The organism is Pseudomonas sp. S4_EA_1b (assembly GCF_016307435.1).
GTDB classification, from domain to species: domain Bacteria; phylum Pseudomonadota; class Gammaproteobacteria; order Pseudomonadales; family Pseudomonadaceae; genus Aquipseudomonas; species Aquipseudomonas rhodesiae.
This window is the reverse complement of sequence record NZ_JAEILC010000014.1, coordinates 57,672-109,671: the sequence shown is the minus strand read 5'-3', so window position 1 is coordinate 109,671 and position 52,000 is coordinate 57,672. Positions and strand designations below refer to the sequence as shown.

Genomic DNA, 52,000 nt, shown 5'->3' with positions numbered 1-52,000 from the left:
CCCCCATATGAGTTTCCATCAGGGCATTTTCGCCCCGCTGCGTGGAGACTCTCCCCTTGACCACCATCGTTTCAGTACGTCGCCACGGCAAAGTCGTCATGGGCGGCGACGGCCAGGTTTCCCTGGGTAATACCGTGATGAAAGGCAACGCGAAAAAAGTGCGTCGCCTATACCACGGCCAGGTCCTCGCCGGTTTCGCCGGTGCCACTGCCGATGCATTTACCCTCTTTGAACGTTTCGAAGGCCAACTGGAAAAACACCAGGGCCACCTCGTGCGTGCCGCCGTCGAGCTGGCTAAAGAATGGCGCACCGACCGCTCCCTCAGCCGCCTGGAAGCCATGCTGGCCGTCGCCAACAAAGACGCCTCCTTGATCATCACCGGTAATGGCGATGTGGTTGAGCCCGAACATGGCCTGATTGCCATGGGCTCCGGCGGCGGCTACGCCCAGGCCGCAGCCAGTGCGCTGCTGAAGAAAACCGACCTGTCGGCGCGGGAAATCGTCGAGACCGCCCTGGGTATCGCCGGCGATATCTGCGTGTTCACCAACCACAACCAGACCATTGAGGAGCAGGACCTCGCCGAGTAAGCCGCAGGCTTATTCGCGCTTGAGGGCCGCCACACATTATGTCCATGACTCCCCGTGAAATCGTCCATGAACTCAACCGCCATATCATCGGCCAGGACGATGCCAAACGCGCCGTTGCCATCGCGCTGCGTAACCGCTGGCGCCGCATGCAACTGCCAGAAGAACTGCGCGTTGAAGTAACGCCCAAGAACATTCTGATGATCGGCCCGACCGGCGTGGGTAAAACCGAAATCGCCCGGCGCCTGGCCAAACTGGCCAATGCCCCGTTCATCAAGGTCGAAGCCACCAAGTTCACCGAAGTGGGCTATGTCGGCCGTGACGTCGAGTCGATCATTCGCGATCTGGCCGACGCTGCGCTGAAGATGCTGCGCGAACAGGAAATGACCAAGGTCAGCCACCGTGCCGAAGACGCCGCCGAGGAACGTATCCTCGACGCCCTGCTGCCACCGGCGCGCATGGGCTTCAACGAAGACGCCGCACAGGCTTCGGATTCCAACACGCGCCAACTGTTCCGCAAGCGCCTGCGCGAAGGCCAGTTGGACGACAAGGAAATCGAAATCGAAGTGGCCGAAGTGTCCGGCGTCGACATCTCCGCGCCGCCTGGCATGGAAGAAATGACCAGCCAGTTGCAGAACCTGTTCGCCAACATGGGCAAGGGCAAGAAGAAAAGCCGCAAGCTCAAGGTCAAGGAAGCGCTCAAGCTGGTGCGCGACGAAGAAGCCGGACGCCTGGTGAATGAGGAAGAACTCAAGGCCAAGGCCCTCGAAGCGGTCGAGCAGCACGGCATTGTGTTTATCGACGAGATCGACAAGGTGGCCAAGCGCGGTAACTCCGGCGGCGTCGATGTCTCCCGTGAAGGCGTGCAGCGCGACCTGCTGCCACTGATCGAAGGCTGCACCGTCAACACCAAGCTGGGCATGGTCAAGACCGACCATATCCTGTTCATTGCTTCCGGTGCATTCCACCTGAGCAAGCCAAGCGATCTGGTGCCGGAGCTGCAGGGCCGTTTGCCGATTCGCGTGGAACTCAAGGCGCTGACACCGGGCGACTTCGAACGCATCCTCAGCGAGCCGCATGCCTCGCTCACCGAGCAATACCGTGAGCTGCTGAAAACCGAAGGGCTGGGTATCGAGTTCCAGGCGGACGGCATCAAGCGCCTGGCGGAAATCGCCTGGCAGGTCAACGAGAAGACCGAGAACATCGGTGCCCGTCGCCTGCACACGCTGCTAGAACGCCTGCTTGAGGAAGTGTCCTTCAGCGCCGGCGACATGGCCGGTGCGCAGAATGGCGAAGCAATCAAGATCGATGCCGACTACGTCAACAGCCACTTGGGCGAATTGGCGCAGAACGAAGACTTGTCGCGGTATATCCTGTAAGCCTCACACAGAACTGCGTGCTTCAAATATGGGAGGGGCTTGCCCCTCCCATATTTTTAAGCCGGTTTATTCAGGAGTACCTCATATGGCCAAGTTTCCTACTGCTATAAACCTGCACAAAACCTCCAACACCCTCGGCCTCACTTACGGGCCTGATGAGGTCTACCAGCTGCCCGCCGAGTTCCTGCGGGTGCACTCGCCTTCCGCCGAGGTCCAGGGCCACGGCAAACCCATCCTGCAATTCGGCAAGCTGAACGTTCGGCTGACCAAGATCGAGCCGGCCGGCCAATACGCACTGAAATTGACCTTCGACGACGGTCATGACAGCGGGCTATTCACCTGGGACTACCTCTACCAACTGGCCGTGCGTCAGGAAACGTTGTGGGCCGACTACCTCGCCGAACTCAAGGCCGCCGGTAAAACCCGCGACCCGAGTGAGTCGGTCGTACGCCTGATGCTCTAAGTCAGGCGTCTTGCTCTTTAGAGAGCATTTTCTAATTTCATCTGCTTGAATGCCCTGTCGCGTGGCCAATGATTGGCCTGCTTGCGAAAAAAATTAAACTCGGGTAACCAATGGAACTGGCAAGTTCCCTGCATTTGACGATGCGGTATCAACGGTCACCCGAGTCGCAGTACCTGGCTTGTGTTGTGTATCGAAACTTGGTGCGCAGCGGTACCCGGTACTCGTCTTTCGGACAATGGAGCGTCGTAGATGAGTAACAAGAACAACGATGACTTGAAACGCCAGGCCTCGGAGAACACCCTGGGGTTGAACCCGATCATCGCGTTACGCAAAAAGGATTTATTGGCCTCGGCGAAGATGGTGCTGACCCAAGCCATCAAGCAACCGTTGCACAGCGTCAAGCATGTCGCCCATTTCGGGGTGGAACTGAAAAACGTCATGTTCGGCAAATCGGCGCTGGGGCCGGAAAGCGATGACCGTCGCTTTCACGACCCGGCCTGGAGCCAGAACCCGCTCTACAAACGTTACCTGCAAACCTACCTGGCGTGGCGCAAGGAACTGCACGACTGGATCGGCGACAGTAACCTGTCGGAACAGGACATCAGCCGCGGCCACTTCGTGATCAATCTGATGACCGAAGCCATGGCCCCCACCAACAGCGCGGCCAACCCGGCGGCGGTCAAACGCTTCTTCGAAACCGGCGGCAAAAGCCTGCTCGATGGCCTGTCCCACCTGGCCAAGGACATGGTGCACAACGGCGGCATGCCGAGCCAGGTCAACATGGGCGCCTTTGAAGTGGGCAAGAGCCTGGGCACCTCCGAAGGCGCGGTGGTGTTTCGCAACGATGTGCTGGAGTTGATCCAGTACAAGCCGATCACCGAACAAGTGCATGAACGCCCTCTGCTGGTGGTGCCGCCGCAGATCAACAAATTCTATGTATTCGACTTGAGCCCGGATAAAAGCCTGGCGCGTTTCTGCCTGCGCAACGGCCAGCAAACGTTCATCATCAGTTGGCGCAACCCGACCAAGGCCCAGCGCGAGTGGGGCCTGTCGACCTATATCGAGGCGCTCAAGGAAGCGGTCGATGTGGTCACCGCGATCACCGGCAGCAAAGACATCAATATGCTCGGCGCCTGCTCCGGTGGTATCACCTGCACGGCGCTGCTGGGCCATTACGCGGCGCTGGGCGAGAAAAAGGTCAACGCCCTGACCCTGATGGTGAGCGTGCTCGACACCACCCTCGACACCCAGGTGGCGCTGTTCGTCGACGAGCAGACGCTGGAAGCGGCCAAGCGCCACTCCTACCAGGCCGGGGTATTGGAAGGTCGCGACATGGCCAAGGTGTTCGCCTGGATGCGTCCCAATGACCTGATCTGGAACTACTGGGTCAACAACTACCTGCTGGGCAACGAACCGCCGGTTTTCGACATCCTGTTCTGGAACAACGACACCACGCGTTTACCCGCGGCATTCCATGGCGACCTGATCGAACTGTTCAAGAACAACCCGCTGGTTCGCCCCAACGCTCTGGAAGTGTGCGGCACGCCGATCGACCTCAAGCAAGTGACCGCCGATATCTATGCCCTGGCCGGCACCAACGACCACATCACCCCCTGGCAGTCCTGCTACAAGTCGGCCCAGTTGTTTGGCGGTAACGTGGAGTTCGTGTTGTCCAGCAGCGGGCATATCCAGAGCATCCTCAACCCGCCGGGCAACCCCAAGGCGCGCTACCAGACCAGCGACGGCTTGGCGAGCACGGCCCTGCAATGGCAGGAAAACGCCACCAAGCACACCGATTCCTGGTGGCTACACTGGCAAGCGTGGCAGGCCGAGCGGGCGGGCAAATTGAAGAAGGCGCCGACGCTATTAGGCAATAAAACCTACGCAGCAGCAGAAGCAGCCCCGGGGACTTACGTACACGAACGCTGAATTGAAATGGGGTCACACGTGGGAGGGGGCTTGCCCCCGATGACCGTGTGTCGGTCATCTGATCCATTGGCTGATCAATTGCAATCGGGGGCAAGCCCCCTCCCACATTCGGCCTGCATTCCAACCGTCACATCTCACAGGGCTTGAGCATGGCGCAACCGTTCATCTTCCGTACCATCGACCTGGATGGCCAGACCATCCGCACGGCGGTACGTCCGGGCAAGCCTCACTTGACGCCGTTGCTGATCTTCAACGGCATCGGCGCCAACCTGGAGCTGGTGTTTCCGTTCGTGCAGGCTCTGGACCCGGACCTGGAGGTCATTGCTTTCGACGTACCGGGAGTGGGCGGTTCCTCGACGCCCAGCCGGCCGTACCGCTTCCCTGGCCTGGCCAAGCTCACCGCGCGCATGCTTGATTACCTGGACTACGGCCAGGTGAATGCCGTCGGCGTGTCCTGGGGCGGCGCGCTGGCGCAGCAGTTCGCCTATGACTACCCGGAGCGCTGCAAGAAGCTGATCCTGGCGGCGACGGCGGCGGGCGCGGTGATGGTGCCGGGCAAGCCGAAAGTGCTGTGGCTGATGGCGAGCCCGCGCCGCTATATCCAGCCGTCCCATGTGGTACGCATTGCACCGATGATCTACGGCGGCTCGTTCCGTCGCGATTCGAAGCTGGCCGCCGAACATGCCAGCAAAGTGCGTTCGGCCGGCAAGCTCGGCTACTACTGGCAGTTGTTCGCGGGACTGGGCTGGACCAGCATCCATTGGCTGCACAAGATCCGCCAACCCACCCTGGTATTGGCCGGCGACGATGACCCGCTGATCCCGCTGGTCAATATGCGCATGCTCGCCTGGCGCATCCCCAACGCGCAGTTGCACATCATCGATGATGGCCACTTGTTTTTGATCACCCGGGCCGAGGCCGTGGCGCCGATCATCATGAAATTCCTGGAGGAGGAACGCCTGCGCGCAGTGATTCACCCACGCCCCGCGGTGTAAGGACCACACCGCCGCGCAACTTGCCAGGAACCGACTATGGTTCTGAATTGGCGTGCCTGTTGATGGCTAGACGAAGGAGTGTTGGCTCATGCGAGAAAGACCCGTGACGAACCCGGCGCCCACCCCCGCCGCGTTCATCAATGCGCAAAATGCGATCACCGGCCTGAGGGGCCGCGACCTGCTGTCGACCCTGCGCAGCGTGGCCGCCCACGGTTTGCGTAACCCGGTGCATACCGCCCGTCACGCCCTGGCCCTGGGTGGGCAACTGGGTCGCGTTCTGCTGGGCGAGACCGTGCATGAGCCCAACCCCCGCGACAGCCGTTTCGTCGACCCCACCTGGCAGCTCAACCCACTTTATCGGCGCAGTCTTCAGGCGTATCTGAGCTGGCAGAAACAGACCCGCCACTGGATCGACGACAGCACCCTGAGCGACGACGACCGGGCCCGGGCGCACTTTGCCTTGTCGCTGTTCAACGATGCGGTGTCGCCCTCCAACACCTTGCTCAACCCCTTGGCCGTCAAGGAGCTGCTCAACTCCGGGGGTAATAGCGTGGTGCGCGGGGTGAGCAACCTGTTCGACGATTTGCTGCACAACAATGGCCTGCCGCGCCAAGTGAGCAAACAGGCATTTGAAGTGGGTAAAACCTTGGCCACCACGCCCGGCTCGGTGGTGTTTCGCAACGAGCTGCTGGAGTTGATCCAGTACAAACCCATGAGCGAGAAACAGTACGCCAGGCCGCTGCTCGTGGTGCCGCCGCAAATCAACAAGTACTACATCTTCGACCTGAGCCCGGCCAACAGCTTCGTGCAATACGCGCTCAAAAACGGCCTGCAGACCTTTATTGTCAGTTGGCGCAACCCGGATGTGCGGCATCGCGAGTGGGGCCTGTCCACCTACGTGGCGGCGTTGGAAGAAGCGCTCAACGTGTGCCGGGCCATTACCGGCGCGCGGGAGGTCAACCTGATGGGCGCCTGCGCCGGCGGCCTGACCATCGCCGCGCTGCAAGGCCATCTGCAAGCCAAGCGCCAGTTGCGCCGCATCTCCAGCGCCAGCTACCTGGTGAGCCTGCTGGACAGCCAGATCGACAGCCCCGCCACCCTGTTCGCCGATGAGCAAACGTTGGAAGCGGCCAAACGTCGGTCCTACCAACAAGGTGTGCTGGACGGCCGCGACATGGCCAAGGTGTTTGCCTGGATGCGCCCCAACGACCTGATCTGGAACTACTGGATCAACAATTACCTGCTGGGCAAGGAACCGCCGGCGTTCGACATTCTGTATTGGAACAACGACAACACGCGCCTGCCCGCCGCCTTGCACGGCGACCTGCTGGATTTTTTCAAGCACAACCCACTGAGCCATCCCGGCGGCCTGGAGGTGTGCGGCACGCCGATCGACTTGCAAAAGGTCACGGTGGACAGCTTCAGCGTGGCTGGCATCAACGACCACATCACGCCCTGGGATGCGGTGTATCGCTCCACGCAACTGCTGGGTGGCGAGCGGCGCTTCGTGCTGTCCAACAGTGGGCATATCCAGAGCATCCTCAACCCGCCTGGCAACCCCAAGGCCAATTACGTCGAAAACCCCAAGCTAAGCAGCGACCCGCGCGCCTGGTACTACGACGCCAACCATGTCGAAGGCAGTTGGTGGCCGCAGTGGCTGGCATGGATCCAGCAACGCTCGGGCGTGCAGCGCGAAACCCTGACCGCCCTGGGCAACCAGAATTACCCACCAATGGAAGCGGCGCCGGGCACCTATGTGCGGGTGCGCTGAGCTCAACGATCAGATTAAGAAGACTGGATGAAGACCCGCGACCGTATCCTTGAATGTGCCCTGCAGTTGTTCAACCACAAGGGCGAACCGAACGTGTCGACCATGGAGGTGGCCAATGAAATGGGGATCAGCCCCGGCAACCTCTACTACCACTTCCATGGCAAGGAACCCTTGGTGCTGGGGTTGTTCGAGCGCTTTCAGAATGAACTGGCGCCGTTGCTCGACCCACCGGCCGACGCGCAACTGGAGCCCCAGGACTACTGGCTGTTCCTGCACCTGATCATTGAGCGCATGGCCCACTACCGTTTTCTGTTCCAGGACCTCTCAAACCTGGCCGGGCGCCTGCCCAAGCTGGCCAAGGGCATTCGCAACCTGCTTACGGCGCTCAAGCGCACCCTGGCGTCACTGCTGGCACGCTTGAAGGCGGCCGGGCAGTTGGTCAGCGATACCCAGGCGCTGGGGCAGTTGGTGGAACAGATCACCCTCACCCTGCTGTTTTCCCTGGATTACCAGCGCATTCTCGATCGCGAGGGCGAGGTGCGGGTGGTCGTTTACCAAATTATGATGCTGGTGGCGCCGCATCTGTTGATGCCGGCGCGGCAGGCCACGGAGCGTCTGGCGCTGCGTTATCTGGACGATCACATTTAACGCTGCTCGGTGAGCATCAGCCCAGCGCGCCGAATTGTTGAGTGAACTTGAATAACTCACTGTCGTTCCTGATCCCCAACTTGCGATAAGCCGATTGTTTTTGCGTGCTGATGGTACTGGCGCTGCGCGAGAACTTGGCGGCAATCGAGTTCACCGACATGCCATCCAGAAAACAGCGCAGTACTTCCTGTTCTTTTGGAGTAAGGCAGGCATTCAAGCGTAATGGCGATGCAAAATCCGTGGTGTTTTTTTGGCTGATGGCCTCCCACACCGATTGCGTACCCTGCAATGCCGGCACCATGCAGGGCTGTAAATAAATCCTTCCTTGGGCGACGGTTCGAATGGCGCTGATCAACTCGGTCAAGTTCTGGGTTTTACCGAGGATGCCCCAGCATCCCGCTTTCAACGACAGCGATACCGTCGCAGGCGTGTAGTGGGAACATACAATCAATGGTCGACACTGGCTGAAACGACGGTTCAGCGCCTGCAGCAGGCTGAGCCCATCGATTTCCGCCGGTGCCAGTATGAAGTCCATCACCACGACATCCGCCGATTGCCGCGCAAGGGCGTCCAGCAATTGCCGGCCCGTGGCAAAAGAACCGATCACCTTGATATCGGACGCTCCACTCAGGCCCAGCTCAATACCTTGCCGAACCATTTCGTGGTCATCCAACAACATGACGGTATACGCATGACTAGTTGAAGTAGGCATACAGACACCCGCATAAGTAACGCAACGATCTACACAATCCACCCTTATTACCAGCCCGGTATAGCCCAGGCCTACACAGGGTTCAATATCGCCGCACAACGGATATCGACACGCCCTACAGAAGCCCCTGACGGACATCACTTACAGCAACTTTCACAGCTCGAACAAGACTTGCAAAAAACCATAATTAAAACAGCACCGTTTCGAACTATCTCGAACTAAAAGTCGTGGCTTCGCTATAGAACGCATTAACTTTTAGATACAAATTATCCACATCCACCGAGGCCCCTTATCGATCAATCACCCCCTGGAAATACCATGAACGTCAATATTCTCCCCCCCGTCGCAGCCCTACTGGCATTGGCCGCCGCACTCCCCCACGCTGCGTTCGCGGTCGACGGCGTGATCAATTTCAGCGGGCTGGTCACCGATGTGACCTGCACGGTCGAAGGTGCGGCGCCGGGCAGTGGCGCGGTGGTCAAAGACGTCAACCTGGGTGGCGTCTCGGCAGCGCGCCTGGCCACCGCTGGCAGCCGCGCCAACCTGACCGGTTTTACCATTCGCATTGGCGCGCCCGGAGAAGGCAGTTGCACCAACGGGCGCATCGCCATGGTCGCGTTCGACCCAACCAGCCCCGCCATCGACGTGGCTACCGGACGCCTGAACATCGATGGTCATGACGACCCGGCCGACACCACCAACGCCAAGAATGTGCAGGTCGAAGTCACCAGCCGTAGCGGCTCGCCGATCAATGTCTACAGCGAAAAATCCGAGAGCGTGGTGATCGCCGATAACCAGGCAATCATCCCGCTGGCGGCACAACTGTATGCGAGCGGACCGGCCACCGAGGGCAAGGTCAACACGCGGGTCGGCTTTATGATCGAGTACGCCGAGTAACGCCATGAGCAGCCAAACCCGACGGGTGCTGGTCACCTGGGCCTTCAGTCTGTTGTCGTGGTGGACGTCAGCCGGCCAGGCCGGCGTGATCATCCACGGCACGCGAGTGGTCTACCCGGCCGAACAGCAGGAAGTAGTCGTGCGTCTGGAGAACCGTGGCAACCGCCCGGCGCTGGTGCAAACCTGGCTGGACAGCGGTGATCGACACTCGACGCCGGCCACCGCACTCACGCCGATCAGCGTGTCGCCGCCAATCTTCCGCATCGAGCCGGGCCAGCAACAGGCCCTGCGCCTGCGCTATACCGGCGAGCCGCTGACCGAAGCGCGTGAACGGTTGTTCTGGCTGAATGTACTTGAAGTGCCGCCGCGTGCCGTGGATGCCGCGCAGAACAATCAGATCCAACTGTCGTTCCGCACCCGCCTGCGGGTATTCCTGCGCCCACCGGCTCTGCCCTATCCGGTGGAGCGCGCGGCCTCGAAACTGCAATGGACGCTGGTCCCCCATGAGCGCGGGTTTGCCCTGCAAGTCACCAACCCGACGCCGTATCACGTATCGCTCGGCCCGGTGATGTTGTTCAGCGCCGGCAAGCGCTTCAGCAAGGCACCGAGCCAAGCGGCCGACGACAGCCTGCTGCTGCCCGCCGGCGACGTAAAACGCTTTGTGCTGCCGACCCTGCAGCAGCGTCCGCACGGCGCCGCTCAGGTCGAGTTCACCAGCATCAGCGACTTCGGCGCCCGCGTGCGCCATGTGGCGGGCCTCAGCCACACGTCTGGTGGATGACCGCCCATGTCCACTCTTTCGATTCGACACACCGTGGCAGCCCTGTGCGCCATGGTCGTCGCGCTATCGGCGCAGGCGAGCGTGGTGATCAGCAGCACACGGATTATCTATCCGCAGTCCCACAAGGAAGTCACCGTCAGGCTTGAAAGCAGGAACCAAGTACCGGTGCTGATCCAGACCTGGCTCGACAACGGCGACGAACATTCGACGCCAGAACTGGCCGACATCCCGTTCGTGGTCACGCCGCCGATCTTTCGCATGGAGCCGGGTAAACAGCAGGTCGTACGCGTGGCTTACACCGGCGAGGGGTTGCCGCCAGCGCAGGAGAGCCTGTTTTGGTTCAACGTGCTGGAGGTGCCGGCGCAGGCGCGAGGCGTCCAGCCCAGTAACCAGTTGCAACTGGCGTTTCGCACACGGATCAAGCTGATCCTGCGTCCCCCGGGCCTGCCCCACGGCGCCGAGGCCGCGCCCGCCAAGTTGCAGTGGCGCCGCGTGTCGAGCGCCTACGGCGAGGCGGTGGAAGTGTTCAACCCGACTCCTTACCTGGTGACCTTCGAGCGTGTCGAGGTGCAGGTCGCCGGGCAACGCCATGGGCGCCAAGCCGCTGCCTCCGGGGCCGGCAATATGGTGATGCCCGGCGCTCGCACCCGCTTCGATCTGCCCGACCTCAAAGCGCCGCCTGGAGCTACGGCCAGCGTGGAATTCCAGACGCTGGACGATTTCGGGGTGAAGGTCCTCCACAACGCCAAGGTCGCCCCATGACCCTCCCTATGCCGGGAGCCGAGCAACACCTGTTTTTGGAAACGCTTAACAATGAGTGCGATCACGCCCACCGGCGTCCGCAGTGCGCCCCTGGCACGCCGTGGTTTGAGTCTGACAATGCGTAGCCTGCTGCTGGTGAGCAGCGCCGAGGCGATGGACGCCCACGGCGCCGAGTATGTGGAGTTCAACCCGGCTTTCTTTGCCGATGGCGCGGCAGGCTTGCAGGTCGATATCGCGAAATTCAGCCAGGGCAACGTCGTGTTGCCAGGCACCTACCGTTCAGAGGTGTACCTCAACGGGCAGTGGCTCGGGCGCGAGAGCGTCACGTTTATCGCCGTCCAGGGTCAGCCGTCGGCACAGCTGTGCCTGGAACGTGAGGCGTTGCAACGCTTCGGTATCGAGGTCGACAGTGCCGACCAACAAACACCCGGCCCGCGCAAACCGTTTGACCGTTGCGCCGAGATCGCCAGCTATCTACCCGGCGCCAGCAGCCAGTTCGATATCGGCGAAACGCGCCTGGACCTGCAGATCCCCCAGGTTTACCTGACGCGCCAAGCGCGTGGCTACGTCGACCCCAGGCACTGGGAAAGTGGCGTGGACGCAGCGTTCGTGCGCTACAACGCCAACACCTTTACCACTCGCACCAACGGCCGCTCGCTGGACTCCCACTACATGGGCCTGAACACCGGGCTCAACCTGGGCGATTGGCATTGGCGACATAACGGCAGCTACAGCCACAGCCTCGGCGCCGCTGGCTATCAGAGCAACGCCACCTATGTGCAGCGCGAACTGAGTCGGTGGCGATCACAACTGATGGCCGGTGAAATCCATACCCCCGGCGAACTTTTCGACAGCATTCGCCTGCGCGGCATCAGCCTGTTCAGCGATGACCGGATGCTGCCGGATTCCATGACCGGCTTCGCGCCGGTGGTGCGCGGTATCGCCGAAACCAATGCCCGTGTCAGCGTGCGTCAACGTGGCGTGTTGCTCAGCGAAGTGTCCGTGGCGCCCGGCCCCTTTGTGCTCGACGATTTTTTCCCGACCGGTTACGGCGGCGACCTGAGTGTGACGATCACCGAGGCCGACGGTCGCCAGCGCGCGTTTATCGTGCCGTTCGCCGCCAATGCTCACTTGCTGCGACCGGGCTACCGGCGCTACACGCTAAGTGTCGGCCAGGTGGATGAGCTGGGGCTGCGCCATCCGCCCAAGCTGATGCAGGCCACCTACCAACAGGGTCTGAGCAATCTGCTGACTGGCTACACCGGCGCGATGCTGGGCGAGGACTACCGCGCCCAATTGGCAGGCGCGGCATTCAACACGCCATTGGGCGCATTGTCCGTGGACCTGACACACTCAAGCGCCGACATTCCGAAGCATGGCTCGCGCAGCGGGCACAGCGTGCAACTGCGCTACAGCAAGAATTTCGCCGACAGCGGCACCCACTTCACCCTCGGCGCTTACCGTTACTCCACCTCCGGTTTTCTGACGGCGGGCGATGCCGCGCAACTGCGCGACCATGCCCTGGACGGACGCGACCTGGACAACGTGTCACGCCTGCGCGACAGGATGGATATCAGCCTTAATCAAAGCCTGAGCCACGGCTCGGTGTATGTGACCGGTTCTTCGCAACACTACTGGAACCGTTCAGGGGGCAACCTGACCTTCAGCGCCGGCTACAGCGGCCACTGGAAAAACCTCCACTACACCCTCAGCGTTCAGCGCGGCCGTGATGTGCTGAGTGGTGAGGTCGATCAACAGCTGGATTTGACCCTGAGCCTGCCGCTGGGCAGCGGCACGCATACGCCTACTCTGACCAGCACGGCCTACCGTGGCGACCACAACAGCGGCGAGCGGATCAGCCTGGGCGGTAGTTGGGGCGAGCACAATCAACTGAGCTACGGCCTGAGCACCAGCCGCACCCAGGGCAGCGGCAACACCCAGAGTGCCGATATGAAATACCAGGCCGATTATGGCGTGTTGTCCGCCAGCTATGGCCACAGCGAGGCGTACCGCTCGACATCGCTGGGCATGACCGGCGGCCTGGTTGCGCACGCCGACGGCCTGATCTTCGCCCCGGAGCTGGGCGACACCCTGGGGATCGTCCAGGCACCCGACGCCCAGGGCGCGAGGATCAATGGCAACCACGCCGCCCACGTCGGCAAGGACGGCCAGGCCGTGGTGAGCCACCTCACGCCCTATCGACAGAACGTGGTCGAGCTGGACCCCAAGGACTTGTCCGTGGATGTCGAACTCAAGACCGCAGCGCGCAACGTCGCGCCCCGCGCCGGCTCGGTGGTGAAGCTGCAATTCGAGACGGTCAGCGGCCAAGCCTTGTTGATCACCACACAGCGCGAGGACGGCAGCCCAGTGCCGTTCGGTTCGGATGTATTCGATGAAGACGGCGCCAGTGTCGGGATCGTCGGCCAAGGTGGAAAGGCGTTTGTTCGGGTCTCCCGGGCGCGGGGCAAATTGACCGTCAAGTGGGGTTCAACCGCCACTGCCACTTGCTGGTTTACCTACAACGCCGCCATCGCGGCCACGGCGCAGAACAAGCAGCGCATGCGGCATCTGAACGCTGGCCTGTGCCGGCTCGGTGCCGACCTCGCCGCGCAGCCGCCAGCGGCCGAGCGCGATGCAAGCGGCTGAACGGCATGATCACGCGCCCCTTGATACCCGGCTTCTGATAACGAGGTTGCCCATGACGCACACTGTTAGATGTTGTTTGCTCCTGCTGATAGTCGGGGCGCCGATCACGGTGCTTGCTGAGTGTCGGCTATATCCCAACTCCGAGCACGGCCTGTCCCTGCCGGATACCATCACCGTTCCCGCCAGCCTTCCCGTGGGCAGCCTGATTATCCGGCAGGCTTTCAACGGCATCGCGCCCAGCTTTGAACTCAACTGCCGTACTTCGACCCCCAGGCAGATTATCGGGCGCTTCACCGACTCGGCGATGGTGCCGGGCGCAGGCGTCACGGCGTATCACACCGGTGTGCCAGGGGTCGGCATACGCGTGCTGGTGCGTAATCACAGGGGACTGGTTTACCCCCATCAACTGCACACCTCGCCCCCGTTCAGTCAGAGCAATGCGTTGCCGCTGTACAGCAATGTCAGCGCGGAGGCGTTGTTCTTCAAGACCGGCCCCGTCACCAGCGGCACGCTGACCAGTGGAAGCCTGGTTGAAGATCGTTGGGACGGCGGCAAAGGCCGCTTTCACTTGCTGCTCAATACATCGGTGCGTTTTGTCGCCCCTACGCCTACCTGCAACCTGGACGCCGGTGACGTCAACCGCACGATCCTGTTCGAGCCGGTGCAAGTCCGTGCATTCGACACTCAGACGGTCGTTGGCGGACGGGATTTCGAGTTGACCGCGCAATGCAGCGACGCCATGAACGTCACGTTCCGTTTTTCCGGGGCACCGGCACCGGGCAATGATCGGATCTTCGCCAACACGGGCACCGCCGCAGGCGTTGCGCTCTGGCTGTACTCACGCCTCGGCGGCGGGGTGCAGAACATTCTCGCCAACGGCACCGAAGACACACGCACGCTGGCGGTCTCGGGCAACCGCGCCGTGCTGCCACTCGGTAGCGCTTATCACAAGAACGGCACGGTCACTCAAGGCACCTTCATCAGCACCGTGACCGTACACATCACCTATGACTGACCGATTGAGGATCATGCGATGAACATTCGCGCGCCGGCGGTTTGGCTGGCAATCACTGTGGGCGTGGCCAGCCATGGGGTTCAGGCCGCCACCACGGGGACTTTGACTTTTGTCGGCCAGATCAACGCCGGCACCTGCAACCTGGCGGCCGGCGATGAGAACCGCACCATTACCTTGCCCACCATCAAGGTCTCGGACTTCGATGCGACGGCCAGTACGGGCGCGTTTGATTTCGAGATTTCCGCCGACTGCGAGTCGGATATCAACACTGTGGTTTTTCTGTTCTCCGGCACCCCTTCAACGGGTAACGCCCAACTGTTTTCCAATACCGGGACCTCGGGGGGAACAGCCCTGCAGCTCATACATCGCGGCTCCCCCGCGTATACCATCCCCGCTAACGGCACCGTGGACCAGCGCAGCCGTAGCATCGCAACTGCCGGCAATAAAGCAGTGATGCCGCTGACGGCGGCGTACCACAAAACCGGGGAACCCCTCACCCACGGCAGTCTGGCCAGCGCCGTTACCGTTTCGATCACTTACAACTGATGGCGCTGGCGTTGTTGCCGGTAAAAATCAGCGGGTACAAAAAAACCCGACCTTCGCAGGCCGGGTATTTTTGGATGTCCCGGAAAAATCAGGACTGACTGGAAGGCGTCGGGGTAGCCGGCGTTGCAGTCGGGGTAGCGGCAGCCGGCGTCGGCGCGGAGACCGAGTTGGCTGTAGAGGCGGTGGATGCTGGAGCTGCAGGTTTGGTTGCCGCTGCCGGTTTGGCGGCCGTAGGTTTTTTGGCGGCGGCGGGCTTCTTCGCTGCGGCGGGCTTGGCAGCAGGTTTGGCGGCGGGCTTGGCCGCTGCGGTTTTCGCCGCAGGCTTGGCGGCCGGTTTCGCCGCAGCCTTAGCTGCTGGTTTGGCTGCAGGCTTGGCGGCGGCTTTGGTCGCAGGCTTGGCAGCCGCTTTGGCAGCGACCGGTTTAGCGGCGGCTTTTGCAGCCGGCTTGGCTGCTGCGGTTTTGGCCGCAGGCTTGGCCGCCGCTTTCGCCGGCGCCTTGGCCGCGGTTTTTGCTGCAGGTTTGGCGGCGGCTTTCACCAATGGCTTGGCGGCAGTTTTTGCGGCCGGTTTAGCCGCTGCGGTTTTGGCCGCAGGTTTGGCGGCGGCGGTTTTCACGGGTGCCACTTTAGCGCCGGTGAGTTTTTCGATTTGCTTGGTCAGCGTGTCGACCTTGCTGTGCAACGTCTTCAGCTCCGCTTTGCTGGGTACGCCCAAGCGCGAAATGGCACTGTTGAGGCGCTTGTCGAAGGTCTCTTCCAACTTGCCCCAGGTGTCGGAAATGCTTGCCTTGGCCGAACCTGCACTGGCCTTGGCCGCATCGACTTTCTTGCCAACGGTGGTCTTGGTCAACTTCTCGGCTTTTTCGCCGTCTTTAACCAAGGTCTCGAAGTACTTGCCGCCATCACTGCTGACCTTCGAGTACACGCCTAAACCAGCAAGCCAGATCTTACGGGAGTATTTTTCAACTTCCCCGATCCACGAGCTGCCTTCTTTCTGAGTATTCTTTTTAACAGCCATCCCGTTGTCTCCTTAATGTTTACGCGCGACACGTTCGAGCAATGCCGTCAGCTCTTCGAGCTTAGCAGAGAGTGTCTCCACGTCATGTTTAGACGCAATGCCGATTCGATTCAAGGCACTTGCAACGCGAGTATCAAAAGCTTTTTCAACTTTATCCAGCTGAACTTCTACCCGACCTTTGACCGCAGTGACATTACTCTTTACTTGGTCAATCTGACTGTTGGCGGCATCAAGTTGTTCAACGGCAACTTTTTTGCCTTTACTTTCAATATCTTGACCGCTCTTAACCAGCTCTTTGAAATACTCGCTGCCCTCACTGCCGACCTTCGCATAGGCCCCCAGGCCCGCCAGCCAGATCTTGCGCGCGTAGGATTTAACATCGCTCAGGGCGCGGGTTGGAGTGTCGATTTTTTTCTTCAGGATAACGTTGGCCATGGTGCACCTCACACAGAATAGGGGGGAGGAACGGCCCGCAGGAGTTGTGGGCTTGGGCACAAAGTAGGAGGAAAAATTAGAATCGGCACCCTAACCCTAAGAAGTCAGGCCAAGGCTTTGTCCAGGGCTTTTTCGATTTCGGACTTGAGGGTGCCGCTCATGGCGGACATCAATAGGCCAAGTTCCACATCGATACGCAGCGAATCGTCAGCCACAAGTACGGTGCCTTTAACCCCGGAACGCTTGAGGCTCAAGGTATCGCCAGACCATGACGACTCCAGGCCATATTTTTCCTTGAGTTTGTTCGCCAACTTGTCGGCCTTTGCCCGTGCGCCTTCTTTACCCAGGGAGTGTGCACGCTCAACGGTGATACGGGCCATTGCGATGATTCCTCTTGCAGAGACTTGAAAAATAGAGACTTGCACAACGTGAATGCGGCAAAACGTCTCGGCGCCCTTCTATCTTACCTGCAGCCTTGCCAAGACAAAGCAAGCCTTGGGGATTATCATGTGCCGCATTCTCTTTTGGTGACAGCGATATGACTGATCAGCGCAAAGGCAGCGATGCCGAACCCACCACTCACTTCGGCTTCAAGAACGTCCCGGAAAGCCAGAAAGCGGAAAAAGTCGCTGAGGTGTTCCACTCTGTAGCCGCCAAGTACGACCTGATGAACGATGTGCTTTCCGGCGGCATGCACCGCTTGTGGAAGCGCTTCACCATCGAATTGTCGGGCGTACGCCCCGGCAATCGCGTGCTGGACATCGCCGGCGGCACGGGCGACCTGGCCGCCAAGTTCTCCAAGCTCGTCGGCCCGACTGGCCAGGTGGTGCTGGCGGACATCAACGGTTCGATGCTCAAGGTCGGCCGTGACCGTCTGCTCGACAAAGGCGTGGCCGGCAATATCGAATTCGTCCAGGCCGACGCTGAAAAGCTGCCGTTCCCCGACAACCATTTCGACTGCGTGACCATCGCCTTCGGCCTGCGCAACGTGACCCATAAAGAAGACGCGATCCGCTCGATGCTGCGCGTACTCAAACCGGGTGGCCGCCTGTTGGTGCTGGAGTTCTCCAAGCCGACCAACGCGCTGATGTCCAAGGTCTACGACACCTACTCCTTTGCCTTCATGCCGCTGATGGGCAAGCTGATCACCAATGACGCCGAGAGCTACCGCTACCTGGCCGAATCGATCCGCATGCACCCCGACCAGGAGACCCTGAAGTCGATGATGGTGGAAGCCGGTTTTGACCGTGTGACTTACCACAACATGACCTCGGGCATCGTCGCCCTGCACCGCGGCATCAAGCCCTGATGCTGCTGCAAGGTCTTCTCGCCAGCGTCGAACACGGCCTCAACCGTGTGCTGCGCCTGGACAGCACTGCCCTGGCGCGGCTCGCACACCTTAACGGCAACGTCATCGCCGTCGACTGCCGCAGCCCCGCCTTGCAGCTGTTTATCCTGCCCAGCGATGAAGGCCTGATGCTGGCGACCCAGTGGGCCGCCGACGCCGACTGCACCCTGCGTGCGCCAGCATCGAGCCTGCTGCACCTGGCGCTGAGCCGCAACAAGACCGCCATCCTGCACAGCACCGAAGTTGAGCTGGAAGGCGACAGCGCGGTGCTGATGGACCTGGCCGCCGTGCTGCAGGATCTGGAACTGGACTGGGAATACGAACTCTCGCGCTGGATCGGCCCCGTCGCCACCCAGTTGATCAGCGGTCACGTGCGCAGCCGCACGCGCTGGTACCAGCAGGGATTCGCCAGCCTTAACCAGAACCTCGCCGAATACCTGAGCGAAGAATCGCGCACTCTGGTCGGGCAACGGGAAGCGCAAGCGCGCTTTCGTGAACTCGACAAGGCCAAACTCGACCTGGAACGCCTTGAGGCGCGCTTCGAGCGCCTGAGCCGTTCCCTTGATCCAAGCGATAACGCATGAAGCTGCTCGCCGTCCGCCGTTTGTTCCGTATCCAGCGCGTCGTAATCCGCTACCGTCTCGATGACCTGCTGTTCGCCCTGCCCTTGCCATGGTTCCTGCTGGCGGTGCGCTATGTACTGCCGTGGCGCTGGCTGCCCCGCAAACGGCTGGAGCTCAGCCGCGGTGCGCGCCTGCGCCTGGCATTGCAGGACCTGGGGCCGATCTTCATCAAGTTCGGGCAAATTCTCTCCACCCGCCGCGACCTGCTGCCCGAAGACATCGCCGACGAACTGATGCTGTTGCAGGACCGCGTGCCGCCCTTCGACTCCCAACAGTCGATGGCGCTGATCGAAGAGCAACTGGGCAAAAAGATCAGCGAGGTGTTCAGGCGCTTCGACGTCGAGCCCCTGGCCTCGGCCTCCGTGGCGCAAGTGCACGCCGCGCAACTCAAGACCGGCGAAGAAGTGGTGGTGAAGGTGATTCGCCCGGGCCTCAAGCCGATCATCGGCCAGGACCTGGCATGGCTGTTTATCCTCGCTCGCGCCGCCGAGCGTTTCAGCGCCGATGCACGCTTGCTGCACCCGGTGGACGTGGTCGCCGACTACGAAAAAACCATCTACGACGAACTCGATCTGCTGCGTGAAGCGGCCAACGCCAGCCAATTGCGGCGCAACTTCGAAGGCTCGCAACTGCTGTATGTGCCGCAAGTGTATTGGGACTGGTGCCGCCCTAAAGTGCTGGTGATGGAGCGCATCTATGGCGTGCAGGTCACCGACCTGGCCACCCTGGCCGACCAGCGCACCGACATGAAGATGCTCGCCGAACGCGGCGTGGAGATTTTCTTCACCCAGGTGTTCCGCGACAGTTTCTTCCACGCCGACATGCACCCGGGCAATATCTTCGTCAGCACCGTCAACCCGTGGAGCCCGCAGTACATCGCGATCGACTGCGGCATCGTCGGCAGCCTCACTCCGGAAGACCAGGATTACCTGGCGCGCAACCTGTTCGCCTTCTTCAAGCGCGACTACCGCCGCGTGGCGCAATTGCACATCGATTCGGGCTGGGTGCCGGCGGAGACCAAGCTCAATGAATTCGAAGCGGCGATCCGTACCGTGTGCGAGCCGATCTTTGAAAAACCATTAAAAGATATTTCATTTGGCCAGGTACTGATGCGCCTGTTCCAGACCGCGCGGCGCTTCAATATGGAAGTGCAGCCGCAGTTGGTCCTGCTGCAAAAAACCCTGCTCAACATCGAAGGCCTGGGCCGCCAGCTGTACCCGGACCTCGACCTGTGGAATACCGCGCAGCCGTTCCTGGAACGTTGGATGCGCGAGCGCATGAGTCCAAAGACCATGCTGGGCAACCTGCACAGCCAGTTCGAACAGCTGCCGCACCTGGCCAATATGACCCGTGACCTGCTTGAGCGCATGTCCCAACCCCACGCCAAAGACCCCGCGCCACCGTGGCAAAAACGCAAGGACGACTGGTTCCTGCGCTTATTGGGCGCGGCGCATCTGGTGGGTGGCGTGATGCTGGCGATCGGCGGGCCGCTAAACCAATTGGGCCATTGGCCGGCCGGGATCATGGTCGCCGTGGGTGTTTATCTGATTGTGCGGCGATAGCCGATCCAGTTATACACTGTTGCAAATTGCCGGAGCCGAACATGAAAGACTGGCTGGACGAAATCAAATGGGACAGTGACGGCCTTGTGCCAGCCATTGCTCAGGACTATAAGACCGGGCGCGTGCTGATGATGGCCTGGATGAACCGCGAGGCCCTGAGCCTCACCGCCGCTGAGCAGCGCGCCATCTACTGGTCACGTTCGCGTGGCAAACTGTGGCGCAAGGGCGAAGAGTCCGGGCATGTGCAGACCCTGCACGAGCTGCGTCTGGATTGCGATGGGGATGTCATCATCCTGAAAGTCGAGCAGATCGGCGGCATTGCCTGCCACACCGGCCGTCACAGCTGCTTCTATCGCGTGTTCGAGGACGGCGAGTGGAAAGTGGTCGAACCGGTGCTTAAAGACCCGCACGCCATTTACTCCGCAGGACACTGAACATGAGCGATACCCTGAACCGTGTGGCCCAGGTGCTGGAGGACCGCAAAGGTGCGGACGCCGACAGCTCCTACGTAGCCAGCCTGTACCACAAGGGCTTGAACAAGATCCTGGAGAAGCTCGGCGAAGAATCGGTCGAGACTATCATTGCCGCCAAGGACGCCCAGATCAGTGGCGACTGCAGCGATGTGATCTACGAGACCGCCGACCTGTGGTTCCACAGCCTGGTCATGCTCGCCCAACTGGGGCAGCATCCGCAGGCCGTGCTGGATGAACTGGACCGTCGCTTCGGCCTGTCCGGGCACGCCGAAAAGGCCTCGCGCCCGTCCGCTTGAATAACGTTGATTAGAGGATTTGCAGCATGGGCATTTTTGACTGGAAACACTGGATCGTCATTCTGGTGGTAGTGGTGCTGGTGTTCGGCACCAAGAAACTGAAAAACCTCGGCACCGACGTGGGCGAGTCGATCAAGGGCTTTCGCAAGGCCATGAACGACGACGAAAAACCCGCCGACCCTGCGGCCAATCCGGTGCCACCGGCCCAGCCTGTGCACCCCCAGGCCGCCCAGCCGATCACCGAGCGTCGCACCTTCGACGTGCAGGCTGAAAAAGTCGAAGAGCCGACCCGCAAAGACTCGTGAGCACTGACTAATGTTTGGTATCAGCTTCTCTGAACTGCTCCTCGTCGGCCTCGTGGCCCTGTTGGTGCTGGGGCCGGAACGCCTGCCCGGTGCCGCACGCACGGCCGGGCTGTGGATCGGGCGCCTGAAACGCAGTTTCAACGCCATCAAACAGGAAGTTGAACGGGAAATCGGCGCGGACGAGATCCGCCGGCAACTGCACAACGAACACATCCTGTCGTTGGAGCAAGAGGCGCGCAAGATCCTGTCGCCCGTGCAGGAGCCGGCCAAACCGGTGGAGCCGGTGGCTGAACACAGCATTGCACCAGCCCCAGCCGCCGACACCGCTCCAACCCCGCCAGAGCCAGTACCGGCGCCCACCGCGTCGCCCGCTCCCCATGACCCTACATTGCCGCCGCGAGCCCCATGAGCGCTGATAAACCGGAAAACGACCAGCACATGCCGCTGGTCTCGCACCTTACCGAGCTGCGTACCCGCCTGCTGCGTTGCGTAGCGGCGATCTTCATCATCTTTGCCGGGCTGTTCGCCTTTACCCAGCAGATCTACACGTTCGTCTCCACGCCGTTGCGCCAGTACCTGCCGGCCGGCGCGACGATGATCGCCACCGATGTGTCCTCGCCGTTCCTCACGCCGTTGAAGTTGACGATGATGGTCTCGCTGTTCCTGGCGATCCCGGTGATCCTGCATCAGATCTGGGGCTTTATCGCTCCGGGCCTGTACAAGCATGAGAAACGCATCGCGGTGCCGTTGCTGGTGTCGAGCATCCTGCTGTTCTACACCGGCATGGCCTTCGCCTACTTCCTGGTGTTCCCGCTGATCTTCAAATTCTTCGCTGCCGCCACACCTGCCGGCGTGGAGATGATGACCGACATCACCAGCTACCTCGACTTCGTGATGACGCTGTTCTTCGCCTTTGGCGTGGCCTTCGAGATCCCGGTGGCGGTGGTGCTGCTGGTATGGATCGGCGTGGTCAACGTGCAGTACCTGAAGAAAATCCGCCCGTACGTGATCATCGGCTGCTTCGTGGTCGGCATGATCCTGACCCCGCCGGACATCTTCTCCCAGACCCTTCTGGCCGTGCCGATGTGGATGCTGTTCGAGATCGGCATCCTGTTCAGCGGCCTGATCAGCAAGCGCAGCGACCACCCGGATGACCAACCCGCCGACGACGACCAGCCGCCAGCGACCCAGCCGTGAACCTGCTGCTGCTGGAAGACGCCGACTTTATCGCGGCCGACCGAGTGATCCTGCGGGATCGACGCCTGGTGCATATGCAGGACGTCCACCGCGCGGCGGTGGGCGACAACCTGCGCGTCGGCCGCATCGGCGGGCTGATGGGCAATGCGCACCTGCTGCGCCTTGAGGCCGCCGAGGCCGAGTTACAGGTCAGCTTCGACCTGCCGCCGCCGGCCAAACTGCCCCTGACCCTATTGCTGGCCCTGCCCCGCCCGAAGATGCTGCGCCGAGTGCTGCAAACCGTGGCGGCCATGGGTGTGCCCAAGGTGGTGCTGGTCAATAGCTACCGGGTAGAGAAAAGTTTCTGGCAGACCCCGTTCCTGGAGCCCGAGGCGATCCGTGAGCAACTGATCCTGGGCCTGGAGCAAGCCCGCGACACCGTGCTGCCCGAGATCATCATCGAAAAGCGCTTCAAGCCGTTCGTTGAAGACCGTCTGCCGGCCATGACCGAGGGCACTTTGGGCCTGATCGGTCATCCGGGGGATTACCCGGCCTGCCCGCGCGGCTTGGATGAACCGGTCACCCTGGCGATTGGACCGGAAGGCGGCTGGATCCCCTACGAGGTGGAATTGCTGACCAAGGCCGGCTTGCAACCGGTGCAACTCGGTGCACGTATCCTGCGCGTCGAAACGGCCGTGACGGCTCTCCTTGCCCGCCTGTTCTGACGCCCCCAACTGCTGATTCCTACAGAAACGCCCTAGGCAGCCGATAAGGCTTGGATAAGTCCAAGCCTTGTTCCAGGGGAGTTTGCAGCATGTATCGTTGGTTAGCCGAAAAACTGGGGAATGTCAGTGTCAAAACCAAGCTGGCGGTAGGCTTTGGCCTGGTGCTGCTGCTGACCCTATTGATCATGCTCACTGGCTGGACCGGGCTGTCGGGGGTAATCAGCCGAGGGGACAAACTGGGTTATATCGCCAGCCTCAATGACTTGACCAAGGACTTGCGCATTGCGCGCCTGGACTATGAAATGCGTCGCGGCGAACAGGGAACCACCGCCGTCAGCGGGCTGCTGGGGCAACTGGACAGCGGCCTTAAAACCGCGCGCACACTGATCGAACAACCCGCCGATATCGCCTTGATCGAAGACCAACTAGCAGCGGTCGAAACCTACAAACGCGCCTTTGAGGCCATGGCACAAGCCGGTGCCAACCGAGAGAACGCCCGTAGCAAGCTGGGCGATACCGCCGACAACGCGGTGGCTAAGGTCGCTGAAGTTGAAAAGGCTCTATTGCAAGGCGACAGCGTCAGCCAGTTCAACAGCATCGTCGAACTGAGCAAGCTGATTCAGCAGGCCCGCTTCCAGGTTCGTGGCTACACCTACAGCGGCAAAGTCGAAGCCGAACAGCCCGCGCTGGATGCCATTGATAACGCCCTCAAGAAAATTGCCAGCCTCAACGGCCAGATTGGCGATCAATTCTCGAACAATCTGGGACAGGCCAGCGTCTCGTTGCAAGCCTACCGCGCAGCGGTCAGCCAATTCCGGGACTCCCAATTGGCCAGCGCTGCTGCCCTGAAAATCATGGGCGCCCAAGGCGATATCCTGATTGATCGCAGCAACAAACTGACTGACTCTCAGACTGTCGTGCGCGACACCGACGCCGCCCACGCAAAAAACCTGTTGCTGCTCGCGACCATCCTGGCACTGATCTTCGGTCTCGTGGCCGCATGGGCCATCACTCGCCAGATCATCCTCCCGCTGGAGCAGACCCTCAAAGTCGCGGAGCGCGTCGCCTCGGGCGACTTGAGCCACAACCTGACCTCGCTGCGCCAGGACGAACTGGGCCAACTGCAACGGGCCATGCAAAGCATGACCGTGGGCCTGCGTGAGTTGATCGGCGGCATCAGCGATGGCGTGACCCAGATCGCCAGCGCCGCCGAACAGCTGTCCGCCGTGACCGAACAGACCAGTGCCGGGGTCAACAGCCAGAAGGTCGAAACCGATCAGGTGGCCACCGCCATGAACGAAATGGCTGCCACCGTGCAGGAAGTGGCGCGCAATGCTGAGGAAGCCTCCGAAGCCGCCGTGGCCGCCGACCAGCAGGCCCGTGAGGGCGACAAGGTGGTGGGCGAGGCGATTGCTCAGATCGAGCGCTTGGCCACCGAGGTCGGCAACTCCACCGAGGCCATGGGCGACCTCAAGCGCGAAAGCGACAAGATCGGCAGCGTGCTCGATGTGATCAAGTCCGTGGCCCAGCAAACCAACCTGTTGGCACTCAACGCCGCGATTGAAGCGGCACGGGCCGGTGAAGCCGGGCGCGGGTTCGCCGTGGTGGCCGATGAAGTGCGCAGCCTGGCGCAGCGCACCCAAAAGTCCACCGAAGAGATCGAAGAGCTGATTGCCGGCCTGCAAACCGGCACTCAGCAGGTGGCGGCCATCATGGACAACAGCCGCGGCCTCACCGACAGCAGTGTCGAACTGACCCGCCGCGCCGGCAGTGCCCTGGCCAGCATCACCCGTACCGTATCGACGATCCAGGCGATGAACTCCCAGATCGCCACCGCCGCCGAGCAGCAGAGCGCCGTGGCCGAAGAGATCAACCGCAGCGTGTTGAACGTGCGCGACATCTCGGAACAGACCGCCGCCGCCAGCGAAGAGACTGCCACGTCGAGCACCGAACTCGCGCGCCTGGGCACCCACCTGCAAGCCCTGGTCGGCCGCTTCCGCGTCTGACCCCCCTGTGTCACGGCGACCTGCCTCGGGTCGCCGTTGTCAGCCTGTGAAATTTCCTACGAGTTTTTCAGGCTCTCCCCACCGACAACAGAACTAGCGTTGAACTCAGTTCACCGCGTTAGCGCGCCCGTGGTGCGCCGATACGTTGACGAACGTCCCTCGTTCACTTGTCGGAGGTTAACCATGCTTCGTCGAATGACTCACCTATTGGGCGACGCCAGCGTCACCCTCAAACTGGCCCTGGGCTTCGCCCTGGTACTGGCCCTGAGCCTGGTCATCGCCGTGACCGGCTGGCAGGCCCTGGCCGCATCCCTTTACCGCTCGCAAACCCTCACCGTGCTCGCGCAATTGGCCGTGGCCGGCGAAGAACTGCGCTCCGATCGCATCGTTTACCGCACGCTGGACGATGCCAAAAGCCTCGATCGATTAAGCCACGGCATGGAAAAAGTCGAGGCCGCGCTGGCAGAGCTCTCCAACCGCCTCAAAGTCGCCCAGTCCATTCAGTATTTACAGGAGATGACGCGTCTGTCCGATGCGTTCAAAACGACCCTCAAGGACATACCCACCCGCGTGGAGAAACGGGAAAACGCCCGCGAGCAATTGAAACAAAGCACCGTGCGCATCGGCGATGTACTGGCGCAATTGGCCAGCGACCTGCCGGATCAGGAGGATGAAAAGGCCTTGGATGCTATCGAGAATCTCCGCCAGGCCATTGGGCACGCCGAAGACAGCGCCCAGAGCGCGGCCTGGGCCGCCGATTCGCTGGAGGCCTACGCCCAGGCCGTCAGCGACGCGGAGCGCAGCCTGGAACTGACCCTCGCCGCCGTGGCGAAGCTGCCGGTGGATAACAGCGCGCTGACCAACGCCGTGCAAAGCATCCGCACCCATCTCACCCGCCTCAAGGAGGCGCAACTGAGCACCGAGACCGCGCAAGCCCAGTTGGAGCAACAGCTGGATCAACTGCTCGCGCAGAGCGACCTGTTGAGCCAGGACCAGACCCAACGACGCGACCTCGCCGCCGATCACGCCCGTACCCAGACCTTGGCGACCACGGCCGCCGCGCTGATCTTCGGCGCCTTGGCCGCGTGGGTTATCGCCGGGCAGATCGTCAAGCCATTGCGCAAAGCCCTGGCGGTGGCCAATCGCATTGCCGAAGGCGACTTGAGCCATGATGTCCAGACCCGACGCCGGGACGAATTGGGCCAATTGCAGTGCAGCATGACGCAAATGACGCTCAACCTGCGCGCCCTGATCGGCAACATCAGCGACAACGCCAGGCAGATCGCCAGCGCCGCCGAGGAGCTGTCCACGGTCACCGAACAGACCCGTTCGGGAGTCAACAATCAACGCGACGAAACCGAACAGGTCGCCACCGCCATGAACGAAATGCTGGCCACCGCCCAGGAAGTGGCGCGGCATGCTGAACAGGCGTCGATCGCCGCCAAGCAGGCCAACCAGCAAACCGAGCTGGGCGACCGAGTGGTGACGGATGCCGTGGCGCAGATCGAGCATCTGGCCCATGAAATGGCGCGCTCCAGCCAGGCCATGTTGGGGCTGCAACGGGAGAGCCAGAAGATCGGCAGCGTACTGGAAGTGATCAAGTCGGTGTCGCAGCAGACCAACCTGTTGGCCCTCAACGCCGCCATCGAAGCGGCCCGTGCTGGGGAGGCCGGCCAAGGCTTTGCGGTGGTCGCCGATGAAGTGCGCAGCCTCGCCCAACGCACCCAGCAGTCCGCCGAGGAAATCGAGGAACTGATCGGCGGTTTGCACAACGGCACGCAACAGGTGGCCGACATTATGGACAACAGCCGTGCGCTGACCGATCAAAGCGTCGGCCTGACCCGCAACGCCGGCGAGGCCTTGATGGAGATCGCACGCACGGTGGGGGTGATTCAGGAAATGAACCCACAGATCGCCGCGGCGGCCGAGGAGCAGAGCGCGGTGGCCGAAGAGATCAATCGCAGCGTGTTGAAGGTGCGGGACGTGTCGGAACAGACCGCCACCGCCAGTGAGCAAACGGCCGCGGCAAGCACTGAACTGGCCCGGTTGGGCACGGATCTGCAGGCATGTGTGGGGCGGTTCAAGGTCTGAACGCGCCCCGGCCGGTTACAGCACCTGGCGCAGGAAGGCTTGGGCGCGCGGGTCCTTGGGGGCATCGAAGAACGCGGCGGGGGCCGCGTCTTCCAGCAACTTGCCGTGATCGAAGAACAGCACACGGTCGGCCACTTCGCGAGCAAAACCCATTTCGTGGGTGACGCAGACCATGGTCATGCCTTCCAGGGCCAGGGTCTTCATCACATCGAGCACCTCACCGACCATTTCCGGGTCGAGGGCCGAGGTGGGCTCGTCGAACAGCATCACTTTGGGGTCCATCGCCAATGCCCGGGCGATGGCTACCCGCTGTTGCTGACCGCCGGACAAGCGGGATGGAAACTCGTTGGCCTTTTGCGCGATACCGACCTTTTCCAGCAGCGCCAAAGCCTTGGCCTCACGCTCCTGCTTACCGCGCTTACGCACGACTTTCTGCGCCAGGCACAGGTTTTCCAGCACGGTCATATGGGGGAACAGGTTGAAGTGCTGGAACACCATGCCGACTTCGCGGCGATAGGCGTTCACGTCGGTTTTCGGATCGGCCAGTTGCAGGCCGTCGATGCTCACCGAGCCCGAGTCGAATTCTTCCAGGCCATTGAGGCAGCGCAGGAAGGTGGACTTGCCGGAACCGGACGGGCCGATCACCACCAGCACTTCGCCCTTGGCCACCTGGGTGGTGACGTTATCCACCGCGCGGACGACCTGCCCACGGGTATCGAAGACTTTTACCAGATCGCGGACTTCAATCACTTTGCGCGAGCCTCCGCTCAAGCCGGCTGGCCATTTCCGACAGCGGCAGGTTGATCAGCAGGTACAGGCCTGCAACGCAGAACAGGATTTCGAACGGTGAGAACGAGGTGGTGATCACTTCGCGGCCGCTCTTGAGCAGTTCGGTGATGGCGATCACCGAAACCAGCGAGGTGTCCTTGACCAGGCTGATAAATTGCCCGGCCAGCGGCGGCAACACGCGCTTGAACGCCTGGGGCAACACGACGTGACGCATCGACTGGCTGGCACTCAGGCCCAGGGATCGCGCGGCCTCGTTCTGACCACGGGTGATCGACTGCACACCGGCGCGCACGATTTCCGCCACATAGGCGCCGGTAAACAGCGACAGCGCGGCGATCCCGGCAAATTCGCGGGAAAGGTTGAGCACCGTGCCGATAAAGAAATAGAAAATGAAGATCTGCACCAGCAGCGGCGTGCCGCGCACCAATTCGACATAGATCGTCGACAGGTCGCGCAGGGTCGGGTTGCTGGACAAGCGGCACAGGCCCGTCGCCAGGCCGATCACCAGGCCCAGGATGCCGGACACCACCGACAGCCACAACGTGGTCCACAGCCCCCACATCAACGGGCCCAACGCCCAGTGCCGGGTCACACCGACCACATCGCCCTCGGCCACATCATCGCCGCGGGCCACTTGCAAGCTGTTGTCGGCGACAGCGAGCTTTTGCTCGACGCCCGCGTCATTGCGCAAGGTGACTTCGGCCACGTCGCCATTGCGTACCAGCTCAACGACGGTGGAGATATCCGCCGCGCGCTGGGCAGTTTCCGCCTGATAGGCGAAGTACTGCGGTACGCGGTTCCAACGCCATTCGTAGGACATCAGCGAGGTGGCGTAATACAAGGCGCCGGCCAAGCCAACCAGCACGACCACCGTCAGCAGGTGCCAGGGCCATTGGGCTTTTTTCTGTTTCATTGATCTTTCCGGATGTGTGTTGCCTGGTAGGCCGCCATTGTGGGCAAGCCCACTCCCACACTTGACCGAGTTCCAACAGTCAAATGTGGCAGTCTTGCCCGCGATGGGCGCTACGCGGTGTTCAGTCGGACCTTATTCCATGTCCTTGAGCCACTCGGAGCTCTTGAACCACTTGTCATGGATTCGATCGTAGGTGCCGTCGTTCTTGATCTGGTGCAGGAAGTTGTTGATGAAGTTGATGCTGTCGTAGTCGCCTTTCTTCAAACCGAACGCCAGGGGCTCGAAGGTGAACGGTTCGTCCAGGAACACCAGTTTGCCATTGCCGACTTTCTTCTCGGCCACCACGTTGTACGGCGCGTCATACACAAAGGCATCGGCCTTGCCGTTGACCACGTCCAGCACACCTTCCTGCTCGTTGTCGTAGCCGTGGTACTTGGCCTTGGAGATCAGCTTCTTGGCGACCATTTCACCGGTGGTGCCGAGCTTGGAAGTCAGGCGGTATTTCTCGTCGTTCAGGTCTTTGTAGGACTTGATGGTGCCTTCCAGGTCCTTGCGGATCAGCAGGGTCTGGCCGACCACGATGAACGGTTCGCTGAAGTTCAGGCGCAGGTTGCGTTCCTGGGTCAGGGTCATGCCGCTGCCGATCATGTCGAACTTGCCGGTCAAGAAGGCCGGGATGATGCCGTCATAGCCGGTGGAGACCAGCTCCAGCTTGACGCCCATGGACTTGGCCATAGCCTTGAGGATGTCGACTTCGAAACCGATGATTTCGCCGCGCTTGTCCGTCATTTCGAACGGCATGTAAGTCGGGTCCATCCCGACTTTCAGCGTGCCGCGCTTGACCGCATCGTCGATGGCGCCGGCCTGGGCCGCAGTGGCCGCGACCAGTGCGGTGACGCCTAGCAGCAGCATCGAAAGATACTTTTTCATCATCAAGTCCCCTGAACGATTCTTATAAGGTCGGCGCACAAAAGGGCTGCACCATTTCGGGGTGCGATCCTAACCCACTCACTGCCGGTCACAAAGGTTTCACGGGTAATTGTTATTGCGTATGTCGGAAAAGGCCCACAACGGGATGTTCGAGCGCAGAGGGTAGACACGCGCCCAGGTCATGAAGGCAGATAACTGTTGTGTAAGCAGTTATGACTTTCAATCGATTTCCGCCAGCCAGTCCGTGTCCTTGAACCACTTGTCATGCAGGCGATCGTAGGTGCCGTCCTGGGCGACCTGATTCAAGAAATGATTGATCCAGTTGAGGCTGTCGAAGTCGCCTTTCTTCAACCCAAAGGCCAGCGGTTCGAAGGTAAACGGCTGCTCCAGCAAGAGCAAAGCACTGTTTTCCGCACGGCTCAGGGCGACCAAGTTATAGGGCGCATCGTGGATAAACGCATCGGCCTTGCCATCCACCACGTGGCGCACACCCTCCTCCGGGGTGGCGAAACGGCTCAATCGCGCCGCCCCCAAAAAGCGCCGCGCCGCGGCTTCGCCGGTGGTGCCTTCGGTGGTGGCGATGCGGTAATGGGGATCGTCCAGGTCTTCAACACTGGTGACCTTGCCGACCAGGCTGGGATGCAGCAACACGGTTTGGCCTACCACAATGAAGGAGTCGCTGAAGTTGAGCTTCAGGTTGCGCTCCTGTGTCACGGTCATGCCGCTGCCGATCATGTCGAACTTTCTGGCCAGCAACCCCGGTACCAACTCGGTGTAAGGCACCGAGACCAGTTCAAGCTCCACGCCCATGGCCTGGCTCATGACCGTGAGCAGGTCGATTTCAAAGCCGACGATACGCCCCTGCTTATCGGTCATTTCGAAGGGCACATAGGTGGGAGTGGTGCCCACTTTCAGCACACCGCGCCGTACAGCATCGTCTATAGCGCCTGCCTGCACGTCCTGTTGTACCCAGGCGACGGCGCTCAGCAGCAACGCCGCACAATACCTTTTGATCATGAATCCCCCTGTGGCCGAAACGAATTGGGGGGCGATCCTACCCCAGCCACGGGCACGTCAATACGCCCTTGGCAGGGGTATTTTGTTTCGAAATTACAAGGAGTTAGCTCGCTTTTGGAGGGAAAGAAATCGTTGTAGGAAAAGCGCTTGAAACACCCCCGAGGTAAGCCCTCGGGGGTGTTTGAATCAGGCCGGTTGGGCCTGGGACGACAGCGGTTGCAGAGGCAGCAACGGCGCGTGCGGGTCAGCCTTGATCGACTCACGCCAGGCGGCGAGCCACTCGGCGTGCCCTTCGCTCCAGACCAGCTCGTGCAGGCGGGCCAGGGCCACCGGATCACTGAGCAAGGCCACACGTTCGGCATTGTTGAGGCCGGCGGGGCCGACTTTCAGCGCATGGCGCACGCGTTCGGCACGCAGGTACTCGATCGGCTCGGCCTGACCGTGACGCGACGTCGCCAAGGCACAGGCCAGGGCGTTCTGCTGCGGGTCGACCACCGAGCGCACGAAGCCGTCGTGCAGGGCGTGCCAACGGTTTTCGTGGGTGTACTTGTCGGTCGACACCAGCGCCTGGGGCGGATTGTATTCCTCAGGGATCAGGAACAGGCTCTCGTCACGGGACTTGAGGCCCAGGTTCACCCGACTGGAGATCACCGACACCGGGATCGACAACATCAGCGACCCGACAATCGGCACCAGCCACCACAGGAAGCTTGGGTTCAACCACACCACCAGCAGGGCCCACAGGAAGCCCAGCAAGGTTTGCGTGCCGTGGCGCTTGAACGCTTCGCCCCAGGTGGTGGAGTCGTCATCACGCTTTGGCGAATTCCAGGTCGCGGCCCAGCCGAGGAACGCGGCGAGCACGAAACGGGTGTGGAAAATCATCCGCACCGGCGCCAGTAGCATGGAAAACAGCATTTCCAGCAGCATGGACATCGTGACCTTGAACTTGCCGCCGAACTCCTTCGCGCCTTTGGCCCAGATCAGGATGATGCTCAGCAATTTAGGCAGGAACAGCAGCACGATAGTGGTGGAGAACAACGCCACTGCTTTGTCCGGATGCCATTGCGGCCACAGCGGGTACAACTGGCGCGGCGCCATGAAGTACTGCGGCTCCATCAGGGTGTTCACCGCCAGCAACGCGGTGGACAGCACCAGAAACAGGAACCACAACGGCGCCGACAGGTAGGACATCACGCCGGTCAGGAACACCGCACGGTGCACCGGGTGCATGCCTTTAACCAGGAACAGACGGAAGTTCATCAGGTTGCCGTGGCACCAGCGACGGTCACGCTTGAGTTCGTCCAACAGGTTCGGCGGCAGTTCTTCATAGCTGCCCGGCAGGTCGTAGGCAATCCACACACCCCAGCCGGCCCGACGCATCAGCGCCGCTTCTACGAAGTCGTGGGACAGGATGGAACCGGCGAACGCGCCTTTACCCGGCAACGGCGCCAGGGCGCAGTGCTCGATAAACGGTTTCATGCGGATGATTGCGTTGTGACCCCAATAGTGGGATTCACCCAGCTGCCAGAAGTGCAGGCCGGCGGTGAACAGCGGGCCATATACACGAGTGGCGAACTGCTGCATGCGCGCATACAGGGTGTCCATGCCCGACGCACGCGGCGCGGTCTGGATAATCCCGGCATCCGGCGTGGCTTCCATCAGGCGCACCAGGCTGGTCAGGCATTCGCCGCTCATCACGCTGTCGGCGTCGAGGACCACCATGTACTTGTAGTCACCGCCCCAACGACGGCAGAAGTCGTCGAGGTTGCCGCTCTTACGTTTTACGCGACGACGGCGACGGCGATAGAAGATCTTGCCGAAGCCACCGGCTTCGCGGCACACGTCGAGCCAGGCCTGCTGCTCGGCGATGCAGATGTCGGCGTCGTTACTGTCGCTGAGCACGAAAAAGTCGAAGCGGTCCAGGTCACCGGTCGCGGCCACCGATTCGAACGTGGCGCGCAGGCCGGCGAATACCCGGGGCACGTCTTCGTTACAGATCGGCATCACCAGCGCGGTGCGGGCGTCTTTCGGGATCGGCTCGTTGCCGGCACTTTTACCGGAGATCCGGTATTTATCGTGGCCAGTGAGTAATTCCAGGAAGCCCATCAGCGCTGTCCAGAAACCGGCCGACACCCAGCAGAACAAAATCCCGAACATGATCAGGATGCTGGTTTGCAGGGCGTAAGGCAGCACCTGGGTGGCGGTCTGCAGCAGGGTCTGATTGCGGATTTCGTCGAAGTCCACCAGCGACCAGCCCTGGTACGGCATGATGCCTTTCATGTACCAGCCGGCCACGATGGTCTGGCCGAGCATCAGCACCAACAGGATATAGCGACGGATCGAACCGACGGTGCGCCAGCGCGCGGCCGGCAATACCCGTTCATCCTTCGGCGGTTTGGGCGGGTTGCTGCGCCCGGTGAGGCGGCGCCAGCCGCGCACCAGAATGTTGGTGCGCCACGGCTCCGGCACCACCCGGGTGCGATGGATCGGCGGCGTGGCTTTGAGGCATACGCGACCGGCGGCATCGACCGCAAGCATTTCGGCGTCTTGCAGCTCTTCGGCCGTGCTGAGGGTCAACCGGCGCCCCACCGACGCTTGAGCGGCGTCGACCGGTTCGTCGAAGGTCGCGGACGACAGGCGTTGATGCAATTCGGCGAAGGAGGAGCAGCCCGCCAGTTCGGCGCGCTGCTCTGCAGTCATCGGAAGATGCGCCAGATACTCGGACAGAGTCTCTGGCTGGACTTGAGAATTACTCATCGGCAGGCAACTGATAGCTCCAGGTTTCGGTCAGGACCTGTTCGGTCTTGATCGGCTCCGGTGTGGCTGGGGCAGCTTCTGGCTGCTTGGCTTCCTTGTCTTTGGCGTCTTTCTTGGCCTGTTTCTCGTGTTGCTTGGCCAATACCTTGTCGGCCTTGAGGACCTGGGTCGACACATGCTCAGGCTCTGGCTGAGCAACGTCCTGCACCAGGGCGGCACGCATTTCGGTCGGCTTGCTCGGGTCCTTGATCTTCATGCGCAGGGTCAGGCGCCAGCCTTTAGTGTGCTCGTTGTAACGCACGCTGTTTTCAACCAGTTCAGCGTTGTCACCCACGCTCACCTGGCTGCGCACAGGCGCGTCCGGCAGCAGTTTCTTCAGGGAGGGGCCTTCGAAGTCCACCAGGTAAGCGACGCTCCCATCCGGCTGACGGATCAGGTTGGATTGCTTCACGTCACCAGTAGAACGCAGGGTCTGCTTGACCCAGGCGCTGTCCGGCGAATGGAACGCGGCGTCGTCCAGAGTCCAGTGCAGGCGGTAGGCTACGTCCAGCGGCTGACCGACTTCCGGCAGTTTTTCCGGGCTCCAGAACGCAACAATGTTGTCGTTGGTCTCGTCGGCGGTCGGGATCTCAACCAGGTCCACGGAGCCCTTGCCCCAGTCGCCTTCAGGTTCGATCCAGGCGCTTGGGCGCTTGTCGTAGTTGTCGTCCAGGTCTTCGTAGTGGCTGAAGTTGCGACCACGTTGCAGCAGGCCGAAACCGCGCGGGTTCTCTACGCTGAAATTGCTGACCGACAGGTGTTTAGGGTTGTTCAGTGGACGCCAGATCCACTCGCCGTTGCCGGCATGGATCGACAGACCGCTGGAGTCGTGCAGTTCGCGACGGTAGTTGAGCACTTTGGACGGCTGGTTCGCGCCGAACAGGAACATGCTGGTCAGCGGGGCCACCCCGAGTTTGCTGACCTTGTCGCGCAGGAACATCTGGGATTTGACGTCGACCACAGTGTCGGTGCCCGGACGCAGGATCAGGCGATAGGCGCCGGTCGCGCGCGGCGAATCCAGCAGGGCAAAGATCACCAGGTGCTTGTCACCCGGCTTTGGACGCTCGATCCAGAACTCGGTGAACCGCGGGAATTCTTCGCCGGACGGCAGCGCAGTGTCGATCGCCATGCCACGGGCGGACAGGCCATAGACCTGGTCCTTGCCCACGACGCGGAAGTAGCTGGCGCCGAGCATGGTCATGATTTCGTCTTGCTTGTCGCTCTTATTGATCGGGAACAGAACACGGAAACCGGCATAACCCAGTTGTTTGGTGGCCTTAGGATCGAATTTCACATCACCGAAATCGAAACGCGACGGGTCGTATTTAATTTCCTGAACGCTGTCAGCGGTGACTTCGTTGATTTTCACCGGCGTATCGAAGTGCATACCCTGGTGATAGAAGGACAGCTTGAACGGGGTGTTCTGATCGGCCCACTCGGCTTTTTCATTGCGGAAACGAATTTTCTGATAGTCCGCAAACTTCATTTCGCGGAATTCGTTCGGCAGATTGCTGCGCGGAGCTTCGTACTTCTGCCCGGCCAGCTCTTTCGCCTTGGCCGACACATCATCCAGACTGAATGCCCACAGTTGACCCGCGCCGAACAGGCAAAACAGGGCAGAGCCCGTCACCAGTGCGTTTCGTAACCGTTTGGCAGACAATTTTGGTGCATTACAGGGACTAACAATCACGAGCAACCCTCGCCGAAAACAGATCAAAAAACCAACGGCCAGCTATCTATATGCCAGGTTGGCGAGCATTGTTCCGACTCCCCTGGGTCAAAATGATTCCCCAATGGTTGTCGGACAAGTCTCTACCTAAGTCAAAAATGGACCAAACAACGCTGATCCCCGTAGCGCGCGATTATCTAGTAGCCCGCGAGACAACGCATCAGGGGCAACGAAGTATTTGTAGCGAAATCCTGCGTTTTTAAGCATTAAAAGTCGTTTTCAATACATTCACGTCTGCAAGAGGAAGGTCACAGGGCCATCATTGACCAAATGCACCTGCATATCCGCGCCAAAACGCCCCGACGCCACCCTGCCATGCAATTGTTGCGCTTGTAACAGCAAGTGCTCAAAAAGCGCCGCTCCCAGGGCCGGAGGGGCCGCCGTGGAGAAGCTGGGCCGCAAGCCGCTCTTGGTATCCGCCGCCAGGGTGAATTGCGAGACCAGCAGCAAACCGCCGTCAATGTCCTTGAGCGACAGGTTCATCTTGCCTTCGTCATCGCTGAACACCCGATAGTTCAGCAACTTGTGCAGCAATTTGTCGGCACTCTCAGGGGTATCTGAAGGCTCGACGGCCACCAGCACCAGCAACCCCTGATCGATGGCCCCTACGATTTCACCTGCTACCTCGACCCGGGCACCACGCACCCGTTGCAGCAGCCCCTTCATGCTTCTTCAGGCGGCAGGTCGAGCAAACGCCGGGCCATTTCGCCGGTCGCGCGCACCAGCGCGTCGGTGATGCCAGGCTCGGACGCCGCATGCCCCGCCTCGCGGATCACCTGCAGCTCGCTGTTGGGCCACGCCTGGTGCAACTCCCAAGCGTTATCCAACGGGCAGATCATATCGTAGCGCCCATGGATGATTACGCCAGGCAGGTGCGCAATCTTATGAATGTCACGGATCAGTTGGTTGGGTTCCAGGAACGAGTGGTTAGTGAAGTAATGGCACTCGATGCGCGCAATCGACAACGCCCGCTGCGGCTCGGAAAACCGCTCCACATGCTGCGGGCTCGGGCACAAGCCGAGCATGCGCCCTTCCCAGCCGGACCACGCCTTGGCCGCGTGCATCTGGGCGATCTGGTCGTTACCGGTGAGGCGCTTGTGATAGGCCGCGATCATGTCGTGACGCTCATCGGCCGGGATCGGCGCGATGTAGTCCTGCCAGTAATCCGGGAACAAGCGACTCGCGCCTTCCTGGTAGAACCAGTGGATGTCCTGCGGACGGGCCAGGAAGATGCCGCGCACGATTAGGCCATGCACGCGCTCGGGATGGGTTTGCGCATAGGCCAGGGCCAGGGTCGACCCCCAGGAGCCACCGAACAGCACCCATTTATCGATGCCCAGGTGCTCGCGGATGCGCTCCATGTCGGCGACCAGGTCCCAGGTGGTGTTGTTTTCCAGGCTGGCGCGTGGCGTGGAGCGACCGCAACCGCGCTGGTCGAAGGTTACGATGCGGTACAGGTTGGGGTCGAAATAGCAGCGGCTCTGGGCGTCGCAACCGGCGCCAGGGCCACCATGGATGAATACAACGGGCAAGCCTTCGGGAGAGCCACTTTCATCGACGTACAGGGTATGGGTGTCATCGACGGCCAGATCGTGCCGGGCGTAGGGTTTGATCTGCGGGTACCAAGTCTGCATTGCGCGCTCCGTAGGGGGTCGGGTTCATCCCTGGGGGGACGTCTATTATTCTGCCGTCTGGCACTATAAACCCGAATTGTGCAATGAGCATGTCCTTGAGCGCTTAGACCTGTGTCAGCCCTTCGCTCCCCAGGTAAGCAAGGCTTGGGATGAGGGCTTGGCAGTGGTGAGCGGGCTCGCTCACCACAGAGTTATTTCAACCTTTGAGACTTATGTAGATACCTATGGCTATCGGGGGCAAGCCCCCTCCCACAGTTGGAACTGTATTTGGCTTAGGGTAAGGCCAACGCTGTAGATCCTCCCTAGCCGTAGCGCTTGCGTCCCCAGTCCAACAAACCTTCGAGCAACTGCTTCAATACCACTCGCGTCGGCTCAGCCAGGTCCGCGCGATACTTGAACGGTTCGAACTCCTCCATATAGGTGCTCTGGCACAACTCCAGTTGCACGGCGTGGATATTCTCGGCCGGGTTGCCGTAATGCCGGGTGATATGCCCGCCCTTGAAGCGCCCGTTAAGCACATGGGTGTACTGCGTGTGCCTGGCGCAGATGGCTTCGAGCTGGCCGGCCAGTTCCGGGTCGCATGCCGCGCCGTTGAAGGTGCCGAGGTTGAAGTCCGGCAGTTTGCCGTCGAACAGGTGCGGGATCACCGAGCGAATCGAGTGCGCATCGAACAGCAACGCATAGCCGAACTCAGCCTTTAGCCGCGCCAACTCTTCTTGCAGCGCGCGGTGGTAGGGGCCCCAGATTTTCTGCAGGTAGGTCGCCCGTTCCTCATCGGACGGCTCCTGGCCTTCGACAAACAAAGGCACGCCATCGAACAGGGTTTTGGGGTACAGGCCGGTGGTGGCGCCGGCATACAGCGGCGTGTCGTCGGACGGTCGGTTCAGATCGATGACAAACCGCGAATACTCCGCCGACAAGGTGCTGGCACCCAATTGCTCGGCAAAGTCATACAGCAAAGGGATATGCCAATCGGTGTCCGGCAGGCTCTGCGCCTCGGGGATGAGCCCGGCCTTTACCGCAGGCATGAGGCGCAGCCCGGCGTGGGGCATGCTGATCAGCAGCGGTGTGCGGCCTTGCTTGAAGTTCAGAACGTTATCCACAACGGTACTCCTTAAACGTTGACATCGACGCCATGGCGCACGACGCGTTTATCCAGTTCGCCGCCCAGCCAGTAAGCCAGGTCGGCCGGACGATCGATCTGCCAGGCGACAAAATCCGCGACCTTGCCCACTTCCAGCGAACCATGTGTGTCGCCCATGCCCAGCGCGCTGGCCGCATGTTGGGTAGCGCCGGCCAGGGCTTCTTCCGGGGTCATGCGGAACAAGGTGCAGGCCATGTTCAGCATCAGGCGCACAGACAGCGCCGGCGAGGTGCCGGGGTTGAGGTCGCTGGCGATGGCGATTTTCACACCGTGCTTGCGCAGGGCCTCCATGGGCGGCAACTGGGTTTCGCGCAGAAAGTAGAACGCCCCCGGCAGCAGTACCGCGACGGTGCCGGCGGCGGCCATAGCGATGGCGTCTTCTTCGGTCATGAATTCCAGGTGATCGGCGGACAACGCTTGGTAACGCGCCGCCAGGCTGGAGCCGTGCAAAGAGGACAACTGTTCGGCGTGCAGCTTCACCGGCAGGCCGAGTTGCTGCGCGACGTCAAACACTCGCGCCACTTGTGCCGGGGAAAACGCCAGGTATTCGCAAAACGCATCCACCGCATCCACCAGGCCTTCGGCCGCCAGGGCCGGCAGCATCTCCTGGCAGATATGCTCAATGTAGTCGTCGGCGCGGTCCTTGTACTCCGGCGGCAAGGCATGGGCGGCCAGGCAAGTGGCGCGCACGCTGACCGGCAGCGCCTCACCGAGACGGCGAATCACCCGCAGCAATTTGCGCTCGCTGGCCAAATCGAGGCCGTAGCCAGATTTGATTTCCACCGTGGTCACGCCGTCACGCAACAAACTGCGCAGGCGCTTATGGGCGCTGGCGAACAGTTCATCTTCACTGGCGGCGCGGGTGGCGCGTACGGTGCTGGCAATCCCACCGCCCTGCGCCGCGATCTCGGCATAGCTCACGCCTTCAAGGCGTTGCTCGAACTCACCGCTGCGATTGCCACCGAACACCGTGTGGGTATGGCAATCGATCAGCCCTGGGGTCACCCACGCGCCTTGCAGATTATGAACCTGGGCGTAATCCACGCTGGGCGCCTGGCTGCGCGGGCCGATCCACTCGATCAGCGAACCGGCGGTGACCATGGCCGCATCCTCGATGATCGAGTACTTGCCCTGGGCCATGGTTGCGACGTGGCAGTGTTGCCAAAGGGTTTTCATCCGACACTCCTTGGGTTACAGGCTCGGCAGCAACTGGCCCGGGACCAGCTCATTCAGGCAGCGGCTGGCGAGCAGTTCGCTGGCGGCGAGGATGTCCGGGGCGAAGAAGCGGTCCTTGTCGTAAAACGCCACTTGGCTGCGGAGGATGCCCCGGGCCTTTTCCAGTTTGGGGGAGGTTTTCAAGCCTTCGCGCAGATCCAGGCCCTGGCACGCCGCCAGCCATTCCACGGCGAGGATGCCACGGGTGTTTTCGGCCATTTCCCACAACCGCTTGCCGGCCGCCGGAGCCATCGACACGTGGTCTTCCTGGTTAGCCGAGGTCGGCAGGCTGTCGACACTATGGGGATGGGCCAGCGCCTTGTTCTCGCTGGCCAATGCGGCGGCGGTGACCTGGGCAATCATGAAACCGGAGTTGACCCCGCCATTGCCCACCAGGAACGGCGGCAACTGGGACATGTGCTTGTCCATCATCAGCGAGATACGTCGCTCACTGAGTGAACCGATTTCGGCGATGGCCAGCGCCATGTTGTCGGCGGCCATGGCCACCGGTTCGGCATGGAAGTTACCGCCGGAGATCACATCACCCTCGGCGGCAAAGACCAGTGGGTTATCCGATACGGCGTTGGCTTCCACCACCAGCACTTCGGCAGCCTGGCGCAACTGGGTCAGGCAGGCGCCCATCACTTGCGGCTGGCAACGCAGGGAATACGGATCCTGCACCTTGTCGCAGTTCTGGTGCGACTGCGACACCTGGCTGCTTTCGCCCAGCAGATCACGGTAGGCCGCCGCCGCATCGATCTGCCCACGCTGACCGCGAGCCGCATGGATGCGCGCATCGAACGGCGAGCGCGAGCCCAGCACCGCTTCCACGGTCAGACCACCGCACGCCAAGGCACCGGCGAACAGGTCTTCACCTTCGAACAGGCCGCGCAAGGCATAGGCGGTGGACACTTGGGTGCCGTTAAGCAGCGCCAGGCCTTCCTTCGCCGCCAGGGTCAGCGGCGCAAGGCCAGCGACCTTGAGCGCGTCTTTTGCTTCAAGCCATTCGCCTTTGTAGCGCGCCTTGCCTTCGCCGAGCAGCACCAGAGACATGTGGGCCAGGGGCGCCAAGTCACCGGACGCGCCCACGGAACCTTTCAACGGAATATGCGGGTAGACCTCGGCGTTGATCAGCGCGATCAGTGCATCGATCACCACGCGACGGATGCCGGAGAAACCACGGCTGAGGCTGTTGACCTTGAGCACCATCACCAATCGCACCAGTGCGTCGCTGATCGGCTCGCCGACACCGGCGGCGTGGGACAACACCAGGGAGCGTTGGAGGTTTTCCAGGTCTTCGCTGGCGATGCGCGTGGAGGCCAGCAGGCCGAAGCCGGTGTTGATGCCGTAGGCGGTGCGGTTTTCGGCGAGGATTTGCTCGACACAGGCCACGCTGGCGTCGATCTGCGCCGATGCGCTGGCATCCAGGCTGAGGGTTACCGGCTGCTGGTAGATAGCCCGCAGTTGGGCGAGGCTCAGTTGGCCCGGAATCAGGTTTAGCGCAGTCACAGTGATGCTCCTTTGGAATTATTGTTCAGTGCAAATGGGGAAATGCTTGATGCAGCAAAGCGCTGTCCTTGAGCAGTGCAGCGGCCGTCGCAATGTCCGGCGCCAGCCAGCGGTCCTGCTCATAGGGCGGGATCTGTTCGCGCAGCAAACGCCAGGCACGCTCGGTGCCGGTGCCGAAGCGCTGGGTTTTTAGAAATTCAAAAGCCTGGGCCGCCAGCAAGTACTCGATGGCGAGGATCTGGGTCACGTTGGCCAACACCTGGTGCAGCTTGAGCGCGGCATTGGTGCCCATGCTGAGGTGGTCTTCCTGCAGGCCCGAGGTGACGAAATTGTCGAGCACCGCCGGCTGCGCCAGTTGGCGATTCTGCCCACACAACGACGCGGCGACGTACTGCACGATCATCATGCCGGAGTTGACCCCGGGGTTGCTTACCAGAAACGCCGGCAGGCCACTGACATGGGGGTTGATCAAGCGATCCAGGCGGCGCTCGGCCACCGAGCCGATTTCGGCCATGGCGATGGCGAGCATATCCGCCGCCAGCGCGACCGACTGCCCGTGAGGGTTGGCCTGGGACACCACGCGGTAGTTGTCCGGTGTGCCGAGCACCAGTGGGTTATCGGTGACGCTGTTGAGTTCGGTCTCGATCTGCTGGGTGGCGTGCACCACCTGGTCACGCGTCGCGCCATGGATTTGCGGGATCGAGCGCAGGCTCAGGGCATCTTGGGTGCGTATGCCCTGGCTGGCGGCGATCACCTCGCTGCCGTCGAGCAACGCGCGCAGGTTGGCGCCCACCAACTGCATGCCGGGGTGGGGCTTGAGGGCGATAATGGTTGCGTCGAACGCATCGAGCTGACCGCGCTGGGCCTCGAAGCTCATGGCGCCGATCACGTCGGCCCACTGCAGCAGATGATGGGCATCGGCCAGGGCCAGGCAGCTCAGGCCGGTCATGCACGGCGTGCCGTTGACCAGGCACAGACCGTCCTTGGCGCCAAGCTCAACGGGCTGCAAACCTTCGGCCAGCAAGGCTTGCTGCGCCGAGACAATGCCGCCGCGATAGCTCACATTGCCGACACCCAGCAACGCCACGCCGACGTGGGCCATATGGGTCAGGTAACCCACCGAACCCTGGGACGGCACTTGCGGGGTGATGCCATGGTTGAGTAGCGCCAGCAGTGCCCGCACCACTTGAGGGTGCAGGCCGGAATGGCCGTGGCTGTAGTTGACGAGGGCCGCGCAGATGATCGCGCGGGTCTGTTCGTCGCTCAGCACCGGGCCGACGCCGCAGGCATGGCTAAGCAAGGTATTGCGCGACAATTGGCTGAGTTGCTCGCCTTGCAGCGACACATTGCACAGCGCCCCCAGCCCGGTGTTCACACCGTAGGCGCGCTCACCGCTGCTGACGATGCGCTGCACGATGGCCTGGGCGTTATCGATCCGCGCCCAGGCCTGGGTCGACAGTTCGAGCCGCGCGCCATGACGGGCCACGGCGACCACGTCCTGCCAGCGCAATGGCGTGTCGGCGATGGTAATTTTTGGTGCCTGGGACATTGTTGACCTCTTCATATTCTCTACAGCTTTGCCGGCCTCATCGGGGGCAAGCCCCCTCCCACATTGGGGCAGTGTGAACCCGATCAAATGTGGGAGGGAGCTTGCTCCCGATAAGGCCAGCAGCCTCACCACAGGATCTGGGTCAGACTACCGCCGCCCGCCGCTGAACGAACCTATCTACATACTCATCCGCCGGCGAATGCAGGATCTCGCGCGGGGTGCCGACCTGGATCAGCTTGCCGTCCTTGAGAATCGCGATGCGGTTGCCGATGCGCACGGCTTCGTCGAGGTCGTGGGTGATAAACACGATGGTCTTGTGCAGGGTCTTCTGCAGCTCCAGCAACTGGTCCTGCATCTCGGCGCGGATCAGCGGGTCGAGGGCGCTGAAGGCTTCGTCCATCAGGATGATGTCGGTGTCGGCCGCCAGGGCACGGGCCAGGCCCACCCGTTGGCGCATGCCGCCGGAGAGCTGGTGCGGGTATTTGTTTTCGTAGCCCTTCAGGCCCACGGTGTCGATCCAGTGCAGCGCGCGCTCGGCGCACACCTGCTTGCTTTCACCGCGCACCTTGAGGCCGTAGGCGACGTTGTCGAGCACGTTTTTGTGAGGCAGCAAGCCGAAGCTCTGGAACACCATGCTGATCTTGTGGCGACGGAATTGGCGCAGGGCTTCCATGTCCAGTTGCAGGATGTCTTCGCCGTCCACCAGGATCGCGCCGCTGGTGGGGTCGATCAGGCGGTTGAAGTGGCGCACCAGGGTCGACTTGCCCGAACCGGACAGGCCCATGATCACAAAGATTTCGCCAGTGCCGATGCTCAGGGACAGGTCGTTGACGCCGACCACGCAGCCGGTCTCGGCCAGTACCTGGTCCTTGGTCTTGCCCTGGCCGATCAGCGAGAGCGCGTCCTTGGCGCGATTGCCGAAAATCTTGAAGACGTTTTTTACTTCGATTTTGCTGACAGTAGTCATTTGCTCGCCTCATGCCGTGGACGACCGTAGGCCTGGGTGATGCGGTCGATGACCACTGCGAGAATCACGATTGCCAGCCCGGCTTCGAGGCCACGGCCGACGTTGAGGGTCTGGATGCCGACCAATACATCTTCACCCAGGCCACGGGCGCCGATCATCGAGGCGATCACCACCATCGACAACGCCATCATGGTGGTCTGGTTGATACCGGCCATGATGCTCGGCAGCGCCAGCGGCAGTTGCACGCCGAACAGTTGCTGCCAGCGGTTGGCGCCGAAGGCGTTGATGGCTTCCATGACTTCGCCGTCGACCTGGCGAATGCCCAGGTCCGTTAGGCGAATCAGCGGCGGCGCGGCGTAGATCACCGTGGCGAAAATCGCCGGCACTTTGCCCAGGCCGAACAGCATCAGCACCGGGATCAGGTACACGAAGCTGGGCATGGTTTGCATGATGTCCAGCAACGGCATCAGCACCGAACGCAGGCGATTGCTACGTGCCGACAAGATGCCCAGCGGAATGCCGATCAACACCGAGATCACCGTGGCGACCAGCATCAGCGCCAGGGTCTGCATCAGTTTGTCCCATAGGCCGACGGCGCCTACCAGGAACAACAACCCAACGATCACCGCCGTGGTCAGCACTTTACGGGTGGCGTGCCAGGCAACGGCGCCGACAATGGCCAGCATCAACCACCAGGGCGCGGCGCGTAGCAGGCCCTCCAGGTTGACGATGGCCCATAGCAGAGTGTCGGAGATGTGCCGGAACACATCGCCGTAATTGGTGACCAGTGAATCCACCCAACCGTTGACCCAGTCGGCGATGGAAAAGGTAAAACTCTCAGGAAACATAGCGTGCTCTCGATCCAGTGGGGTGTGGCCAGGCGCCCGGCTGCCTCTCAGGGTAGCCGGGCACACTCGACCTACAAGGCCGCGTCGATTTTCTTGGCAGCCTCGTCGCTCACCCAGGCGTGCCAGACTTCAGGGTGTTCCTTGAGGAAGATTTTGGCCAGCTTCGGCGACTCGATGCGCTCCTTGGCCATGCGGCCCAGGTTCTGGTTCAGCAGGTCGATCGGCAGGTTGACCTTTTCCAGCACGGCCACCAGTTCCGGCGCTTGCTCGTGGAAGGTCTTGGACAGGCCCACCTTGATACTCACGCTCTTATCCACACCGGGTTTTTCTTCCAGTTTCACCAGGTCGACCTGGCCCATCAGCGGCGTCGGCGACCAGTAGTAGAACAGGATCGGCTCGCCGCGCTTGTAGCTCGACAGCACTGCCGCGTCCAACGCCGGGCCGGTGCCTGGGCGGAAGTTGGTGTAGGAACTTTCCAGGCCGTAGCTCTTGAGCATTTCGCTGTTGTCCAGCTCGCAGGTCCAACCGGCCGGGCAGTTGTAGAAACGGCCTTTGGACGGCTCTTCCGGGTCCTTGAACACGGCGGCGTACTGGCCCAGGTCAGCGATGTTTTTCAGGCCCGGCGCCTTGGCTTCCAGCTTGCGCTTGGCGTCGCCTTCGACCACATAGCGCGGCACGTACCAGCCTTCGACAGCCCCCACCACCGGAGCACCGACGCCAACCACTTTGCCGGCCTTCTCGGCCTTGTTCCACACTTCGCTGCGGCCGACCCACTCTTCGGCGAACACCTGGATATCGTTGCTGCTCAGGGCATTTTCCATGGTGATGGAGTTACCCGGCAGGCTATCGGTTTTGCAGTCGTAGCCTTTTTCCAGCACGGTTTGCAGGATATCGGTTAGCAACATGCCGCTTTCCCAGTTCAGGCCGGCGAATTTCACCGGTTTGCCGGACTCGCACCAACCGGCCGCCTGGGTGGCGCCGGCGCTGGCCAGCAGGCCCAGGGAAAGCACGGTGGTCAGCAGGGTCTTGTTCGATTTCATTGTGTGACGCTCCTAATCATGAATGGGCTTACGGCAGTCAAGAGGCATCCAGCCCTGTCCACGTCCAGTCAGGCCTGCGCCGCAGCGCGACCGGTCCCGCTTGTTTTAGGTTGTACAACGCTGCTCTGCTCAGGAGGCAGAATCAGGTGATCGGGCACGGCGGCGTGCCATTTTTTCGCGCACAGGTAGTACAGCGCGCCCGGCACGACCAGGCCGATGATCCAAGAAATATCCACGCCACCGAGCACATCCACCAGCGGGCCGGTGTAGAACTTGGTGGAGATAAACGGCAGTTGCACCAACACACCGAACACATAGACGCTGATCCCCAACAGGTTCCAGCGACCGTAACGGCCATTCGGGTCCGCCAAGGCCGGCACGTCATAGCGCTCACGGGTGATGAAGTAGTAGTCCACCAGATTCACTGCGCTCCAGGGCGTGAAGAACGCCAGCAGGAACAGGATGAATGACTTGAACGCTCCCAGGAACGAGTGCTGGCCGAGCAAGGCGATCAAGGTCGCCGCGCCGACAATCGCCAGCACAAAGGCCAGGCGCTGCCAGTGCGTAACCCGCAGGTGGCCGCGAAAGCCGCTGATGATGGTGGCGATGCACATAAAGCTGCCGTAGGAGTTCAAGGTGGAGATGGTCACCTTGCCGAACGCGATGCTGAAGTACAGCAGCGCCGCCGTGGCGCCGGTGCCGCTCAGGCCGACGATATAGGCCACTTCATGGCCGGCGAACTGACCGTTGGCCGACGCAGCAGCGAACACGCCCAGAACCATTGCCACCTGGGCGCCGATCACCGAACCGGCACCGGCGGCAAAGAAGGTCTTCACCGACGACGTCCGGCTTGGCAAGTAGCGCGAATAGTCCGCCACGTACGGGCCGAACGCGATCTGCCAGGACGCGGCCAGGGACACCGCGAGCAAGAAGCTGCTCCAGCTGAAGTGGCGAATCTGCAGAAGCGCGCCCACGTCGGTCTGGCTCATCAAACGGCTGAACAGGTACACGAAGGCGATCACCCCCATGACACTGGCCACTCGCCCAATAAAGTGGATCACGCGGTAGCCGAGCACAGTGACCAGCACAATGACGCTGGCGAAGATCAGAATGCCGACGCTGTCGCTGACCCCGAACAGCTGGCCCAGCGCCTGCCCGGACAGCACCGTGCCGGTGGCGGTGAAGCCCAGGTACATCAGGCACACCAGCACGATCGGAATGGCCGCGCCGTAGACACCGAACTGCACCCGGCTGGAGATCATCTGCGGCAGCCCCAGCTTGGGGCCTTGCGCCGCGTGCAGCGCCATCACGCCACCGCCCAGCAGTTGGCCGATCAACAGACCGATCAACGACCAGAACACATCACCGCCCAACACCACGGCCAGGGCCCCGGTGACGATGGCGGTGATCTGCAGGTTGGCGCCCATCCACAAGGTGAACTGGCTCAAGAGACGACCGTGTCTTTCCGCTTCCGGGATGTAATCGATCGAACGCTTTTCGATCAACGGGGTGGTTGCACGCGTGTCAGCCATTTACTTTCAACCTCTGATGGATTGTCTTGGGTTCGCTGCCGATCAACGGTGGGAGAGGGCTTGGCCCCTCCCACATTGGGTTACTTGATCATCGGGAGATTGAGGCCCTGCTCTTTGGCGCAATCGATAGCAATCTGGTAACCGGCGTCCGCGTGGCGCATCACCCCGGTGGCCGGGTCGTTGTGCAGCACGCGGGCGATGCGCTCGGCCGCTTCATCGGTGCCGTCGCAGACGATCACCATGCCCGAATGCTGGGAGAAGCCCATGCCGACGCCGCCGCCGTGGTGCAGCGAAACCCAGGTGGCGCCGCTGGCGGTGTTGAGCAAGGCGTTGAGCAGCGGCCAGTCAGACACGGCGTCGGAGCCGTCCTGCATGGATTCGGTTTCACGGTTCGGGCTGGCCACCGAGCCGGAGTCCAGGTGGTCGCGACCGATCACCACCGGTGCCGACAACTCACCGCTGCGCACCATTTCGTTGAACGCCAGGCCGAGCTTGGCGCGCTGGCCCAGGCCGACCCAGCAGATACGCGCCGGCAGGCCCTGGAAACTGATGCGCTCGCGGGCCATGTCCAGCCAGTTGTGCAGGTGCGCGTCGTCGGGGATCAGCTCTTTGACTTTGGCGTCGGTTTTGTAGATGTCCTGCGGGTCGCCCGACAGCGCCGCCCAGCGGAATGGGCCAATGCCACGGCAGAACAGCGGGCGGATGTAGGCCGGTACGAAACCTGGGAAGTCGAACGCGTTTTCGACGCCCTCTTCCTGGGCCATCTGACGGATGTTGTTGCCGTAGTCGAAGGTTGGGATGCCTTGCTTCTGGAATTCCAGCATGGCTTTGACGTGCACAGCCATCGACTGCTTGGCGGCCTTGATCACGGCGGCGGGTTCGGTCTTGGCGCGGGCGCGGTACTCGTCCCAGGTCCAGCCAGCAGGCAAGTAGCCATTGAGCGGGTCGTGGGCGCTGGTCTGGTCGGTGACCATGTCCGGACGCACGCCGCGCTTGACCAGTTCCGGCAGGATTTCCGCTGCGTTACCCAGCAGCGCGATGGAGATGGCCTTGCCTTCCTGGGTGTACTTGGCGATGCGGGCCAGCGCGTCGTCGAGGTCGGTGGCTTGCTCGTCGACGTAACGGCTGTTCAGGCGGAAATCGATGCTGACCTGCTGGCACTCGATGTTCAGCGAGCAAGCACCGGCCAGGGTCGCGGCCAGCGGCTGCGCGCCGCCCATGCCGCCGAGACCGGCGGTGAGCACCCAACGGCCTTTGAGATTGCTGTCGTAATGCTGGCGACCGGCCTCGACGAAGGTTTCGTACGTGCCCTGGACGATGCCCTGGCTGCCGATATAGATCCAGCTGCCGGCGGTCATCTGACCGTACATGGCCAGGCCCTTGGCATCCAACTCGTTGAAGTGTTCCCAACTGGCCCAGTGCGGTACCAGGTTGGAGTTGGCGATCAGCACGCGTGGGGCGTTGCTATGGGTCTTGAACACGCCGACCGGCTTGCCGGATTGCACCAGCAGGGTCTCGTCGTCGTTCAGGTGGGTAAGGCTCTCGACGATCTGGTCGTAGCACTCCCAGTTGCGCGCGGCACGGCCGATACCGCCGTACACCACCAGCTCTTTCGGGTTCTCGGCCACTTGCGGGTCGAGGTTGTTCATCAGCATGCGCAGCGGCGCTTCGGTCAGCCAGCTTTTGGCGGTGAGCTTGTTACCGCGGGCGGCGCGGATTTCAACGTCACGGTATTTTGTAGGCTTGGTCACAACTCAAACTCCTCGGCGATCGATGCGCGAACAGGGATGGTGCAAAGCAGGGTCTTACGCACACATATTTACTTGTACATACAAGCATATGCAATCAAGCGGCCAACTTTCCGAGCGAGGTGTTTGGTTATTTTTTGAAAGCGCGCGAGAGCCTTGGAAATTAAGGCTTCAAGGGATGATGAAATTTCTTACGAAGACGTTTTATTGCGCGGGAGGTGAGGCACGACAGCGGGGTTTTGCGCCACGCTGGGGCGTTCGGTAACAAATTGGTGCGAGGCCTGGAAACAGATAGCAAGAACAGTGAGAAACAAATATGGGAGGGGCTTGCCCCCTCCCACATGTTTAACCGCGCGGGGTCAGTTCGATGATGCAGCAGCGACCCGTGACGGAAATATCCAGCAGGCCGCTGTTACCGTCCACTTGCAGGCAGTCGTGATGGCCCAACACCTGGTCCAGCACCTTCACTTCATCCGCAACACTGAACACCAGCACGGTTTGCGCAGTACTGAAGAAGTGCTGCACACCATCCACCCACTGCAACCGTGCATGGTAACGCTGGGGCGAGTAGATCAGGTTGAAGTCGCGGATCGGCCCGGTAATCAAGCGGCATGAAACCTGGCTGTCGCCCTTGAAGGCGAACGGTTGCAACGGTAACAACCCGCGCTGCTCCTCACCATCCACTGTCAGCACCATGCCTGCGCCTTTGATCACGGTGATCACACGCTGGTAACCGGCAAAGGTCGAAAACCCGCCCGACTCGCCGATATCGGCAATCGACAGGCGCCAGCCGAAGCCTTCCAAGCCCTCGCCAGCATCGCGGGCGATTTCTTCGGTGCTGCCGCCGCCGTTCTTCCACGGCATGCGCACGTATTCGGTGGCGCGCCAGACTTTTACTGCACTCATTTGCTGAAACGTCCTTCCAGGCTGTGACGGGAACCGGGGTGGATTAAGCGTGCGGCGGTCACCGGTTGGCGGCCTGACCAAGTGCGACGACGAATCAACAGGCACGGCTCGCTGGGCTCAATCTGCAGCAGCTGGCATTCAGAAGCGTCGGCAAGAATGGCTTCCACCACATGCTCGCCTTCGGTCAGCGGCGCTACCTGGTTGAGGTACGCGTAGGGGGTTTGCAGGGTGAAATCCTGTTGAAGGTATTGCGGTGCGACCAGGGCGTTGACGAAACGGTCTTCGATTTGCACGGGTATGTCGTTTTCGTAATGCACGATCAACGAATGAAACACCCGCCCGCCTTCGCGCATTTCCAGGGCGACGGCGCGCTCGGAACCGGCGGCCTCCTCGCCTAGGGTGATGACCTGACAGGTATGCCGGTGGCCACGGGAGGCGATTTCATCGGCGATGTTGTGCACTTCGAACAGCGCCGACTGGCTTTTCGGCTCGGCGACGAAGGTGCCGACGCCCTGCATGCGCACCAACAGACCTTCGGCGGTCAGCTCGCGCAGGGCGCGGTTGATGGTCATGCGGCTGAAGCCCAATTGGCTGACCAGCTCGCTCTCCGATGGCACGCGATAGTGAGGCGGCCAGTTACCGTTGAGGATTTGCTGGCTGATCATGTGTTTGACGCGGGCATACAAGGGCGCCGGACTTTCGTCCATGTGGGCAGCCAGCGAAGAGTTGGCGGGCGGAGTCGGCACGGGGGATCCTTGCAGTAGGAAAAGATGCATAGATTGCCGGAGTTTACCGAGCAGGCAAACGTCTGTATATGTATATACAAATAAACACACGACCGGAGTGCTCTAATCATGTCCGCTTTCTTCGCCGAACGCGCGCTGCTGCCTAGTGGATGGGCCAACAATGTACGTCTTGAGGTCAGCGCCGACGGCCTGTTGACCCATGTTGAGTCCAATGCCAGTGCAGACCATGCCGAACGGCTAAGAGGCCCGGTGTTGGCGGGTATGCCCAACCTGCATTCCCACGCGTTCCAACGCGCCATGGCGGGCCTGGCGGAAGTGGCCGGCAACCCGAACGACAGTTTCTGGACCTGGCGCGACCTGATGTACCGCATGGTCGGCAGGATCAACCCGGAGCAACTCCAGGTGATCGCACGTCAGCTGTATATCGAAATGCTCAAAGCGGGTTACACCTCAGTCGCCGAATTTCACTACGTGCATCACGACACCCAGGGCCAGCCCTATGCCGACCCCACGGAACTGTCGCGACAAATCAGCCAGGCGGCCGCCGCCAGCGGCATCGGCTTGACCTTGCTACCGGTGCTCTACAGCCATTCCGGGTTTGGCGGCCAGGCGCCGAATGACGGGCAGCGGCGCTTTATCAACAGCACGGAAAACTACCTGGATCTGCAAGCGCGACTGCAACCGATCCTGACGGCACAACCGGCGCAGCATTTGGGCTTGTGCTTGCACTCCTTGCGCGCCGTCACGCCACAACAGATCAATGAAGTTCTGGCCGCCAGCGACAAGGCATGCCCGGTGCATATCCACATCGCCGAGCAACAGAAGGAAGTCGACGACTGCCTGGCCTGGAGCGGCAAGCGCCCGCTGCAATGGCTGTATGACCATGTTGAAGTCGATGAGCGCTGGTGCCTGGTGCACGCCACTCACGCCAACGCGGATGAAGTTAAACGCATGGCCAAGAGCCGCGCGATTGCCGGCCTGTGCCTGACCACCGAAGCGAACCTGGGCGATGGGATTTTCCCGGCGGTGGATTTTCTTGCACAGGGCGGGCGCCTGGGGATTGGCTCCGACAGCCATGTGTCGTTGAGTGTGGTCGAAGAGCTGCGTTGGCTGGAATACGGCCAGCGTCTACGAGATCAGCGACGCAACCGCTTGTATCGCAGCGATCAGCCGATGGTTGGGCGCACTTTATTCGATGCGGCACTGGACGGTGGCGCCCAGGCGCTGGGACAGCCGATAGGCCGGTTGGAAGTGGGTAAACGCGCGGACTGGATCGTGCTGGACGGCAATGATCCGTACCTGGCAACCGCCACAGAGGATGGCATTCTCAATCGCTGGTTATTTGCCGGCGGTGATCGCCAGGTGCGCGATGTGCTGGTCAACGGCCAGTGGGTGGTGCGCGATGGGCGGCATGCTGGGGAGGAAGATAGCCGCCGTGCATTCACGCAAGTCCTGAAGGATTTGTTGGGCTAACCGGTAGCCCATAACCAATGTGGGAGAGGGCTTACCCCCTCCCACATTTTGTAGCGATCCAGGGTTACTGCGAACTCTTGGCCATCTGCTTGTCCGGCGTACGCCAGATCAATCGGGTGGTGTCGTACCCTTGCTGACGCGCCCTGCTCAGCAGGTCTTCGCGAGTGTCGGCATTCACCGTCGGCGTGCGCGAGAGAATCCACATATAGCGACGGCTTGGGCTGCCGACGATGGCGGTCTTGTAGTCATCGCTGACGTACAACACCCAGTAATCGCCCTTGGCGACGCCCGGTAACAGCGCGGTGAACCAGTTATTGAATTCGACCCAA

At 61.4% G+C, this 52,000-nt stretch carries 49 protein-coding genes and 1 pseudogene (1 of these 50 running past the window's edge); 26 read left to right on the top strand and 24 right to left on the bottom strand.

Annotated elements, in window-relative coordinates; genetic code table 11:
* The first annotated feature begins 56 nt into the window (after positions 1-56).
* From hslV to YA0848_RS05400, 7 genes are all read left to right on the top strand, one after another.
* Positions 57-587, top strand: a complete 531-nt coding sequence (gene hslV, locus YA0848_RS05430) for an ATP-dependent protease subunit HslV (RefSeq protein ID WP_003171209.1) — start codon at positions 57-59, stop codon at positions 585-587.
* A 38-nt stretch (positions 588-625) separates the two neighbouring features.
* A complete protein-coding gene (gene hslU / locus YA0848_RS05425; protein WP_034095502.1) occupies positions 626-1,963 on the top strand; it encodes an ATP-dependent protease ATPase subunit HslU in 1,338 nt (445 codons plus the stop codon).
* A gap of 85 nt (positions 1,964-2,048) precedes the next feature.
* Positions 2,049-2,426 (top strand): gamma-butyrobetaine hydroxylase-like domain-containing protein, encoded by a 378-nt coding sequence (locus tag YA0848_RS05420; RefSeq protein WP_169902967.1) that lies wholly within the window; start codon positions 2,049-2,051, stop codon positions 2,424-2,426.
* Between the two features lie 249 nt (positions 2,427-2,675).
* On the top strand, positions 2,676-4,355 hold the full coding sequence (gene phaC / locus YA0848_RS05415) for a class II poly(R)-hydroxyalkanoic acid synthase (protein ID WP_169902969.1): 1,680 nt from the start codon (positions 2,676-2,678) through the stop codon (positions 4,353-4,355).
* 149 nt (positions 4,356-4,504) lie between these two features.
* Complete coding sequence (gene phaZ, locus YA0848_RS05410; protein ID WP_034095499.1) at positions 4,505-5,350, top strand: poly(3-hydroxyalkanoate) depolymerase; 846 nt, start codon at positions 4,505-4,507, stop codon at positions 5,348-5,350.
* Between the two features lie 88 nt (positions 5,351-5,438).
* Positions 5,439-7,121, top strand: a complete 1,683-nt coding sequence (phaC, locus tag YA0848_RS05405) for a class II poly(R)-hydroxyalkanoic acid synthase (protein ID WP_047881445.1) — start codon at positions 5,439-5,441, stop codon at positions 7,119-7,121.
* A gap of 27 nt (positions 7,122-7,148) precedes the next feature.
* Positions 7,149-7,769: a TetR/AcrR family transcriptional regulator gene (locus tag YA0848_RS05400; RefSeq protein WP_034095497.1), complete on the top strand. Its 621-nt coding sequence runs from the start codon at positions 7,149-7,151 to the stop codon at positions 7,767-7,769.
* A 16-nt stretch (positions 7,770-7,785) separates the two neighbouring features.
* Here YA0848_RS05400 and YA0848_RS05395 read toward each other — a convergent pair whose 3' ends face one another.
* Positions 7,786-8,481 (bottom strand): response regulator, encoded by a 696-nt coding sequence (locus tag YA0848_RS05395; protein ID WP_371263971.1) that lies wholly within the window; start codon positions 8,479-8,481, stop codon positions 7,786-7,788.
* 318 nt (positions 8,482-8,799) lie between these two features.
* Here YA0848_RS05395 and YA0848_RS05390 point away from each other — a divergent pair, with 318 nt between their 5' ends.
* From YA0848_RS05390 to YA0848_RS05365, 6 genes are all read left to right on the top strand, one after another.
* Positions 8,800-9,378, top strand: coding sequence for a fimbrial protein (locus YA0848_RS05390; protein ID WP_034095495.1), 579 nt, complete (start codon positions 8,800-8,802; stop codon positions 9,376-9,378).
* A gap of 4 nt (positions 9,379-9,382) precedes the next feature.
* The gene (locus tag YA0848_RS05385) at positions 9,383-10,159 is read left to right on the top strand and encodes a fimbrial biogenesis chaperone (protein WP_034095494.1); all 777 of its coding nucleotides are present in this window, start codon (positions 9,383-9,385) and stop codon (positions 10,157-10,159) included.
* Between the two features lie 6 nt (positions 10,160-10,165).
* The gene (locus YA0848_RS05380) at positions 10,166-10,921 is read left to right on the top strand and encodes a fimbrial biogenesis chaperone (RefSeq protein ID WP_034095493.1); all 756 of its coding nucleotides are present in this window, start codon (positions 10,166-10,168) and stop codon (positions 10,919-10,921) included.
* Positions 10,922-10,972: 51 nt separating this feature from the next.
* Positions 10,973-13,567 (top strand): fimbria/pilus outer membrane usher protein, encoded by a 2,595-nt coding sequence (locus tag YA0848_RS05375; protein ID WP_169902973.1) that lies wholly within the window; start codon positions 10,973-10,975, stop codon positions 13,565-13,567.
* A gap of 76 nt (positions 13,568-13,643) precedes the next feature.
* On the top strand, positions 13,644-14,582 hold the full coding sequence (locus YA0848_RS05370; RefSeq protein WP_232925038.1) for a fimbrial protein: 939 nt from the start codon (positions 13,644-13,646) through the stop codon (positions 14,580-14,582).
* An 18-nt stretch (positions 14,583-14,600) separates the two neighbouring features.
* Positions 14,601-15,128, top strand: coding sequence for a fimbrial protein (locus tag YA0848_RS05365; protein ID WP_169902975.1), 528 nt, complete (start codon positions 14,601-14,603; stop codon positions 15,126-15,128).
* Positions 15,129-15,216: 88 nt separating this feature from the next.
* On the opposite strand, the gene YA0848_RS05360 is transcribed toward YA0848_RS05365, so the two are convergent.
* The 3 genes from YA0848_RS05360 to YA0848_RS05350 all read right to left on the bottom strand — a co-directional run bounded on the left by YA0848_RS05360 (position 15,217) and on the right by YA0848_RS05350 (position 16,961).
* A complete protein-coding gene (locus YA0848_RS05360; RefSeq protein ID WP_034111412.1) occupies positions 15,217-16,146 on the bottom strand; it encodes a phasin family protein in 930 nt (309 codons plus the stop codon).
* 12 nt (positions 16,147-16,158) lie between these two features.
* Positions 16,159-16,581, bottom strand: a complete 423-nt coding sequence (locus YA0848_RS05355) for a phasin family protein (RefSeq protein WP_034095488.1) — start codon at positions 16,579-16,581, stop codon at positions 16,159-16,161.
* Between the two features lie 104 nt (positions 16,582-16,685).
* Positions 16,686-16,961 carry a polyhydroxyalkanoic acid system family protein gene (locus tag YA0848_RS05350; protein WP_034095487.1) on the bottom strand — a complete coding sequence of 92 codons (276 nt, stop codon included), beginning with the start codon at positions 16,959-16,961 and terminating at the stop codon, positions 16,686-16,688.
* A gap of 158 nt (positions 16,962-17,119) precedes the next feature.
* On the opposite strand from YA0848_RS05350, the gene ubiE reads away from it, so the two are divergent.
* From ubiE to YA0848_RS05295, 12 genes and pseudogenes are all read left to right on the top strand, one after another.
* Positions 17,120-17,890 (top strand): bifunctional demethylmenaquinone methyltransferase/2-methoxy-6-polyprenyl-1,4-benzoquinol methylase UbiE, encoded by a 771-nt coding sequence (ubiE, locus tag YA0848_RS05345; RefSeq protein ID WP_034095486.1) that lies wholly within the window; start codon positions 17,120-17,122, stop codon positions 17,888-17,890.
* On the top strand, positions 17,890-18,513 hold the full coding sequence (locus tag YA0848_RS05340) for a ubiquinone biosynthesis accessory factor UbiJ (RefSeq protein WP_034095485.1): 624 nt from the start codon (positions 17,890-17,892) through the stop codon (positions 18,511-18,513). The genes ubiE and YA0848_RS05340 overlap by 1 nt, the downstream gene beginning before the upstream one ends.
* Complete coding sequence (gene ubiB / locus YA0848_RS05335) at positions 18,510-20,114, top strand: ubiquinone biosynthesis regulatory protein kinase UbiB (RefSeq protein WP_034095484.1); 1,605 nt, start codon at positions 18,510-18,512, stop codon at positions 20,112-20,114. Before YA0848_RS05340 ends, ubiB begins: the two co-directional genes overlap by 4 nt.
* 41 nt (positions 20,115-20,155) lie before the next feature.
* Complete coding sequence (hisI, locus tag YA0848_RS05330; RefSeq protein ID WP_034095483.1) at positions 20,156-20,548, top strand: phosphoribosyl-AMP cyclohydrolase; 393 nt, start codon at positions 20,156-20,158, stop codon at positions 20,546-20,548.
* 2 nt (positions 20,549-20,550) lie between these two features.
* Positions 20,551-20,883, top strand: coding sequence for a phosphoribosyl-ATP diphosphatase (locus YA0848_RS05325; protein ID WP_003209299.1), 333 nt, complete (start codon positions 20,551-20,553; stop codon positions 20,881-20,883).
* A gap of 26 nt (positions 20,884-20,909) precedes the next feature.
* On the top strand, positions 20,910-21,188 hold the full coding sequence (locus YA0848_RS05320) for a twin-arginine translocase TatA/TatE family subunit (protein WP_017738835.1): 279 nt from the start codon (positions 20,910-20,912) through the stop codon (positions 21,186-21,188).
* Positions 21,189-21,198: 10 nt separating this feature from the next.
* Positions 21,199-21,597 (top strand): Sec-independent protein translocase protein TatB, encoded by a 399-nt coding sequence (tatB, locus tag YA0848_RS05315; RefSeq protein ID WP_034111411.1) that lies wholly within the window; start codon positions 21,199-21,201, stop codon positions 21,595-21,597.
* Entirely contained in the window at positions 21,594-22,385 is a 792-nt protein-coding gene (tatC, locus tag YA0848_RS05310) for a twin-arginine translocase subunit TatC (protein ID WP_034095481.1), read from the top strand. Before tatB ends, tatC begins: the two co-directional genes overlap by 4 nt.
* A complete protein-coding gene (locus YA0848_RS05305; protein ID WP_034111410.1) occupies positions 22,382-23,089 on the top strand; it encodes a 16S rRNA (uracil(1498)-N(3))-methyltransferase in 708 nt (235 codons plus the stop codon). Before tatC ends, YA0848_RS05305 begins: the two co-directional genes overlap by 4 nt.
* A gap of 89 nt (positions 23,090-23,178) precedes the next feature.
* Positions 23,179-24,237: pseudogene (locus tag YA0848_RS36600) on the top strand (methyl-accepting chemotaxis protein); the annotation flags it as partial.
* Positions 24,223-25,095, top strand: a complete 873-nt coding sequence (locus YA0848_RS36595; RefSeq protein ID WP_371918509.1) for a methyl-accepting chemotaxis protein — start codon at positions 24,223-24,225, stop codon at positions 25,093-25,095. The pseudogene YA0848_RS36600 and the gene YA0848_RS36595, both read left to right, overlap by 15 nt.
* A 183-nt stretch (positions 25,096-25,278) precedes the next feature.
* Positions 25,279-27,186 (top strand): methyl-accepting chemotaxis protein, encoded by a 1,908-nt coding sequence (locus YA0848_RS05295; protein ID WP_034111408.1) that lies wholly within the window; start codon positions 25,279-25,281, stop codon positions 27,184-27,186.
* Positions 27,187-27,201: 15 nt separating this feature from the next.
* Here YA0848_RS05295 and YA0848_RS05290 read toward each other — a convergent pair whose 3' ends face one another.
* The 19 genes from YA0848_RS05290 to hutC form a co-directional block, all read right to left on the bottom strand.
* Complete coding sequence (locus YA0848_RS05290; RefSeq protein ID WP_034095477.1) at positions 27,202-27,936, bottom strand: amino acid ABC transporter ATP-binding protein; 735 nt, start codon at positions 27,934-27,936, stop codon at positions 27,202-27,204.
* Positions 27,929-28,888 carry an amino acid ABC transporter permease gene (locus YA0848_RS05285; protein WP_169902977.1) on the bottom strand — a complete coding sequence of 320 codons (960 nt, stop codon included), beginning with the start codon at positions 28,886-28,888 and terminating at the stop codon, positions 27,929-27,931. The genes YA0848_RS05290 and YA0848_RS05285 overlap by 8 nt, the downstream gene beginning before the upstream one ends.
* A 132-nt stretch (positions 28,889-29,020) precedes the next feature.
* On the bottom strand, positions 29,021-29,818 hold the full coding sequence (locus tag YA0848_RS05280; RefSeq protein WP_034095475.1) for a transporter substrate-binding domain-containing protein: 798 nt from the start codon (positions 29,816-29,818) through the stop codon (positions 29,021-29,023).
* Between the two features lie 219 nt (positions 29,819-30,037).
* Positions 30,038-30,835 (bottom strand): transporter substrate-binding domain-containing protein, encoded by a 798-nt coding sequence (locus tag YA0848_RS05275; RefSeq protein ID WP_198712450.1) that lies wholly within the window; start codon positions 30,833-30,835, stop codon positions 30,038-30,040.
* A gap of 186 nt (positions 30,836-31,021) precedes the next feature.
* On the bottom strand, positions 31,022-33,592 hold the full coding sequence (gene mdoH, locus YA0848_RS05270; protein WP_034095473.1) for a glucans biosynthesis glucosyltransferase MdoH: 2,571 nt from the start codon (positions 33,590-33,592) through the stop codon (positions 31,022-31,024).
* A complete protein-coding gene (locus tag YA0848_RS05265; RefSeq protein WP_232925040.1) occupies positions 33,585-35,264 on the bottom strand; it encodes a glucan biosynthesis protein G in 1,680 nt (559 codons plus the stop codon). The genes mdoH and YA0848_RS05265 overlap by 8 nt, the downstream gene beginning before the upstream one ends.
* A 324-nt stretch (positions 35,265-35,588) precedes the next feature.
* On the bottom strand, positions 35,589-36,026 hold the full coding sequence (gene dtd, locus YA0848_RS05260; RefSeq protein ID WP_034095472.1) for a D-aminoacyl-tRNA deacylase: 438 nt from the start codon (positions 36,024-36,026) through the stop codon (positions 35,589-35,591).
* Positions 36,023-36,994: a prolyl aminopeptidase gene (pip, locus tag YA0848_RS05255; RefSeq protein WP_169902979.1), complete on the bottom strand. Its 972-nt coding sequence runs from the start codon at positions 36,992-36,994 to the stop codon at positions 36,023-36,025. Before pip ends, dtd begins: the two co-directional genes overlap by 4 nt.
* 302 nt (positions 36,995-37,296) lie before the next feature.
* The gene (hutG, locus tag YA0848_RS05250; protein ID WP_169902980.1) at positions 37,297-38,097 is read right to left on the bottom strand and encodes an N-formylglutamate deformylase; all 801 of its coding nucleotides are present in this window, start codon (positions 38,095-38,097) and stop codon (positions 37,297-37,299) included.
* Between the two features lie 11 nt (positions 38,098-38,108).
* On the bottom strand, positions 38,109-39,314 hold the full coding sequence (hutI, locus tag YA0848_RS05245) for an imidazolonepropionase (RefSeq protein ID WP_034095469.1): 1,206 nt from the start codon (positions 39,312-39,314) through the stop codon (positions 38,109-38,111).
* A 15-nt stretch (positions 39,315-39,329) separates the two neighbouring features.
* Complete coding sequence (gene hutH, locus YA0848_RS05240) at positions 39,330-40,862, bottom strand: histidine ammonia-lyase (protein ID WP_034111397.1); 1,533 nt, start codon at positions 40,860-40,862, stop codon at positions 39,330-39,332.
* Positions 40,863-40,887: 25 nt separating this feature from the next.
* A complete protein-coding gene (hutH, locus tag YA0848_RS05235) occupies positions 40,888-42,411 on the bottom strand; it encodes a histidine ammonia-lyase (RefSeq protein WP_034095467.1) in 1,524 nt (507 codons plus the stop codon).
* Positions 42,412-42,553: 142 nt separating this feature from the next.
* Complete coding sequence (locus tag YA0848_RS05230; protein ID WP_052202157.1) at positions 42,554-43,378, bottom strand: quaternary amine ABC transporter ATP-binding protein; 825 nt, start codon at positions 43,376-43,378, stop codon at positions 42,554-42,556.
* The gene (locus YA0848_RS05225; RefSeq protein WP_034095466.1) at positions 43,375-44,226 is read right to left on the bottom strand and encodes an ABC transporter permease; all 852 of its coding nucleotides are present in this window, start codon (positions 44,224-44,226) and stop codon (positions 43,375-43,377) included. The genes YA0848_RS05230 and YA0848_RS05225 overlap by 4 nt, the downstream gene beginning before the upstream one ends.
* A gap of 71 nt (positions 44,227-44,297) precedes the next feature.
* On the bottom strand, positions 44,298-45,266 hold the full coding sequence (locus tag YA0848_RS05220) for an ABC transporter substrate-binding protein (protein ID WP_034095465.1): 969 nt from the start codon (positions 45,264-45,266) through the stop codon (positions 44,298-44,300).
* 68 nt (positions 45,267-45,334) lie between these two features.
* Entirely contained in the window at positions 45,335-46,798 is a 1,464-nt protein-coding gene (locus YA0848_RS05215) for a purine-cytosine permease family protein (protein WP_169902981.1), read from the bottom strand.
* Between the two features lie 80 nt (positions 46,799-46,878).
* Positions 46,879-48,549: a urocanate hydratase gene (gene hutU / locus YA0848_RS05210; RefSeq protein ID WP_034111390.1), complete on the bottom strand. Its 1,671-nt coding sequence runs from the start codon at positions 48,547-48,549 to the stop codon at positions 46,879-46,881.
* Between the two features lie 342 nt (positions 48,550-48,891).
* Positions 48,892-49,452, bottom strand: coding sequence for a HutD/Ves family protein (locus YA0848_RS05205; protein WP_034095462.1), 561 nt, complete (start codon positions 49,450-49,452; stop codon positions 48,892-48,894).
* Entirely contained in the window at positions 49,449-50,159 is a 711-nt protein-coding gene (hutC, locus tag YA0848_RS05200; protein ID WP_371263978.1) for a histidine utilization repressor, read from the bottom strand. Before hutC ends, YA0848_RS05205 begins: the two co-directional genes overlap by 4 nt.
* Before the next feature lie 147 nt (positions 50,160-50,306).
* Between hutC and YA0848_RS05195 the strand changes: the two genes are divergently transcribed.
* Entirely contained in the window at positions 50,307-51,671 is a 1,365-nt protein-coding gene (locus YA0848_RS05195; RefSeq protein ID WP_047881453.1) for a formimidoylglutamate deiminase, read from the top strand.
* A 64-nt stretch (positions 51,672-51,735) separates the two neighbouring features.
* Here YA0848_RS05195 and YA0848_RS05190 read toward each other — a convergent pair whose 3' ends face one another.
* On the bottom strand, positions 51,736-52,000 hold the 3' portion of the coding sequence (locus YA0848_RS05190; protein WP_034095459.1) for a lipocalin family protein. It continues 305 nt past the right edge of the window; only the last 265 of its 570 coding nucleotides appear in the window; its start codon lies beyond the right edge, outside the window — the gene reads right to left on this strand; its stop codon occupies positions 51,736-51,738.

Coding starts and splice junctions, on each gene's coding strand:
- hslU (WP_034095502.1), top strand. CDS start 626: ATGTCCATGACTCCCCGTGAAATCGTCCATGAACTCAACCGCCATATC.
- YA0848_RS05420 (WP_169902967.1), top strand. CDS start 2,049: ATGGCCAAGTTTCCTACTGCTATAAACCTGCACAAAACCTCCAACACC.
- phaC (WP_169902969.1), top strand. CDS start 2,676: ATGAGTAACAAGAACAACGATGACTTGAAACGCCAGGCCTCGGAGAAC.
- phaZ (WP_034095499.1), top strand. CDS start 4,505: ATGGCGCAACCGTTCATCTTCCGTACCATCGACCTGGATGGCCAGACC.
- phaC (WP_047881445.1), top strand. CDS start 5,439: ATGCGAGAAAGACCCGTGACGAACCCGGCGCCCACCCCCGCCGCGTTC.
- YA0848_RS05400 (WP_034095497.1), top strand. CDS start 7,149: ATGAAGACCCGCGACCGTATCCTTGAATGTGCCCTGCAGTTGTTCAAC.
- YA0848_RS05395 (WP_371263971.1), bottom strand. CDS start 8,481: ATGCCTACTTCAACTAGTCATGCGTATACCGTCATGTTGTTGGATGAC.
- YA0848_RS05390 (WP_034095495.1), top strand. CDS start 8,800: ATGAACGTCAATATTCTCCCCCCCGTCGCAGCCCTACTGGCATTGGCC.
- YA0848_RS05385 (WP_034095494.1), top strand. CDS start 9,383: ATGAGCAGCCAAACCCGACGGGTGCTGGTCACCTGGGCCTTCAGTCTG.
- YA0848_RS05380 (WP_034095493.1), top strand. CDS start 10,166: ATGTCCACTCTTTCGATTCGACACACCGTGGCAGCCCTGTGCGCCATG.
- YA0848_RS05375 (WP_169902973.1), top strand. CDS start 10,973: ATGAGTGCGATCACGCCCACCGGCGTCCGCAGTGCGCCCCTGGCACGC.
- YA0848_RS05365 (WP_169902975.1), top strand. CDS start 14,601: ATGAACATTCGCGCGCCGGCGGTTTGGCTGGCAATCACTGTGGGCGTG.
- YA0848_RS05360 (WP_034111412.1), bottom strand. CDS start 16,146: ATGGCTGTTAAAAAGAATACTCAGAAAGAAGGCAGCTCGTGGATCGGG.
- YA0848_RS05355 (WP_034095488.1), bottom strand. CDS start 16,581: ATGGCCAACGTTATCCTGAAGAAAAAAATCGACACTCCAACCCGCGCC.
- YA0848_RS05350 (WP_034095487.1), bottom strand. CDS start 16,961: ATGGCCCGTATCACCGTTGAGCGTGCACACTCCCTGGGTAAAGAAGGC.
- ubiE (WP_034095486.1), top strand. CDS start 17,120: ATGACTGATCAGCGCAAAGGCAGCGATGCCGAACCCACCACTCACTTC.
- YA0848_RS05340 (WP_034095485.1), top strand. CDS start 17,890: ATGCTGCTGCAAGGTCTTCTCGCCAGCGTCGAACACGGCCTCAACCGT.
- ubiB (WP_034095484.1), top strand. CDS start 18,510: ATGAAGCTGCTCGCCGTCCGCCGTTTGTTCCGTATCCAGCGCGTCGTA.
- hisI (WP_034095483.1), top strand. CDS start 20,156: ATGAAAGACTGGCTGGACGAAATCAAATGGGACAGTGACGGCCTTGTG.
- YA0848_RS05325 (WP_003209299.1), top strand. CDS start 20,551: ATGAGCGATACCCTGAACCGTGTGGCCCAGGTGCTGGAGGACCGCAAA.
- YA0848_RS05320 (WP_017738835.1), top strand. CDS start 20,910: ATGGGCATTTTTGACTGGAAACACTGGATCGTCATTCTGGTGGTAGTG.
- tatB (WP_034111411.1), top strand. CDS start 21,199: ATGTTTGGTATCAGCTTCTCTGAACTGCTCCTCGTCGGCCTCGTGGCC.
- tatC (WP_034095481.1), top strand. CDS start 21,594: ATGAGCGCTGATAAACCGGAAAACGACCAGCACATGCCGCTGGTCTCG.
- YA0848_RS36595 (WP_371918509.1), top strand. CDS start 24,223: ATGCAAAGCATGACCGTGGGCCTGCGTGAGTTGATCGGCGGCATCAGC.
- YA0848_RS05295 (WP_034111408.1), top strand. CDS start 25,279: ATGCTTCGTCGAATGACTCACCTATTGGGCGACGCCAGCGTCACCCTC.
- YA0848_RS05285 (WP_169902977.1), bottom strand. CDS start 28,888: ATGAAACAGAAAAAAGCCCAATGGCCCTGGCACCTGCTGACGGTGGTC.
- YA0848_RS05280 (WP_034095475.1), bottom strand. CDS start 29,818: ATGAAAAAGTATCTTTCGATGCTGCTGCTAGGCGTCACCGCACTGGTC.
- YA0848_RS05275 (WP_198712450.1), bottom strand. CDS start 30,835: ATGATCAAAAGGTATTGTGCGGCGTTGCTGCTGAGCGCCGTCGCCTGG.
- mdoH (WP_034095473.1), bottom strand. CDS start 33,592: ATGAGTAATTCTCAAGTCCAGCCAGAGACTCTGTCCGAGTATCTGGCG.
- dtd (WP_034095472.1), bottom strand. CDS start 36,026: ATGAAGGGGCTGCTGCAACGGGTGCGTGGTGCCCGGGTCGAGGTAGCA.
- pip (WP_169902979.1), bottom strand. CDS start 36,994: ATGCAGACTTGGTACCCGCAGATCAAACCCTACGCCCGGCACGATCTG.
- hutI (WP_034095469.1), bottom strand. CDS start 39,314: ATGAAAACCCTTTGGCAACACTGCCACGTCGCAACCATGGCCCAGGGC.
- hutH (WP_034095467.1), bottom strand. CDS start 42,411: ATGTCCCAGGCACCAAAAATTACCATCGCCGACACGCCATTGCGCTGG.
- YA0848_RS05230 (WP_052202157.1), bottom strand. CDS start 43,378: ATGACTACTGTCAGCAAAATCGAAGTAAAAAACGTCTTCAAGATTTTC.
- YA0848_RS05225 (WP_034095466.1), bottom strand. CDS start 44,226: ATGTTTCCTGAGAGTTTTACCTTTTCCATCGCCGACTGGGTCAACGGT.
- YA0848_RS05220 (WP_034095465.1), bottom strand. CDS start 45,266: ATGAAATCGAACAAGACCCTGCTGACCACCGTGCTTTCCCTGGGCCTG.
- YA0848_RS05215 (WP_169902981.1), bottom strand. CDS start 46,798: ATGGCTGACACGCGTGCAACCACCCCGTTGATCGAAAAGCGTTCGATC.
- YA0848_RS05205 (WP_034095462.1), bottom strand. CDS start 49,452: ATGAGTGCAGTAAAAGTCTGGCGCGCCACCGAATACGTGCGCATGCCG.
- hutC (WP_371263978.1), bottom strand. CDS start 50,159: ATGGACGAAAGTCCGGCGCCCTTGTATGCCCGCGTCAAACACATGATC.
- YA0848_RS05195 (WP_047881453.1), top strand. CDS start 50,307: ATGTCCGCTTTCTTCGCCGAACGCGCGCTGCTGCCTAGTGGATGGGCC.